Origin of the sequence: Gordonia caeni, from assembly GCF_039537105.1 — a bacterium.
Lineage (GTDB): Bacteria > Actinomycetota > Actinomycetes > Mycobacteriales > Mycobacteriaceae > Gordonia > Gordonia caeni.
The window spans coordinates 57,291-110,560 of record NZ_BAAAZW010000010.1; the positions used below are offsets into that span (position 1 = coordinate 57,291).

Below are 53,270 nucleotides of genomic sequence, written 5' to 3' on the forward strand. Positions count from 1 at the left end.
CGGTGGCGCCCAGGACCACCACCTGGCCCAGCGAGATCACGCCGATACCCAGGATCTTGCCCCACAGCAACTGCAGCGGGCGCACCGAGGCCAGCAGGATCTCGACGATCCGCGAGGTCTTCTCCTCCACCACGCCGACGGCCACCATCAGGCCGCCGGTCATGATCGCCATCATCAGCAGGATCGAGCCGATCATCGCCACCGAGATCCGCTGGGCGGCGTCGGGGTCGGCGGGTTCGAGCTGCTCGGCGGTGACGTCCGGTTCGGGCACGTCGGCGGCGTTCAGGCCGCGCTCGGCCAGCCAGGCGGACGACTGGTACTGCGCGATGGCGTTGCGCAACGTGCCGTCGAGGCCGGTGCTCAGGTCCTTCTCGGACAGCAGTGTGTAGCGATCGCCGGGGCCGGCGACGACCACCGCTTGCAGGTCGCCGTCGCCGAGGCGGCTGCGGGCGTCGGATTCGTCGGGGACGCCGGTGACGGTGACCGTGGTTCCGGTGGCCTCACCGGTGTGTTCGATGGTCTGCGACAGCGCGGTGTCGCCGCCGACGAGGCCGACGTGCTCGCTGCTCTCGCGGTCGGCCAGCATCGACCAGACGATCGCTCCGGCGACGATCACCACCATCATGATCGCGGTACTGACGACGAAGGACTTCTCGCGGGCGCGGGTGTTGATCTCGCGGCCGGCGATCAGCAGGACATTGGTCATGGTCGAGTTCACGGTTCACACCAGCTCTCGGAAGAGTTCGGTCAGGGTCGGTGGTGCCGCGGCGAACCGGTGCACCGGTCCGTGGGCGAGGGCGGCGGTCAGCACGGCCTGGTCGTCGACGTCGGGGGAGACGCGCAGCCGGGTGACCTCCGGGGTGTACTCGGCGGCCAGGACGCCGGGCAACGCGTCGGCCCAGCCGTACGACGGGTCCGGCCCGGCCACCTCCAGGACGTTGCCGTCGCGGGTGCGGAGCTCGTCGACGCTGCCGAGAGCGGTCATCGCACCCCGGGAGATGATGCCCACGCGATCGCACAGCCGCTCCACCAGCTCCAGCTGATGCGACGAGAAGAGGATCGGAACGCCCTGGGCCGCTTTGTCTTTCAAGACATCGCTCATCACGTCCACGGCCACCGGGTCGAGCCCGGAGAAGGGCTCGTCGAGTACCAGGACCGCGGGGTCGTGGACCAGTGCGGCGGCCAGTTGCACGCGCTGCTGGTTGCCGAGGGACAGGTCGGCGACGTTGTCGTCGTATCGGGTGCCCACCTCGAGACGGTCGGTCCAGGTGCGTGCCGAGGCCTCGGCGTCGGCCCTGCTCATCCCGTGCAGGCGGGCGAGGTAGGTGAGCTGATCGCCGACCTTCATCTTCGGGTAGAGCCCGCGTTCTTCGGGCATGTAGCCGATCCGGCGGCGTCGGTCGAAGTCGATCGGCTTCTCGCCGAGCCGGACCTGGCCGGAATCGGCGGCGAGAACGCCGAGGATGATCCGCATGGTGGTCGATTTGCCGGCGCCGTTGCTGCCGACGAAGCCGAAGATCTCGCCGGGGGCGACGGAGAAGGTGACGTCGTCGAGCGCGCGGAGTGTGCCGTAGGTCTTTCGTAGACGGTCGATGTACAGGGTGTCGGACATGACTGGTCCTTCCGGGGAGGCATCGGAGGTGTGCGGTGCGTCGGTGGGTGGGCGGGAATCACTCCTCGTCGTCGGGCATCCACCAGGTGAGCAGGATGTCGGGCAGGCAGGTGATGGCCAGCACCGAGGTGATCAGCAGCCACGCGAGCGCGGCCACGGTCTCGCCGGCGACCTGCTCGCGCATCCCCAGCGTGATCGCCACGAAGTACACGGCGATGACGATGGGCAGCATCAGGACATAGGCGAGCGAACGGACGGCGTTGCGCTGAGCCAGCTGGATCTCATCGAGGGCCTGTGCGGGTGCGTCGGCGACGGCGCCGTTGGAGATCCGGAGCAGGGTCAGAAAGAGCAGGCTGCCCAGGACGCCGATGAGGAACGGGATCGCGGCGAACGACATCTGCCAGAACGCGTAGATCGAGGACCCGATGGCGAGTGCCAGCATGAGTGCCAGCAGGAGCACCAGGATGCGCCGTGCGCGGCGGGAGCGCAGCCTGGGGAACATGCCGTTGTAGCGCGCCGCGCGGCGTTGGTAGGTGCGGGCACGGCGGTCGCTGTACCGGAGCAGCCAGTTGGGGGTCGATCCCTCCGGGATGGTGAGGTTCGGATCAGGCATCTTCGGTCCTTCCGTAGAGCTCGGTGGACATGGCGGTGAAGGGGGTGCGCGAGAAGACCGCCTCGACGGGCAGGCCGAAGACCTCGCAGATCCGGAACGCGAGGTCGAGGCTTGGGTAGTTGTCGCCCCGCTCGAGTGCGCCGACGGATTGGACGTTGATGCCGACCAGTTCGGCGAGCTGAGCGCGGGTCAGACCCCGCTCGGCCCGCAGGACCGCCAGCCGGTTGTGGATGGGCAGTTTCGGTGCCCGGCGAACTGGACTCACAAAACATAGTGTTGTGAAAACACAACGATCTGTCAAGAACTTGGGTTGTTTGTCGTGGCGGGAAGGCATCCCGGTACGCTGCTTCGCATGATCGTGAGCAGTGCCACAGGGGACGTGACCACCATCGAGCTGGCCCGTCCGGAGAAGCGGAACGCCCTCAACGAGCAGATGGTCGCCGACCTGGGTGCGGCCTTCACCGCCGCCGTCGACTCGGGTGCGCGGGCCATCGTGCTGACCGGTCGCGGCGAGGTGTTCAGCGCGGGCGCCGACCTGTCGGGCCCGGTCTACGACCAGGACTTCCTGGACAGCCTGGTCGCCCTCATCGAGCAGATCGAGTCCACCCCGGTACCGGTGCTGGCGGCGCTCAACGGCGCGGCACTGGGCGCCGGACTGCAGCTGGCGATGGCCGCCGATCTGCGGGTGATGGCGCCCAGCGCGCTCGCCGGGATCCCCGCGGCCAAGATCGGTGTCGCCGTGGACGAATGGACCGTTCGCCGGCTGGTCTCGCTGGTCGGTGCCGGGCAGGCGCGCGGCATGCTGATCGGCTGCGATCCGCTGACGGCCGACCGCGCCCACGACCTCGGTTTCGCGAACCGGCTCGGCGACCTCACCGACGCCCAGCACTGGGCGGCGACGATCGCCGAGTACGCGCCGCTGACCCTGCGCCACTACAAGTTGGTGCTCAACGGCGACGGCGCACGGGACGAGGCGCCCGCGTCCCGGCGCGAGGCCATGCTCGCCGCCTGGTTGAGCGACGACCTCCAGGAGGGCCGGGCTGCGCGGACCGAGAAGCGTGCTCCGAGGTTCACCGGGCGCTGACCCCGCCGTGGTCGCCGCGACGTGGCTCTGGCAGGGGCCCGGCGACCCGCGCCGCGTCGTGGAGTTCGCCCGCCGGCAGCGACTGGCGGAGGTCTTCGTCAACGGCGCCGTGCCGGGAGTCGCCGCCCTCGTCGACGGACTGCGGGCCGCCGGAGTCGCAGCGTCCGGTCTCGGCGGTGACCCGCGGTGGGTCTTCGACCACGCCGCTGCGCTCGACTGGTACCGACAGCGGTCAGCGCGCGCCCGGTTCACCGGCATCCACGTCGACGTCGAACCCTGGACGCTGCCCGAGTGGGACGGCGATCGCCGTCGTACGGTGACGTCCATGGTGGCGCTGATGGAGCGGCTGGCCGATCGCCACCGAATGGCCGACGTGGATCTGCCCGGGTGGCTCTTCGACGTCGAACCGGTTGCGGCGCAACGTATTCTCCGGATGTTCCCGAAGGTCACGGTGATGGCTTACCGTGACCGTGCGAGGGACATCCTGGCGATGTCGGCGGCGGCCCGCCGCGCCGCCGGGACGAGCGGGCGCAGCTACCGGATCGCTGTCGAGACCATGCCGGTGAGCGAGACCGTTCCCGCGCACATCACCTTCGCCGACGACGGTGCCGCGGTGCTGACCCGCGAACTCGCCGCCGTCGACCGTGCGCTGGCCCACGACCCCCGCTATCGCGGCCTGGCCGTGCACCATCAGGGGTCCTGGGCCGCCCTGGGTGCGGGCTATTCGCCGAGCACCTGACGGAGGTAGGGGTTGGCGAAGGTGCGGTCGGGGTCGTAGCGATCGCGGACGGCCAGGAACTCGTCGAAGCGCGGGTACACGCCGCGCAGGTAGTCGGCGTCGCGGGTGTGCATCTTCCCCCAGTGCGGGCGGCCGCCGTGGGCCACCATGATGTCCTCCACATCGCGGAAGTAGTGCTGCGCGGAGGCCGGATCGTCCCGGTGGTAGCGGTGCACCGCGATGTAGCCGGAGTCGCGGCCGCTCGCCGTCGACAGCATCAGGTCGTCGGCCGCGGCGGCGCGCACCTCGACCGGGAAGCTCACCTTGTGTCGGCGGCGGTTGATCGTCGCCCGCAACTCGCGCAGGGCGTCGGGGACCGCGTCGAGCGGGAGCGCGTACTCCATCTCGCGGAAGCGCACCGTGCGCGAGGAGACGAAGACCTTGTCCGAGCGGTCGGTGAAGGTCCGTTCGGAGAGCACCCGGCCGGACACCTGGTTGATGCTCGGCACCACCTGCGGGACTTTGGCGCTCAGCGCGCACAGTGCCCGGTAGACGCCGTTGGAGAGGAACTCGTCGTCGATGTACCGGCGCACCTTCCCCGGCCCGGTCACCGGGGTGTGCGCGGGCAGCCGGGTATTGGTCTTGGTGAGGGCGCAGTTGGTGTGCGGGAACCAGTAGAACTCGTAGTGGTCGTACTCGCGGCACCGGTCGAGGAAGGTGCCGATGGCCTCGTCGGCCGAGGCCGGCGCCTCGTGTGCGCGCAGCGTGAAGGCGTCCACGCACTGCAGGGTCAGCTGCGTCAGGACGCCGAGCGAGCCCAGGCCGAGCGCGACGGCCGGCAGGTCGGGGTGCCCTTCCTCGAGAACCTGGAGCCGCCCGCGGCCGTCGACCAGCCGGGCGCCGACGATCTGGGTGCTGATCCCGCCGAAGGCCAGGCCGGTGCCGTGGGTGCCGGTGGAGGTGGCGCCGGAGATGGTCTGCCGGTCGACGTCGCCGAGGTTGGCCATCGCGAGGCCGTGCGCCTCGAGCAGGCCGGGAATCCGGTGCAGGTTGGTGCCGGCGCCGAGCGTCACCCGGCTGCGGGAGGCATCGACGTGAAGCAGGCCGCCCAGCCCCGACATGGAGAGCTGGATGGCCGGCGCCACCGCGATCTCGGAGAAGCTGTGGCCGGCGCCGACGGGCTTCACCGTCTCACCACGCTGCGCCGCCGCGTGGATGTCGGCGGCGAGTTCCTCGACGCTCTGCGGCGCGATCAGGCGACTCGGATGACACTGTGCGGTGCGGCCCCAATTGGTCCACGTGGCTGGTGCGTTCACAGGAAGCACTTCCCTTCGCCTCGGTAGGTGGGGACCACGTCGACCACCTCGGCCCGCCCGGCCGAGTCGCGCGCGATCAGTGCCGTGCGCTCGGCACGCTCACAGACCTCCCCGGACTTGGTGTGACGGAACCACACCCGACTGCCCACACTCAGATTAGCGACCCCGGCGCCGTGCAGCGGAGTCTGGACCTCGCCGGCCGCTTCGGTGTCGACGTATCGGAGGTCCTGCGGCCACACCGGTTTCGGCAGCCGGTCCGGTGCCGGCGGACCCGAAGCGATCCAGCCGCCGCCGGCGCACGTCACGTGGTCCGGGCCGGGCCGGCGGACCACGTCCAGGCCGAAGGCGAGGGCCGGGGCCGGCTGGAAGCGACGGTAGGTGTCGAAGAGGTGACCGCCGAGCAGTCCGCTGCCGACCGCGATGTCGGTGACCGCGCCGTCCTGCGCCGTCTCCTCCAGGGATCCGGTGCCGCCCGCGTTCACGAACTCCAGATCCGCGTACTCGCGCACCGCGGCGATCGCCTTTCCGCGACGACGTCGCAGCTCGGTCATCGAGGCCGCCTGCATGGCGCGCACCGCGACGTTCTTCAACGTCTTGCCGGGCACGTCGTTGCCGACGCCGGCCACCTGCGCCTCGTACGACATCACGCCGACCAGGTCGACGCCGTCGCGCGCGGCGATGGTCTGCGCCAGCGCCTGGACCTGCGTCAGGTCGTGCACGGGGGAGCGGCGCACGCCCAGGTGCACCCGGCCGCCCAGAATGCGCAGCGAGGCGTCCAGATCGATGGCGACGCGCACCGGCCGCCGCGTACCGGGGGCCGCGACGGCGTCGAGCACGTCCAGCTGCGCCGGATCGTCGACCAGCAGCGTGACCCGCTCCAGGGCGACGTCGTCGGCGAGGAGGTCGGCGAGGGCGTTGCGGCGCACACTCGGATAGCCGAGCAGCACGTCGCCGACCCCGGATTCGGTGGCCAGCCAGCGCGCCTCGGCGACGTCGTAGGCCAGCACCCCCGCATATCCGGCGCGACTCAGAACGTCCTCGATCACCGACCGGATCCGCACGGACTTGCTGGCCACGCGGATGGGGACGCCGCCGGCGCGACGGCGTAGATCGGCGATGTTGTAGTCCAGCGCGCCCAGGTCGAGGGCCAGAACCGGGGAGTCCAGGCGTGCTCGGGCGATCGCGTCGTCGATCCCGCCCCAGTACTCGGCCGGGTCGGTGACGTACGCGGTGGGAGTGGAAGTCATCGTGGCAACGCTCCTGCACATCCGGGATCTGCGCCGGAACGGCGCATGACGATTACGCTAGTCAAGCGTGACATCGATCAGAAGTCTGCTCCTCGACGGGGTGGTGGAGCCGGTGGGCTCGGCGGTGCAGCAATCGCGCCGTGCCGTTGCCCGTTTGACCGCCGCCGGCACTCAGCGCAGCGGGGCCGCCGTCGACGGCGCCGTGGAGGCGCTCGCCGCTCGCGGCTACGGCCCGGCGCGGGCCCTCGGCGCCGACCGGGACGAGATCGCGCCGTACGTCGCCCGCTCGACCTTCGCGGTGGACGGCGTCTTCGCCAACCGGGAGGCCGCAGCGATGGCGGACGGCCCCACCCTGGGCACGGCGCTGGAGATGATGCGCCGCCCCGGCCGCCCGAGCGCCCCCATCCCGGTACTGACCCCGCACCTGCCGGCGGCCCCGGCGGCGCTGGCGGCCACCTGGCTCGGACACGCCAGCGTGCTGGTGGAGATCGACGGGGTGCAGGTGCTGACCGACCCGGTCTTCAGCGCACGCTGTTCACCGTCGCAGACGATCGGTCCCAAGCGGATGCACAAGGCGCCGCTCACCGTCGGTGCGTTGCCCGCGATCGACGTCGTGCTGCTCTCCCACGACCACTACGACCACCTCGACATGACCACCATCGACGCGCTGTCCACGCTGCACCCGCAGGCAGAGTTCGTGGTGCCGATCGGTGTCGATGCGCACCTGATCTCCTGGGGCGTCGACCCGGGCCGCATCCACGCCGCCGACTGGTACGAGCGCGTCACCCTCACCGTGCGCGGCACCGAGCTGCGTTTCCATGCGACGGCGGCGCGGCACTTCTCGGGGCGCGGCCTGATCCGCAATCTGACGCAGTGGGTCAGCTGGGCCGTGGCCGGACCCGAGCACCGCTTCTTCTTCTCCGGCGACACCGGTTTCACCGAGCGGTACGCCGAAACCGGTGATCTGTTCGGCCCGTTCGACCTGACTCTGATCGCGGTGGGCGCCTACGACCCGGCGTGGCCGGACATCCACGTGAATCCGGAGGAGGCGCTGTCGATGCACCACCTGCTGAATCCGGGGGCGGCCCGGGACTCCCTGATGCTGCCAATACACTGGGGCACATTCAATCTCGCCCTGCATCCGTGGGCCGATCCGATCCAGCGGCTGCTGACGGCGGCCGGCACCGCGGGGGTGGGAGTGGTGGTGCCGCGCCCCGGCGGCACCGCTGATGTGATCAAGCGCAATGGCACCGCCTTCGACGCGCCGACCTGGTGGGAGCACTGCGCATGAGCACACCGACCAGAACCCGCCCCGGCGGTCTGACGTCAGCCGAGGTCGCCGAGCGGATCGCCGCCGGCCAGGTCAACACCCAGCCGGACAAGTCCGGACGCAGCGTCGCGGACATCGTGCGCGCCAACGTCTTCACCCCGATCAACGGGATCCTCGGGGTACTGTTCGCGATCGTCGCCTACACCGGCTCGTTCATCAACGGCCTGTTCGGCCTGCTGATCATCGCCAATTCGGGGATCGGCATCGTCCAGGAGGTGCGGGCCAAGCGGACGCTCGACCGGCTGTCCATCGTCGGTCAGGCGCGTCCCACCGTCCGCCGTGACGGCGAACTGCGGTCGGTGCCGCCGGGCGAGGTGGTGCTCGATGACCTGATCGAGCTGGCCCCCGGCGACCAGATCGTCGTCGACGGCGAGACCGTCGAATCCGAGGCGCTCGACATCGACGAGTCCCTGCTCACCGGCGAGGCGGACGCCGTCGACAAGGCGCCGGGCGATCCGGTGATGTCGGGCAGCTTCGTCGTCTCCGGCTCCGGCTCGTACCGGGCCACCAAGGTCGGCGCGGATGCCTATGCCGCGCAGTTGGCGTCGGAGGCGTCCAAGTTCACGCTGGTGGCCTCGGAGTTGCGCAGCGGTATCAACAAGATCCTCGCCGTCATCACGGTGATCCTTATCCCGGCCGGCGCCCTGACCATCTTCAACCAGCTCTGGATCAGCCGGCAGGAACTCAACGACGCCCTGCTCGGCATGGTGGCCGCGCTGGTGCCGATGGTGCCCGAAGGCCTGGTGCTGATGACGTCGATCGCGTTCGCGGTGGGTGTGGTTCGGCTCGGCCAGCGGCAGTGCCTGGTGAACGAGCTCCCCGCGATCGAAGGCCTGGCCCGCGTCGACGTGGTCTGCACCGACAAGACGGGCACCCTCACCGAGAACGGCATGCGCCTGTCGGAGGTGCGCGTGGTGGACGACGCCTTCGACGAGGCCGAGGTGACGCAGGCGCTTGCGGCGATCGCCGCCGCCGACCCCCACCCGAATGCGAGCATCGAGGCGATTCTCGAGGCCTACCCGGATGCGCCGGACTGGACGGTCTCGGCGGTGCTGCCGTTCGCCTCGGCCAACAAGTACAGCGGCGTCTCGCTGACCGGTGCCGATGGCGCCGCGCACGGCAACTGGCTGATCGGTGCCCCCGACGTCCTGCTGGATCCGGAGTCGCAGACCGCGAAGCTGGCCTCCGATCTCGGCGCGACCGGGCTACGCATCCTGCTGGTCGGCTCCACCGACGTCCCGGTGGACACCGCCCCGACCGGGGGCAGCAACGTGCCCGGGACCCTGACGCCGGTCGGCCTGATCGTCCTCGAGCAGCGGGTGCGCCCGGACGCCGGAGCCACCCTGCGGTACTTCGAGTCCCAGGGCGTCGAGGTGAAGGTGATCTCCGGCGACAACGCCCGCTCGGTGGGTGCGGTCGCCGAGTCGCTCGGCCTGGGCACCGCCGAGACGTCCATCGACGCCCGCACGCTCGCCGCCGGCGGCGAGCAACTCGCCGGCGAGGTGGAGGACGGGGTCACCTTCGGTCGCGTCCGGCCCGATCAGAAGCGCGCGATGGTGGGGGCGCTGCAGTCGCGCGGGCACACCGTCGCGATGACCGGCGACGGCGTGAACGACGTCCTGGCCCTCAAGGACGCCGACATCGGCGTCGCGATGGGCGCCGGATCGTCGGCGGCCCGTTCGGTGGCGCAGATCGTCCTGCTGGACAACAAGTTCGCGACGCTGCCTTACGTGGTCGGCGAGGGCCGCCGCGTGATCGGCAACATCGAGCGCGTCTCCAACCTGTTCCTCACCAAGACCGTGTACGCGGTCCTGCTTGCCCTGGCGGTCGGGATCGCCGGGCTGGTGGCGCACGCGGTCGGGGCGGCCCCGATCAGCTATCCCTTCCAGCCGATCCACGTCACCATCTCGGCGTGGTTCACCATCGGTGTCCCGGCCTTCGTCTTGTCGCTGGCACCGAACAACGAGCGCGCCAAGACCGGCTTCGTGCGCCGGGTGCTGACCCAGGCGGTGCCCAACGGCCTGATCATCGGCGCACTGACTTTCGTGTGCTTCCTGTGGGTCAATCCGGGCGGCTCGACGGTCTCGGTGATCGGCGCGGAGTCCGACTTCGACGGCGTGCAGATGCAGGCCGCAACGGCCACTCTCGCCGCGATGATCACGATGGCCTGGTGGGTTCTGGTGGTGGTGGCCCGGCCGATGAACTGGTGGAAGGTGGTGCTGGTCAGTGTCTCGGTGGTCGCCTACGTGATCATCTTCGTCTGGCCGTTCACCCAGGACCTGTTCAAGCTGGACTCGTCGAACGGGGAGATGATGTGGCGCGCCGGTGTGTGCGCTCTGGCGGGGGTCGTCCTGATCGAGATCTCCTCGCGCATCCTCAAAGCCCGGCTGGAGCGCCGGGCGGCAGCGGAAGCGGCCGCCCTGTAACCAGCGGCCGAGGGGGTTTACGATTTGGCCATGGATATCAAAGGCATCGTGGACAAGGCCAAGAACGCGCTGAAGTCGAACCCGGACCTGATCGAAAAGGGTGGCGACGCGGTCGACAAGGCCACGGGCGGCAAGTTCGTCTCCCAGGTCGACAAGGCGCAGGACGCCGCCCGCAAGGCCGTGGGTGTCGAGAACAAGCCCGAGGGCGGCGAGAACAAGACCCCCGAGCAGAACGACCAGCCCGAGAAGTAGGCGCCGCGCTGCCCTCGCACCGGCAGAGTGTCGAGCTGTCATCGCCTGGCGGTGCAGATTCGACACTCTGCGGCGAGGTCGCCCGGAGTCGGGTGCCGACCCCGCTCAGCCGGGGCTTGTGGCCCGCGCGTGGCGGCGGTAGGCGGACACGCTGGGATCGCCGTCGATCCAGAACCGCCACGGCCGGTCGGCGGCCAGGCGGACCCCGACCCGCGGTCCCACCGCGATCCGTTCAGCGGAGACCGGGGACTCCGGTCGGTGCAGCACGATCCCGGGAGGCTCCAGCAGGTCGGTGTCCAAGTCGGTCATCGTGATCCCGAGCGCCTTGGCCAGATTCCCGGGGCCGCGGCCGAGGACCTGATCGGTCACGTCGCCGCGCCGTGCGCGGGCCGCGTCGTGGCCGGTCACGATCTCGCCGGCGCGCAGCAGCACGGCCGCCCCCTGTCCCTCCGCACTGGTGACCACGTTCGCGCAGTGGTGGCCGTGGATCCGGTAGACGTACAGTCGGTCCGGCGGCCCGTACATCAGCTCCGACCGCGGCGTGCGCCGGAAGGCGTGTGAGGCCGGGTCGTCGGGACCGTTGTAGGCCTCCACCTCCGTGATCCGCGCCTGCACACCGTCGTGACCGACGATCACCGCGCCCAATAGTTCGCGTGCGGCCGCACAGACATTAGGCTCAATAACCATGGCAAAGACCAGTGACTCCATATCCGTCGATCTCAGCCCGGAGGATACCTTCGGGGCAGCCTCGGACCTGTCCCGGTTCGACGACTGGCTGATCCTGCACGACGGCTGGCGCGGCCAGGTGCCGACCGCCGACGACCTGGCCGTCGGTACCGCGGTGACCTCGGTGGTCAAGGCCAAGGGCACCCGGGTGCGGTTCGACTGGAAGATCGACACCTACGATCCGCCGCAGCGGGTCCGCTTCTCCGGCAACGGCAAAGGCGGCGTGAAGGCCAAGATCGACCTGACGGTGAAGCCCAGCGGCAACGGCTCCGAGGTGACCTTCCTGATCGACCTCGGCGGACTGCCGCTGATGGGCCCGGTGGGCAAGGCCGCGGCCAAGGCCGTGCACGGCGACATCCACCGTTCCCTCGAACGTTTCAAGGCGATCTTCGCCTGAGGCGGGTGCCTCGGCGCGGAGAACCGCTGAAGTAGACTTCACGCGCGGGCCCGGTGACCCACGGGCAGGGGCCGCGCCGGACTGGCAGCGTCTTCCGCGCCAGCCCTCGCTTCCGTAGCTCAGGGGATAGAGCAACCGCCTCCTAAGCGGTAGGTCGAAGGTTCGAATCCTTCCGGGAGCACACCTTCTGTGCGTTTTTCGCCGAACCTGTTCTGCCGCGCCCGATCGTGACTGCACGGTAAGTTTCACTTGCATCACAATCGGTGTCTCGTAGCTCGAGGAGAACAGCAGGATGAACAGATCAGGAATCTGGCGGTCCGGAATCTTGGCCGTCGGCCTCGCCTCGGTGCTGGGGGCCGGCGCTCTGGTCGCCGGACCCGCTCATGCCGATGCCCGAGACGACGCGCAGAAGGCGATCAGTGCGCTCGCCGATCAGATCGAGTCCGGTGACGCCGACAGCGGCTTCCGGGACCGTGGCCTGGGTGACGAGGACGGCGATCTGGAGTCGCTGGGCAACGGCTTCTCGCAGGCGTACGACGGCGGCACCGTCTACTGGTCCGCCGACACCGGTGCTCGCGCGCTCTACGGCGCGATCGACGCCGAGTACGAAGAACTGGGCGGCCCCGACGGCGCCACCGCGATCGGGTTCCCGACCGAGTCGGAGCAGGACGGACCGCTGCGGCCCTCGAGCCGCATCGCGGAGTTCGCCGGCGAGGGCTCACCGAAGATCATCTGGACCCCAGGCGACGGCGCATGGCTGGTGCGCGGCCCGTTCTCGGCCGCCTCCGAATCACTCGGCGCCACACTGGGGGCCCCGACCGGCGACATGACCCTCGACGGCGACGTGGTCTCGCAGAGCTTCACCGCCGGAACCCTGAACTTCGACACCGACACCAAGACGTGGAGCTCCACGCCGGCCTCGCTGGCCGAGGGCCTGTCCGGAGTGGCCGTGCCCGACTCGCCCGACCTCGGCTTGCCGGGCATGGATCTGCCGACCGCGAGTGCCCAGGACGCGAACGCCGCCGAGGCGAACACGGCCGACTCCGACGGCATCTCGCCGTGGTGGTGGCTGCTGCTGCTCCTGATCCCGCTGCTGATACTTCTGGCGTGGCTGTTCTCCCGGCGGAAGTCGGGCCGCGAGCGCACCGTGGTGCACGCCCCTCGACCCGACGATGCCCGGGGTCTGCCCAAGGTGGACCTGAGTGGCCCCGCCGCCGGTGCGGCAGGTACCGCAGCCGCAGCAGGTACCGCAGCCGCGGCAGCTGCCGCCGCCAAGAGCACCCCCATGAGCACCCCCAAGAGCGCTCCCAGGGGCAGTGGCGACGGTGTGGGCTCCTACCGGCGGGGCGGCACCACTGTCCCGGTTCCGGTGGGCGGCCATCTGCCGCTGGAGGATCCGCAGGCGGTACCCGCCGGCTACCCGGTCAAGGGCGACGCCGACACCGGCCTCTTCCACTCGCCGGGATCCGCGGCGTACGAGCAGACGGTCCCGCAGGTCTGGTTCGCCACCGAAGCCGCCGCCAGGGCGGCGGGATTCGCACCCGCGGACAAGGACTGACCGCAGGCCACACGCATGTCCAGGGCGACCCGGGCGCACTAGGGTGAGGCCATGACATCGAACTCGCCCCAGACCGCCCTGGTCACCGGAGCCACCAGCGGTATCGGTGCCGAGGTGGCACGACAACTCGCCGCACGAGGACTGCGCGTCTTCGGCACCAGCCGCAACCCCGACTCGGTCGCCGACCCGATCCCGGGGGTCACCTACGTCCGGCTCGACAACGCCGACCTGTCCACCGCGCAGTCGTGCGCCGACGAGGTCGGCGAGGTCGACATCCTCATCAACAACGCCGGGGAGAGCCACGCCGGCGCCTTCGAGGACACCCCGATGGACGAGATCGAGCGGATCTTCGCGGTGAACGTCTTCGGGCCGGTCGCCCTCACCAAGGCCGTGCTGCCGGGCATGCGGACACGCAAGCGCGGGACCGTGGTGATGGTCGGCTCCATGCTGTCGAGTTTCCCGATCGCCTTCCGGTCCACCTATGCGGCCACCAAGTCGGCGGTCAAGGCCTACGCCCTGGCACTGCGCCGCGAGGTGGCGCCCTACGGCATCCGGGTGATCTCGGTGGAACCGGGCACCATCGCCACGGGTATCGGAGACCGGCGCACCCTCCACATCGCCGACGACTCGCCCTACCGCGACGAGTTCCAGGTGGTCGCCGACACGACGGCGCAGAACGAGACCAAAGGCATCTCCGCCGAGGCGATGGCCGAGCAGATCGTGAGCGCCGCGCTCGCCGAGCACCCGAAACCGTTCTACGCCCGTGGCAACCGGGCCCCCGTCGTGTTCTTCCTGCGGCGCCTGGCCCCGCGCCAGCTGGTGCTGGATCTGAGTGCGAAGATCCACGGCCTGCCGAAGGTGCGCGCCTGATGGCCGGCGGCGCAGCGGATCCGACGATCACGTTGCGCGTCATCGGGATCGGCCCCGGCGGGCCGGGACAGATCACCCTCGATGCGATCGATGCGATCGCGGCGACCGACGTCTTCTTCCTGCTGGACAAGGGATCTCGCCTCGCGCAGCTGACGCAGGTGCGGCAGGACTTCCTGGACCGTTATGCCCGCGACTCCCATCGCGTGGTGACGGTGACCGATCCGCCGCGCGACCGCGACCCCGCCGACTACCGGGCCGAGGTGTCGCGCTGGCACGTCGCCCGCGTCGACGCACTGGAGGCGGCGATCCGGGAGTCGTTGCGCGACGGCGAATCCGGTGCGTTCCTGGTGTGGGGAGATCCGGCGCTCTACGACTCGACGCTGCGTCTCACCGATCGTCTCGCCGCGCGCGCCGGTCTGGCGGTGAACGTCGAGGTGGTCCCCGGGGTCACCAGTGCGTCCGCACTCACGGCGGCGCACGGGATCGTCGCGCACGACATCGGTGAGCCGGTGCTGCTGACCACCGGCCGCCGGCTGGCACAGACGCCGCCGGGAGCCGACCTGAATCAGATCGTCATGCTCGACTCGCACGCGGCGTTCGCCGAGACCGCCCGCGACGACGACGAGGTCTACTGGGGTGCGAACCTGGGGACCGCCGAGCAGGTGCTGATCAGCGGCCGCGTCGGTGACGTCGCCGATCAGATCGTGGCGGCCCGGGCCCGGCTGCGGGAGCAGACCGGCTGGGTGATGGACATCTACCTGCTGCGCAGGCGGTGACGGGGCCCTTCGACACGGTCCTCGGCCGGCGCCCCGGTCCGGCTCAGGGAGCGGGTCTGGGTGGAGCTCACCAGGGGGAGCGGAGGGCGTCCAGGAGGTCGTCGGCGATCTCGCGGCGGCAGATCACGAAGTCGGGCAGGTAGGGCTGGGGATTGTTGTAGACGATCTCGTCGCCGTTGAGGCGCGAGCAGTGCAGCCCGGCTGCCAGTGCCACGCCGACCGGCGCGCAGTTGTCCCACTCATACTGACCGCCCGAGTGCACGTAGGCGTCCACGTCGCCGCGCACCACTGCCATCGCCTTGGCGCCGGCCGAGCCGATGTGCACCGCCTGCAGCTGCAGCCGGTCGGCGACGGCGGCGCTCGGGTACGAGTGCCCGTAGCGGGAGACCGCGATCCGCCCGGTCAGCTCGCCGCCGACCTGCGGGACCTCGTCGGATCGGTACACCTGTCCTTGCGCGGGCAGTGAGACGGCGCTGGCATCGGGGATCCCGCCGATCGTCAACGCCACGTGCACCGCCCAGTGGGTGGTGCCGCGGGAGAACTCGGACGTGCCGTCGAGCGGGTCGATGATCCACACCCGCTCGCGGTCCAGGCGGGTGAGGTCGTCGTCGGCCTCTTCGGAGAGGACGGCATCGGCAGGTCGCTGGCGCCGCAGCACCCGGGAGATCCACGCCTGCGCCAGGGCGTCGCCGAGATCGCCCAACTGGCGACGGTCGAGCAGCTCGCCGTGGCCGACGCCGAGCAGGAGCTGCCCGGCCCCCTCGGCGATGATCGCCGCGAGTTCGGCATCGGTGTGGCGGGGGCCGCCCGGGACAGTCATCCCTCTACCCAAGCACATCGGCGCGACGAGTCGCGCACACTGGGACCATGCCCGAACTACCCGAAGTCGCCGCGCTCGCCGCCTTCCTCGACGGCCGGGCGGCCGCCCTGCCGATCCGTCGTGTCGACGTGGCATCGCTGTCGGTCCTCAAGACCGCTGAACCGCCGTACACCGCGCTCACCGGGCGGGTGGTCTCGGCGGTCGACCGGATCGGGAAGTACCTCGTGATCCGGACCGTGCCCGGCGCCCCGGACGACGCCGAGCCCGAGATCGACCTGGTGATCCATCTGTCTCGCGCGGGCTGGGTCCGGTGGAGCGAGGCGCTCTCGCCGACTCCGCCGCGGCCCGGCGGCAAGGGGCCGATCGCGCTGCGGGTGCACTGCGGCCTGCCGGGGGAGGGCTTCGACGTGACCGAGGCCGGAACCCAGAAGCGCCTGGCGGCGTGGATCGTTCGCGATCCGGCGCAGGTGGAGCGCATCGCCTCGCTCGGCCCCGACGCCCTGGAACTGAGCCGCGACGAGTTCGCCGCGCTGCTGGCCGGCAGCGGCGGCCGCCTCAAGTCGGTGCTCACCGATCAGCGCACCCTGGCCGGTGTCGGCAACGCCTACTCCGACGAGATCCTGCACGCCGCGCGGCTCTCGCCGTTCGCCCTCGCCAAGTCGCTCGACGACGCCGGCGTCGACGTCCTCTACGCGGCGCTGCGGGCGACGCTGCTGGACGCCACCGAGCGCCTGGAGGGGCTGGGGGTGGCCGAACTCAAGGCCGAGAAGCGCACCGGCCTGAAAGTCCATGCGCGGACCGGTCTTCCGTGCCCGGACTGCGGTGACACCGTCCGCGAGGTCTCGTACACCGACCGGTCGTTCCAGTACTGCCCGACCTGCCAGACGGGCGGCAAGATCCTCGCCGACCGCCGGATGTCCCGGCTGCTGAAGTAGTGGTCTCGACTTCGCTCGACCGGCGAGGCTGGACTCGACCGGCGAGGCTGGGCTCACCAGTTCGGGTTGAGCTTGGACTCCACCAGCATGACGTTGTAATCGCTCCACCGGGAGGCGTTGAAGTACAGCTCCGGACCGCTGCCGGTGAGGGCGGGGGAGTGCGGCAGCATCATCGGCCCGTACAGCACCACGGCACCGGACGGGACCAGGGTGCGCGGGGTGCTCCACGGTCCCTCCGGCTTGTCGGCGGTCCGCAGCCGGATGTCGTTGGAGCCGTCGATCATCACGTACTTGTCCAGGTACTCGCTCCACGCGATCGACAGCTCGGTGACGTTGGCTTTGACGATGGCGGAGTTGTCGTTCAGCAGGCCCAGGTCGCCGGTCCAGGCCGAGCCCAGCCAGTATTCGTACTTGCTCAGGTCGAGGATGTCCGCGGGCTTGAAGCGGGCCAGGTACGCGCGGCCGAAACGTCCGTTCGGGGTGCCGACCTGGTAGACGTACGGGTCGGCACCGTGGCCCTTGACGTAACCGCTCTGCTGGAAGCGGCTGTTGTTCACGTTCAGCGTGGGCGCCTCGGCGGGCAGTGCGACGGTGACCGGCGCGTTGATCATCGCGGTGCTCGGCTCGGGCGTCCAGTGCTGGCCGTTGTCCGTGGAGACGGCGATGGCCGAGTAGTTGGTGTCCCACACCCCGGCGGTGCCCCAGTGCCGCACCGACATGAAGTTCACGTACTGCTTGCCGCCCAGGCTGATGCCCGCGGTCGGGATGGTGGTGATCTCGACGAAGTCCTGCTTGATGCCGCGGATCATCTCGGTCGCGAAGTTCGGTGCATCGGCGTTGACCACCGCGCCCGAGGACGTGTCACCGGGGACCCCGGGGTCGATGGTGAGGCCGTCGGCGAGATCGTCGTCGTTCGTCCGGGTGAGGATGTTGTTGCGCCACTGCTGGCCGGCGATGTTGCACCAGCCGAAGGAGTCGCCGAAGGCCATCAGCGTCTGACCGTGGCCGTTGTCCCAGGCGACACCGAGGTCGGTGCCCGAAATGGTGAACCGGGCCAGCGTGTTGTTCTCACTCTTGGGGCCGGTCACCCACGACACGATCCGCGAGGTGTTGTTCCGCCAGGTCGGCAGCGCGCCCTGCGGCCCGGAGCCGGGCTCGGCCGGGGCGGACCCGCCGCCGAGTGAACTGTTGCCGCTCGAACCCTGCCCCGGATTGCCGCACGGGGCGGCCGAGGCCGGTGGTGCGACGACGACCGCCGCCGCGCACGCCACGGTGACCGCGACGGCGGAGGAGAGCGCAATGCGCCGCCGGCGGCGGCCCACCGGAATGGAGCGGCGGTGTGCTGACCGAAGCGAAGCGCGCATGCAGACTCCCGAGGGTGTGACTGAAGTTACTAAAGTAACAGTAGGTACTAATGAGACAGAATGGCGATAGCGATTGCGGCGTGGAGCCGTCACGATCGCGTATCGATCGCCGCGGCAGGACAGCAGGACCGCCGAGTAGATTCGAGTCCGTGACCCGCGAGAAGATCATCATCACCGGCGCCAGCTCCGGACTCGGCGAAGGCATGGCCCGCCGGTTCGCCGACCGAGGCCGCTCCCTCGGGCTGGCCGCCCGCCGCCTGGACAAGCTCGAAGACCTGGCCGCCGAACTGTCTCCCCGGGCCGCGGCGGTGGCCGTCACCCAGCTCGACGTGACCGACGCCGACGACGTGCCGCGCGCCTTCACCGAACTGGCTGCCGCGCTCGGCGGCGTCGACCGGGTGATCGTCAACGCCGGCCTGGGCAAGGGCGCCCCGATCGGCACCGGCAAGGCCGCAGCGAACATCGAGACGGTGCAGACCAACTTGGTCGGCGCGCTCGCCCAGGCCGAGGCTGCGATGGAGATCTTCCGCGCGCAGAACCACGGCCACCTGGTGCTGATCAGCTCGATCAGCGCGGTGCGCGGCCTGCCGCGCGCGCAGGCCGCCTACGCCGCCTCCAAGGCCGGAGTCTCCGCGCTCGGCCAGGGACTCCAGGCCGAGCTGGCCGGCAGCCCGATCAAAGTCAGCGTCATCCTGCCCGGCTACATCGAGACCGACATCAACCGCGGCGTGAAGACCAAGCTGATGACCGATACCGATTCCGGGGTCGCGGCGATGGTCTCGGCGATCGAAGCCGAGCCCCGCCGTGCCGCGGTTCCCGCGTGGCCGTGGACGCCGATCTCCTTCGCGCTGCGCCATCTCCCGGATGTGATCTCTGCCAAGCTAGTCTAGTCGGGCTGCCGATCGTGGCCTGGTTCACTAGGGTCGAGCGGTATGGACGGTGACACTGGGCAGCCTGAGATCGACGACGACTTCGACATCACCGCCACGGTCTCCTGGCAGGAACTGGCCGCACACCAGCAGCACCTCTACGCGCGACGACTCCGCGAGCTGTTCGCCATGGACCCCGACCGCGGCCGCCGGATGGTGGTCGACGCGGGCGACCTGCACATCGACTACTCGAAGAACCTGGCCACCGCGGAGACCATCGAACTGCTGACCGCCCTGGCGCGCGAGGCCGGCCTCGAGGACCTCCGCGACGCCATGTTGCGCGGCGACCATCTGAACACCTCGGAAGATCGCGCTGCGCTGCACACCGCGCTGCGGCTGCCGGTCGGCACCGAACTGGTGGTGGACGGTCAGGACGTGACCGGCGACGTGCACCGGGTGCTCGACGCCATGGGCGCCTTCGCCGAAAGCGTCCGCGACGGCAGCCACACCGGATTCACCGGCAAGGCGATCACCGACGTGGTCAACATCGGTATCGGCGGCTCGGACCTGGGGCCGGCCATGGCCTACCGCGCGCTGCGCCATTACCGGCACCCGCGCATCCGCTGCCACTACGTCTCCAACGTCGACCCGGCCGACCTGGTCGCCACGCTGGCCGACCTGGATCCGGAGACGACGCTGTTCATCGTCGCCTCCAAGACGTTCACCACCCTGGAGACGCTCACCAACGCCCGCGCCGCGCGCGACTGGCTGCTGGAGCGGTGCGACGGCGACGAGGCCGCCGTCGCCAAGCACTTCGTCGCGGTGAGCACCAACACCGCCGAGGTGGAGGCCTTCGGCATCGACACCGCGAACATGTTCGGCTTCTGGAACTGGGTGGGCGGCCGGTACTCGATCGACTCGTCGATCGGATTGAGTCTGCTGATCGCGATCGGCCGGGAGGGCTTCGCCGAGTTCCTCGACGGCTTCCACCGGGTCGACGAGCACTTCGCCACGCAGCCGCTGGAGACCAACGCGCCGGTGCTCCTGGGCCTGCTGGACCTGTGGTACTCCAACTTCTGGGACGCGCAGTCCCACGCGGTGCTCCCGTACTCCAACGACCTCGCGCGGTTCCCCGCCTACCTGCAGCAGCTGGTGATGGAGTCCAACGGCAAATCGGTCACCCGCAGCGGCCGGCTGGTGACCGGTCCGACGTCGACGGTGGTTTGGGGGGAGCCGGGCACCAACGGCCAGCACGCCTTCTATCAGCTTCTCCATCAGGGCACCTGGCTGATTCCGGCCGACTTCATCGGTTTCGCCCGCCCGCTCGACGACCTGCCCACCGCCGATGGCGGTTCCATGCACGACCTCCTGATGAGCAACTTCTTCGCGCAGACCGAGGTGCTGGCGTTCGGTAAGACCGCCGAGGAGATCGCCGCCGAGGGCGTGGCCCCGGAACTGGTGCCGCACAAGGTGATGCCCGGAGACCGGCCGTCCACGTCGATCCTGGCGCCGGCGCTCACACCGTCGGTGCTCGGTCAGCTGATCGCGCTGTACGAGCACCAGGTCTTCGTCAAGGCGATGATCTGGGGGATCAACCCGTTCGATCAGTGGGGGGTGGAGCTGGGCAAGACGGCGGCCACCGCGATGGTCGACGACATCACCTCGCCCGCTCCGCCCGCCCCGCTGGCGGACTCGTCCACCGACGAACTGGTCCGCTGGTATCGCGCGGCCCGCGACCGCACTCCCTGATCGCTCCGGGCTGATCTCTCCGGGGCGGCGGTGTCTGGCTAGCGGCCGAGGGGGCCGCGGCCCAGGCGCAGCAGCAGCATGGCCAGGGTGTGCCCCTCGGCACCGAGCGGCGAATAGCGTTCGAGCACCTTGACCTCGCGGCTGTGCACCAGCCGCGGTCCGCCGGCGGCCATCCGGGCCGCACCGATCTTCTTCGACACCGCCGACCGCCGCTGGATGGCGGCCAGGATCACCGCATCCATCCGGTCGATCTCGCCGCGCAGCTCGTCGATGTCGTCGGGCAGGTCGGCGACGTCGCTGCCCAGGTTGTACGCCGACAGATCGATCGCCGGGGACACCTCGGTGCCGTTCGATACACGCTGCTGGGGCTCCTGGTCGCTCACGAGTCCCGATTTTGCCATGCCGCCGCAAACGCCGGAGTCCCGCCGGGGTTTGCGACGGTGCGCGCCGGGGCCGGTGCACACTGGTCTGCATGACCGATGAGCGCGCACCGGCCTTCTCCCGTATCACGATCGCCGCGACCGTCCTGATCGTCGCGCAGGCGGTGGTGCGCGCCGTGCTGGTGGCCCGCGGCGATTTCTACTGGGACGATCTGATCATCATCGGCCGCGCCTCCTCGCACCCGATCCTCAGCTGGGACTACCTGGGACACAGTCACGACGGGCACCTGATGCCCGGCGCCTTCCTCCTGGCCGGGCTGACGACGCTGGTGGCGCCGCTGCAGTGGTGGCTGCCCGCCGCCACCCTGGTGGTGCTGCAGCTGATCGCCTCGCTGGCGGTGTGGCGCATGCTCGCGATCATCACCCGCGGACCGGGGGCGCTGGTGGCGCTGGCCTGGTACCTGTTCGTGCCGATGACGGTCAGCGCTTACGTCTGGTGGGCGGCCGGGATCAACACCCTGCCCCTGCAGGCGGCGCTCGCCTTCGTCGTGGGCAACGCGGTGCTGCTGACCCGCGGCGGTCCCGATCGCCTCGGACCGGCCGTCCGCAAGCGGCTGGTGATCTGGTCGGTGATCGCCTTCGTCGTCGCACTGACCTTCTTCGAGAAGTCCCTGATGATCGTGCCGGTGGCCTTCGTCGCCGCGGTGCTCGCGGTGCGCAGCGAGCCCGGCGTCGGCACCGGCGACTACCGGAACTCGGCCGTGACCGTCGCCTTCACCCGCGCCCGCGCGCTGTGGGGCTGGCTCGCCGGACTGTTCGTGGCCTGGGCGGCGTTGTTCCTGGCGGTGTCCACGGCCACCGCGGGCTCGCATTCGTTCGGGCAGATGTGGAAGCTGGTCTGGCGCAGCATCAACAACGCCATGGTGCCGTCGACCGTCGGCGGGCCGTGGACGTGGGACCGCTGGATCCCGTCGCCGCCGATGGGTTTTCCGGCACTGTGGATGATCATCGCCGGCTGGGTGCTGATCGCTGCGGTCGCGGTGTGGTCGTGGCAGACGCGGCGCGGGGCCGTCGGTATCTGGCTGGCCGTGGTCGTCTACGCGGTCGGGGCGCAGCTGCCCGTCATGTGGAACCGGTCGAGCGAGGCCACCGCCCTGGAGCTGGCCCAGACCATGCGCTACCTGCCCGACACCGCCCTGGTGATCGCCGTCGCGATCGCACTGATGGCCGCGTCGCCCAAGCGCGGCGCGCACGGCGGGGCCCGGTCGGCCTCGCGCGGCGCGCCGATCGCCGCTGCGGCCGGGGCCTGCCTGCTGGTGGTCTCGGCGCTGGTGAGCACCTCGTCGTTCTCCACCTCCTGGCGCGACGATCCGACCGGCGACTACCTGGCCACCGCCCGGGCATCGCTGGCGGAGCACCAGGACCTGGTGATGTTCGATCAGGCGCTGCCGCTGGAGGTGCTGACCCCGGTGGCCTATCCGTACAACCAGATCAGCCGGGTCTTCGGCCGGGTAGAGGAACGGCCCGCCTTCGGCGAATACACCGACGAGCTGATGGTGCTCGACCAGCACGGCGAGATGGTGCCCGGCGGAGTCAGTCCGGTACGCGAGGTGAAGCCCAGCCGGGGGTCGTGCGGCCGGCCCACGCTGACCGGTCCGACGCGCCTGGAGTTGTCCGGCCCGCTGATCGACTGGCGGTGGACGGTGTCGCTGAGCTACTGCGCGAACCGAGACGGCGAGATCGAGGTCTCGCTGGGCGGTCGTGCGCTGCGGGTGCCGGTGCAGGCGGGTCTGCACCCGATCTACTTCCAGCTTCCGGGGAGCGGCGAGTCCCTCACCGTCCGCCCGCTGACCGAGGGCCTGGCCCTGCACACGGGTGCGGGACGCGTCGGCGAACCCATCGTCGCCGCCTTCGCGCCCTGAGCAGTCCCCGAATCCGGTTGTCCCCGAATCCGGGTGTCTGAGCCCGCCGGTACCCTGGACAAGCGATGACCACTAGTTCTGATCAGCTCCTCGACGGCCTCAATCCCCAGCAGCGCGCGGCGGTGCTCCATTCGGGGGCCCCGTTGCTCATCGTGGCCGGGGCCGGATCGGGGAAGACGGCGGTGCTGACCCGCCGGATCGCCTACCTGCTGGCCGAACGCGACGTGACCCCCGGTCAGATCCTGGCGATCACCTTCACCAACAAGGCCGCCGCCGAGATGCGCGAGCGGGTGATCGACCTGGTCGGCCCGCGCGCGAACTACATGTGGGTGTCCACCTTCCACTCGACGTGCGTCCGGATCCTGCGTGCGCAGTCGTCGCTGCTGCCGGGCCGCAACTCCAACTTCTCCATCTACGATTCCGACGACTCCCGCCGCTTGCTCGGCATGGTGGTCCGCGATCTGGCGCTGGACCCGAAGAAGTACAGCCCGCGCGGAGTGGCGACGGTGATCTCGAACTTCAAGAACGACCTCAAGTCCCCGGAGGAGGTGGCTGCGACCCTGGGTGAGATCCAGCCGCAGCAGGGGCAGACGGCCGAGGACATCGCCCGGATCTACGACGAGTATCAGCGCCGTCTGGCCGCGGCCAACGCCTTCGACTTCGACGACCTGATCGGTGAGTCGGTGGCGCTGCTGCAACGTCACCCCGACGTGGCCGAGTACTACCGTCGGCGCTTCCGGCACGTGCTGGTGGACGAGTACCAGGACACCAACCACGCGCAGTACGCCTTCGTGCGCGAACTGGTGGGGGAGCCGGGCGGCGGCGGCACCACACCGTCGGAACTGTGCGTGGTCGGCGACTCCGACCAGTCGATCTACGCCTTCCGCGGTGCGACGATCCGCAACATCGAAGAATTCGAGCGCGACTACCCGGACGCCGAGACCATCCTGCTGGAGCAGAATTACCGGTCCACCCAGACCATCCTCACCGCGGCCAACGCTGTGATCGCGCGGAATCCGAACCGGCGCGAGAAGAAGCTGTGGACCGACGCCGGCGACGGGGAACTGATCGTCGGGTACGTCGCCGACTCCGACCGCGACGAGGCCCGGTTCATCGCCACCGAGATCGACTCGCTGGCCGACTACTCGATCGGTGGTTCGGACTCGGTCAGCTACTCCGACATAGCCGTCTTCTACCGCACCAACACCGGTTCGCGGCCGCTCGAAGAGGCGTTCATCCGGCACGGCATCCCGTACAAGGTGGTCGGCGGCACGCGCTTCTACGAGCGCAAAGAGGTGCGCGACATCGTCGCCTACCTGCGCGTGGTGGCCAACCCCGACGACTCGGTGAGCCTGCGCCGGATCCTCAACACCCCGCGCCGCGGCATCGGCGCCCGCGCCGAGGCCTGCGTGGCCGTGCACTCGGAGAATCTGGGCATCAGCTTCTACCAGGCGCTGCTGGAGGCGGCCGAGGGCCGGGTGGCGCTGCTCAACACGCGGGCGGTCAAGCAGATCGGCGGGTTCGTCGACCTGATCGAGGGGTTGCGCCGCGACTTCCTGCTCTCCTTCGCCGCCGACGCCGACGGCGACGATGCGGTGGCCGACGCGAGCACCGAGGGCGCCGACATCGGCGATCTGGTCGAGGCGATCGTCGACCGCACCGGATACCGCACCGAACTCGAGGCCTCCAACGACCCGCAGGACGGCGCCCGTCTGGACAACCTGAACGAGCTGGTCGCCGTCGCGCACGACTTCAGCCTGGAAGCCGCGCAGCTCGACCTCGACGACGACGCCGACCTCGACGACGACGCCGATGCCGCCGATGCGGGCACCGACGTGGACGACCACGAAGGTGAGCCCGAACCCGGCTCCCTGGCGGCTTTCCTGGAGAAGGTCTCGCTGGTCGCCGACGCCGACCAGGTGCCCGACGAGGGCGAAGGCGTCGTCACGTTGATGACCCTGCACACCGCCAAGGGACTGGAGTTCCCGATGGTCTTCGTCACCGGCTGGGAGGACGGGCAGTTCCCGCACTCCCGCGCCCTCGGCGATCCGGCGGAGCTGAGCGAGGAACGCCGGCTGGCCTATGTCGGCATCACGCGTGCCCGCAAGCGGCTGTACGTCACCCGCGCGCTGATGCGCGCGGCCTGGGGGCAACCCGTGGAGAATCCGGAATCGCGCTTCCTGCAAGAGATTCCGCAGCATCTCCTGGATTGGCGGCGCACCGAGCCGCGGCGTTCCGAGCGCGGGGGTTTCGGCAGCCGGTCCACCGGACGGCCCTTCGGATTCGGCTCTGCTTCAGGAGGCGGGGCCTCGGGAGGGGCATCCCAGGGCCTGCGCGGGCGCACGTCGTATTCGTCGGATCCCACGCGCGGGAAGAACAAGTCGGTGGTCTACGAGATCGGCGACCGGATCAACCATCCGAAGTACGGGATGGGCAAGGCGGTGTCGAAGGTCGGTGCCGGGCCGACCGAGCAGATCACGTTCGATTTCGGCGGCACCATCGGCCGGGTCACGCTGCTGACGCTGGGTGGACTGCCGGGCGAGAAGCTGTAGCCGGGCCGGCCCGGCGAGGGGTCACGGCCGGGCGGCGGCGACGGGGACCGTCAGCCCGTGTACGACGACAGGCGGATGCCCTTGGAGGCCAGCCACGGCGCGGGATCGATCTTGTTGCTGCCGTTCTTCCACACCTCGAAGTGCAGGTGCGGGCCAGTGGAGAAGCCTTCGGATCCGACCAGGGCGATCACATCGCCCGCGGTGACCTTCTGGCCCTTCTGCACCAGCACGCCGGAACTGGCCATGTGGCCGTACATGGTGATGGTGCCGTCGTCGGCCTTCACCTGGACCCAGTTGCCGTACCCGGAGGCCGGACCGGCCTCGACCACGGTGCCGTCGGTGACGGCGTGGATCGGGGTGCCCAGCGGAGCGGCCAGGTCGAGGCCGCCGTGGAAGCTGCCCCACCGCATCGCGTAGCCGGAGGTGAACTGGTAGGTGCCCAGGGGGATGGGGGAGGTGTACAGCGGCTTGCGGGCGGCCGCCTCGCGCGCCGCGGCTGCGGCGGCCAGGCGCTTGCCGACGGCCAGCTGATCGCTGAAGCCGTCCATGTCGGCCTTGCTGGCGGCGGGCACGGCACCGCCGTCCAGATCCTCGGAGGCGGCGGCCAGCGCCGGGTTGGCGGTGGTGTCCGCGGCGGCTGCCGGGGTGGGGTCGGCGGGCGCAGGCTCGGCGCTGGTGCTCGAGTAGTCGCTGGAGCCGCCGACCGCGACGGCCACGGCGCCGGCGGCCACGGCGATCAGCGTGGCGCGGGCCTTCAGCGCGTTCGGGGGGCCGGCGCGATGACGTCCGCGCTTGCTCTCGGTGGGACCCGCGGTGACCGGAAGATCCTGGGTGGTGTGGGCCTCGACGGCGGCCTCGCTGGGGGCGCGCTCGGCGGTGACCGGTTCCGGAGTGCTGCCCGACCGGGTCGGGGTGACCGGGGTGGACCGGGTGACCGGGGTGGACTGGGACGCAGTGGACTGGGACGCAGTGGACCGGGCTGCGGCGGCGGGTGCAGCAGCGCTCAGCCCGAGGCGTACCGCGCGCGGCGGCAGCGGAATGTCCAGAGTGGTCGGATTGTCGTCGGAAACCGACATGGTCGGCTCGTCCAAACGGTCGACGACAGAAGTCGCCCCGCGTTGGCCGCGTGCAGCCAAGTCAGTCACCTCACTTCAAACTTCAGTTGTAACCATCCCGTTATCAACCTCATGCACGGTAACCAATCGACTCACCTTCCGTCCACCCGCAACCAGCTTGTCCAGGTCAGCGAGGGTCCGTCGGGGCGCTCACCGGCGGGTTCGTTTCTACTGACGGGTAAGTGATTCTTTGCACAAGGGCCGGGCCGGGGGCCAACGTGGCCCGCGTGCAGGACTACAGTTCTTTGTGGCCTGCGTTACCCACGCAGGTGTTCCCGTAACACACTCTCAGATGGTGAGCTGAATGGATCTATTCGAATACCAGGCGAAGGAGCTGTTCGTTAAGCACGGCGTCCCTTCGAGCGCGGGTTCCGTCGCCGACGCGACTGCCGACGCGCACGAGATCGCCAAGCAGATCGGCAAGGCCGTGATGGTCAAGGCCCAGGTCAAGACCGGTGGCCGCGGCAAGGCCGGTGGCGTGAAGTTCGCCGCCACCGCAGACGAAGCCCTCACTCACGCTGAAAACATCCTCGGCCTCGACATCAAGGGCCACATCGTCAAGAAGCTTCTGGTCACCGAGGCGAAGGACATCGCCGAGGAGTACTACATCTCCTTCCTGCTCGATCGGGCCAACCGGGACTACCTGGCCATGTGCTCGGTCGAGGGCGGCATGGAGATCGAAGAGGTGGCCGCCACCAAGCCCGACCGCCTCGCGAAGATCTCCATCGACCCCGTCGCCGGCGTCGACGTCGCCAAGGCCCGCGAGATCGCCAAGGCCGGTCACCTCCCGGAGGAGATCCTCGACGCGGCTGCGCACACCATCGCCAAGCTGTGGGAGGTCTTCGTCGAAGAGGACGCGCTGCTGGTGGAGGTCAACCCGCTGGTCCGCACCCCCGAGGACGAGATCCTGGCCCTCGACGGCAAGGTCACCCTGGACGGCAACGCCGACTTCCGGCATCCCGATCACGCCCTGTTCGAGGACAAGGACGCCACCGACCCCCTCGAGCTCAAGGCCAAGGAGCACGACCTCAACTACGTCAAGCTCGACGGTCAGGTCGGCGTCATCGGCAACGGTGCGGGTCTGGTCATGTCGACCCTGGACGTCGTCGCCTACGCCGGTGAGCTGCACGGCGGCGTGAAGCCCGCCAACTTCCTGGACATCGGCGGCGGCGCTTCGGCCGACGTGATGGCCGCCGGCCTGGACGTCATCCTCGGTGATGAGCAGGTTAAGAGCGTCTTCGTGAACGTCTTCGGCGGCATCACCGCCTGTGACGCGGTCGCCAACGGCATCGTCGGCGCGCTGGAGAAGCTCGGCGACGCCGCGAGCAAGCCGCTCGTCGTCCGGCTGGACGGCAACAAGGTGGAGGAAGGCCGGAAGATCCTGGCCGACGCGAACCACCCGCTGGTGACGCTCGCCGAATCCATGGACGAAGGCGCCGACAAGGCCGCCGAACTGGCGAACAAGTAAGGGGCCGAGAAACATGTCGATCTACCTCAACAGAGACAACAAGGTCATCGTCCAGGGCATCACCGGCGGTGAAGGCACCAAGCACACCGCCCTGATGCTCAAGGCGGGCACCAACATCGTCGGCGGCGTCAACGCCCGCAAGGCAGGCACCACCGTCAAGCACGTGGACGCCGCAGGCCGCGACATCGAGCTGCCGGTCTTCGCCAGCGTCGCCGAGGCCATGGAGGCCACCGGCGCCGACACCTCGATCGCCTTCGTGCCGCCGGCCTTCTCCAAGGACGCCATCATCGAGGCCATCGACGCGGAGATCCCGCTGCTGGTGGTCATCACCGAGGGCATTCCGGTGCAGGACTCGGCGTACGCCTGGGCCTACAACGTCGACAAGGGCGCCAAGACCCGCATCATCGGCCCGAACTGCCCCGGCATCATCACCCCGGGCGAGTCGCTGGTGGGCATCACGCCGAACAACATCACCGGTAAGGGCCCGATCGGCCTGGTGTCCAAGTCGGGCACCCTGACCTACCAGATGATGTACGAGCTGCGTGACCTCGGCTTCTCCACCGCCATCGGCATCGGCGGCGACCCGGTCATCGGCACCACCCACATCGACGCGATCGAGGCCTTCGAGAACGACCCGGAGACCAAGGTCATCGTGATGATCGGCGAGATCGGCGGCGACGCCGAGGAGCGTGCCGCCGACTACGTCAAGGCCAACGTCACCAAGCCGGTCGTCGGCTACGTCGCGGGCTTCACCGCCCCCGAGGGCAAGACCATGGGCCACGCCGGCGCCATCGTCTCGGGCAGCTCGGGCACCGCGCAGGCCAAGAAGGAGGCCCTCGAGGCCGCCGGAGTCAAGGTCGGCAAGACGCCGAGCGAGACCGCACGCTTGGCCCGCGAGATCTACGACGCACTGTAGGTCGGTCGCCGGACCCGAGCAGCGTCAGCTGCATGCAACGCCCCGGAGCAGCCAATGTGCCGCCCGGGGCGTTGCGCATCACGGAGTGGATAATTGCGGGATGAAGTCAGCATGGGATTGGGTGACGGAGCAATTCCGGGAGGGATGGGACGCCGAGCGTGTCGGCGTTCTGGTCCTGCTCTTCTTGGTGGTCGTCCGGTCGTTCGGCGCATGGTTTTCCAAGGGACAGCTGAGGCGAGTGCGCTGGCTCGCGTGGTATCGGCACCCGAGGCGATTGTCTCTTTCGGCAGATCACGAACAGCCCTGCTGGCGATGTCGTGGGCAGGTGTATCGGAGTCTGCGACTCGCCTTGGGTCTCGTTCAGCGGGGCAGGCCGCCGGCGGCCGCTAAGGTCGCACAGGATCTGATCGCCCCCTCGAACAACGATGCGTGCAGACGGTGCGGTGAATCCGTGGACGTGCTGCCATTCGACTCACCGCGGTACCGGTTTGCGCTCGCCGTGCTGACCGAGGCCATCGAACCAAGGTCGTCGACGCTTGTGGGGCGGTATCTCCTGGCAGATCGCTTTCAGCAGAACGATCAGCATCTGACCTTGTTGCTGGCTTATCTGCGACAGTTCGCGGGCCTGGAGCCCGCCGGCTTACCGGAGAACGTCCGGGACGTACGCGAGAACCTGATGGAGGCGGTTTCGGCCATCACCGGAGCGGTGGTACTCGCCGATGTCAGTGCGGCCCGGGCGCGATGTTTCGACCGTGTCGCGGTGTGGCACCGCGGAGCATGGCGCGGTGCCGAGAACGAGGCGTCGATCCGCCGAACCCGGTTCGACGCTCTGACGCGGAACCCGGGTACCGAGCCGTTGCTGATTTCCGAGTACGAGCGCTACGCGCATGGGTCGGCGAAGCAACTCGAGGACGTCGGTGACTACAACGGTCGTGTCCCCGTTCTCGGCTTCGTCGGTGCCCGCCAGCGGGCGGGTGTCGAAGGCGCCACATTGGTGGTGATCACCGACGAGACCGACTACGCGAGCACCGAACCGGTCGATCCTGCACGGGGGGCAGATCTGTCGGATCCAGACGAGACATGCTGCAAGAAGCTGCCGAGCAGATGGACGCCATCGGGCGCAGCGCGGTTCCAGGCGCTGGCGGCTAGGCCGCGCGGAGGTTCGGCGCCTTCGGTGCGGCCGATCGGGGCAGCGTTGATCGAGGGGCGCCGTGCTCCGCTGGTCAACGGCAAAGTCTGCCTTGTATCGGACACTCCTGACGGATGTTTTCTGGTGTTGATGCAGCGCAGCGCCCGTACCTCCAATGCTCCGAGCGTGCTAGGACCGACAGCGGGCGGCGTCGTCGAACTGCAGGTTCACGATGATCTGCGGGACGGCGACCCCTTCGGCGCCGTCGACATTCTGGGCGGCACGGCGCGCGAACTCACCGAGGAACTCGGTCTCACGAAGAGTGATTACATCCTCGAGCCCAGTTGCGCGTTTCTCTCCAACAGTGCTCCGCGCAGCATGAGTGAGAGCGTGATCACGAAGGGCGAGGTCCTTTGCACCGTGCTGTCGACCGGCCGGACCGCCCTTGGCCCGGATGGATTCCTCGAACGCCGATACCGGGCCTCGCCGAGCAAGGGCAGGTACGAGTCTGACGGCCTGCTCTTCGTGCCGATGGGAGATTGCGCACAAGATTTCGCGACCACCCTGTCGACGCATGCTTTCGTTCGCGGTGAGTCGCTGGTCTATCCAGCCGCGGCCGACAGGGAACGAATAGTCGCGAACCTGGAGCAGTCTGCACTCATCGGTGCGCTCTATGCATCAGCGATGTTGTACGGACCAACCGCGACGATCGAGGCCTTTTCGACGGGTGACTATTGGAGTACTCCCTGGTGGGCGCGCCGCTGGCCGGAAGGCACTCCACGTATCGTGCACGAGCCCGCCGCTTTGATCGCGAGTTCCACTGCCCGCGACTCTCCGCTGCCCGGGTGGGTCGACGGGCTGTTCGGCGTCGGCGCCTATTCTTCGGCCGCAGTGGGCTCCGGACTGCCGGGGCGCCCGGAGGAGGTCGGCGCCGATGGCTTTCAGTGAGGTCGAACGAACGATCGTGCAGAAGGGGTCCGGACCCGGCGCGGATGCCATCGGCGTCACCGAGAACCATGCAGCCGTGATCGACGGCACCACAGTGAGCGAACCCTGTGATTGCTGCGGGGATCGAGCGGGGATCCTCGCGGTGGAGGCAGTGCTTGAGGTCATCGATTCGCTTGCTGCCGACGCCGATCTGAGTGGGTTTCTCGGGACGATCGCGGAAACCTTCACCCGCCGGACGTGGGAGCTGGAGTGTCGCGGACGGGCGTGGGTCGCGAGTGCTGCGATGTACTCGGCGAGTCGGCGAGAAGTGTGGCTGATCGGTGACTCGGCCGCACTGGTGGACGGCTCGCATCATCAGCAGCGGAAACGGATCGACGTGGTCGCCGCGGCATTCCGCAGCGTCGTCGACCGGGCTGCGCTGGCCGGTGGCGCCACTATCGAGGAGCTCCGAAGCGACGACATCGGCCGAACGGCCATCCGGCCGCTGCTGACCCGTCAGCGCAATTTCCGCAACGATCTCTCTGCGGGGGACCTCGCGTGGGGCGCGCTGGCGCCGGAACCGACGCCGATCGAACTCTGCCGGGTCGTCGAGATTCCGCCGCGCACGGGAGGCCAGGACCTGGTCCTGGCGTCGGACGGCTATCCGCTGCTGTGGAACACCCTGGCCGAAAGCGAAGCTGCGCTCGCTGCCCGTATCCGGTCCGACCCGCTGATGATCGGGCCGGAGCCGGAGACGAAGGGGGTCGAGCCGGCGGCTGCATCGTTCGATGACCGAGCGTATCTGCGACTGCGATTGACCGACTCAGCGGCTCGACCGTAGTCATTGTTGCCTGACACGGACGAGATGGGGAGAGTCACTGGTCAGGCTCCCGGGGCACCTGCGGATGCGGCATACTGAGCGCGTGACTGACGTGACGGGGGAGACACGTGGCAACGGCCTTGCGGCCCTTGCCCGGTCGGCCACGTCGGCGGTCTTCGCGATCCCGCGGGAGGTGGCCTCGGCGGCCGTCGCCGTGCCCCGTTCGGTCCTGTACGCCGTGCTCGACGAGGTCTTCGGCTATCTGGCCGAGGCCGACCTCACGGCCGTGCTGCTGTCGGCGGTCGACTTCGACCGCGTCCTCGGCGCCCTCGATGTGCAGCAGTTGTTGCAGCGGCTGGACCTCAACGCGGTCTTGGCGGACGTGGATTTGAACGCTCTCCTGGCCGACGTCGATCTGAACGTCCTGCTGGCCGACGTCGACCTGAACCCGCTGATCGCGCGCCTGGATCTGAATCCGGCCGTGGCCGCCCTCGACCTGCAGTCGGTGATCGCGCGACTGGACATGAACAAGATCCTGGAGGGCGTCGACATCGATGCGATCCTGGTCCGCACCGACATCGCCACCGTCGCCTCCAGCGTGGTCGACGAGATCGACTTGAACTCGATCGTGCGCGATGCGAGTGCCTCGGTGACCACCGAGATGATCACCGATGTGCGCAGCGGCAGCGAACGGGCCGACGACCGCGTTGAGGTCTTCGTCAACCGCATGCTGCGCCGCAAGGACGGCGACTCGTGACAGCGGCGCGCAACGCCGGCGTCGTGAGCCGGTCGATCGCCGCCGTCATCGATCTGGTGACCGTGCTCGCGATGCTCGCCGGCATCTACATCGCGGTGGTCTTCATCAACTTCGTCATCGACGTCCGCAGCTTCACCTTCCCGACGGTGCCCTGGCTGTTCACGGTGCCCGGCTTCCTCGGCGCCTGCATCCTGTACCAGGTCTTCTGCTGGGCGGCCTTCGGTCACACCCTCGGGCAGGCGGTGATGGGACTGCGCGTGGTGCGGCGCAAGAGCGACACCAACCTGCATCTGCTGCAGGGCCTCGGCCGGGCCTCGATCTGCACGTTGTTCCCGCTGGGGCTGGCGTGGGTGCTGGTGTCTCCGCAGCGCCGCTCGCTGCAGGACATCGCCGCCCGCACGCGTGTGATCTACGAGCGGTGAGTCCGATGCCGTTCACTCCGCAGTCCTGGCCGCCGCACTCCCGGCGCCGCAGTGCGCGCGAGGTGATCGCGGCGCTGGTGGGAAGGACGTGGCAGAGCTGGGACGAGCCGGTGCGGACTCGGGACGAGCAGGAGCCGGGCGATCCCGGGTACGCCGAACAGCTGGCCCGCGCCCGCGAGCGCACCGGGTGCGACGAGTCGATCCTGACCGGTGCGGGGACCGTGGCCGTGCCCGGCAGCGACGACCGCCGCCGGGTGGTGCTGATCGTCAGCGAGTTCGGCTTCCTGGGCGGCTCGATCGGTGAGGCGGCCGGCCGTCGCGTCGTGGCCGCCTTGCGCCGGGCCACCGAACTGCAACTGCCCGTGCTGGCTCTGCCGGCCTCGGGCGGCACACGCATGCAGGAGGGCACCCCGGCCTTCCTGCAGATGGCAGCGATCACCGCCGCGGTGAATGCGCACCGCCGGGCGGGACTGCTGTATCTGGTGTATCTGCGCGATCCGGTCACCGGGGGAGTGCTGGCCTCGTGGGGTTCGCTGGGGCACGCGATGTGGGCCGAGCCGGGAGCGCTGATCGGTTTCCTGGGGCCGAAGGTGTACCGGGCGCTGCTGCACCAGGATTTTCCGGCGGGCGTGCAGCGGGCCGAGAATCTGCACGAGCACGGCGTGGTCGATGCGGTGGTGCCGTTCGACGAGCTGCCGGCGCGGCTCGCCCGATTCCTGCAGATCCGGAACGCGATGGCCGATCCGCTGGCCGTCGAACGGCTGCCCGCTCACCGGTTCGGCCGCCCGGCCACGGCCTGGGAGGCGGTGGAGATCACCCGGGATCCGGACCGGCCGGGGCTGGCGCGGCTGCTGGAGTCGGTGCCCACGGCGATGATCGTCGACCACGGGCCGATCCGGGTGGCGCTCGCTCAGCTCGGCGATCATGCGGTGGTGCTGGTCGGCGCCGATGCGCCCACCCAGGAGGGCGGGCGGCTGATCGACGTCGACGCGCTGGGGCGCGCCCGGCGCGGGATCACGCTGGCGGCAGAGCTGGGGTTGCCGCTGGTGACACTGATCGACACCCCCGGCGCCGAACTGTCGGTGCGCGCCGAACAGGAGGGTCTCGCCGGGGAGATCGCGGACTGCCTGGCCGAGTTGCTGGCGGTGAACGTGCCGACGGTGTCGATCCTGTTCGGCCAGGGCGCCGGCGGCGCGGCGCTGGCGCTGTTCCCCGCAGATCGGGTGATCGCCGCGCGGGACGCGTGGCTGGCGCCGCTGCCTCCGGAAGGAGCCGCGGCACTGGTCCTCGGTGATCCCGGCGAGGCCGCCGAACTGGTGGGGCCGCAACGGATCTGGGCCGCCGATCTGCTGAAGCAAGGGATCGTGGACGATCTCGCGGCCGGCTACGCCCAGGTGATCGGCTACGTGGTCGAGTACCTCGATCAGCGTCCACGGCCGCAGTTCGAGCGTCGTCCACGCGGGTGACCGCCGTTCTCGGATGGTTCAATACCCGCATGAGCGAGAACGAGAACTTCGGCCGGCAGCAGTGGGGCGCCGTTCCCCAGAATCCGACCGGCCCCACCCCGGGCCCGGGCCAGCCGACGCAGCACACCGGGGGCCCGTACCCCGGGTACGGGCCGCCGACCGTGGGCGGCTACCCGGGCCAGCCCGGTCCGGGACCCCAGCCGGGCCCGGGACCCCAGCCGGGGCCGGGACAGCAGTACGGTCCGGGTCCGCAGTACGGTCAGCCGCCGTTCGGCGCGCCGCCCGCGGCGCCGTCGTTCTTCGCGGCGCTGCCGCTGCCGATCAAGCTGGCGATCGGTTCGGGTGCGGCCGGTGTGATCACCTTCTTCATGGGGTTCCTGTCGTGGGTGAGCGTGAGCCAGAACATCGACTCCCGCGCCGAGGAGTGGGCCGGCCAGCAGTCCGGTGACGTCGGGATCCCGGCCTTCCTGACGATGGTCTTCACCCCCGGCCTGTTCCTGCTCCTGCTGGGCGCCGCCGGCGTGGCATCCTTCGCCTTCGTCGCGGCCAAGTGGCGCCGGTACCTGCCGCACATCGCGTTCCTGGTTGTCCTCGCGTGGCTCGGCCTGCTGGCCTGCGCACTCGGACTCCCGACGTTCATCGACCTCGGCGTGGGCGCGATCATCGCGCTGATCCTCGGGGCGGCCCAGCTCGGCCTCATCGGGACCGCCGTGGTGATGGACGGGCTCGACGACAAGCAGTGACCGCGATGACCGGTCCCGAACCGGCTCCCACGACGCGCCGCGGCCAGGCCAAGGCGGCGCGTCGCGCCGAACTGCTCGCCGCCGCGGCCCGTCAGATGGCCGACCGCGGCTTCGCGGCGGTCCGGCTCGAGGACATCGGCGCCGAGGTGGGCGTCAGCGGGCCGGCCATGTACCGGCACTTCGCCTCGAAGACCGACGTCCTCGACCAGCTGCTGCTGGACATCAGCGAACGCCTGCACGCCGGGGGAGCCGAGGTGATCGAGCGGGGCGGGGCGCCGGAGGAGGTGCTGCGCAATCTGGTCGAGTTCCACATCGACGTCTTGGTGACCAAGCCGGATCTGATCGCCATCCAGGATCGCGACCTGGCTTCGCTGACCCCCGAGGCCAACCACCGGGTGCGTTCGTTGCAGCGGCGCTACGTGGAGAACTGGGTGGCGGTGCTGCTCGACATCGCGGCGGCGCAGGGCCGTCCGCTGACCGCCGAAGCCGCGCGGGTGCGCGCCCACGCGGCCTTCGGCCTGCTCAATTCCTCGCCGCGGCTGCCCGCCTATCCCGAAGACGAACTGCGGGGCCTGCTCACCGATATGGCCATGGCGGCCCTGTCTGTCTGAGCGGGGGTCGGTTCAGTTCGCGTATCCGCTGTACGTCGTGAGGCGAGTCACGTACACTCACTTTCAGTTAATCGTCGATAACTGAAAGGGGCGTCGATGACCACGGTGGACGAAGCCACTCCGGCGGCGCAGCACCACGCCAATGTCGAGGTTCTCCGCGAGCGCCTGACCGCGGCCGCCGCCGGCGGCGGCCAGAAGGCCCGCGACCGGCACCTCTCGCGCGGCAAGCTCCTGCCGCGCGATCGTGTGGACGGACTGCTCGATCCCGGCTCGCCGTTCCTGGAGGTGGCCCCGCTCGCCGCCTTCGACATGTACGACGGCAAGGCCCCCGGGGCCGGCGTGGTGGCCGGTATCGGCCGGATCCACGGCCGCGAATGCATGATCGTCGCCAACGACGCCACCGTCTCCGGCGGCACCTACTACCCGGTGACGGTCAAAAAGCATCTGCGGGCGCAGGAGATCGCCGCCGCCAATCGGCTGCCCTGCATCTACCTGGTCGACTCCGGCGGGGCCATGCTGCTGAACCAGGACGACGTCTTCCCCGACCGCGACCATTTCGGCCGGATCTTCTACAACCAGGCCACAATGAGCGCCGCCGGGATCCCGCAGATCTCCGCGGTCCTCGGCTCGTCCACGGCCGGCGGCGCCTACGTGCCGGCGATGAGTGACGAGAACGTGATCGTCCGCGACCAAGGCACCATCTTCCTCGCGGGGCCCCCGCTGGTGAAGGCCGCCACCGGCGAGGACGTGACCGCCGAAGACCTCGGCGGCGGCGCCATGCACTCCACGGTCTCCGGCGTCACCGACCACCTGGTCGACAACGACGAGCAGGCGCTGGCGAAGGTCCGCGAGATCATCGCCACCCTCGGTCCGCGCGAGCCCGCGCAGTGGGACACCGTGCCCACCCGCGCGCCCCAGCGCCCGCAGACCGACCTGTACGACGCGGTGCCCACCGACCCGCGCATCCCGTACGACGTCCGCGAGGTGATCGAGACCATCTCCGACGGCGGCGAATACACCGAGTTCAAGGCCGGCTACGGCAGTTCCCTGGTGACCGCCTTCGCCACCGTCCACGGCCACCCGGTCGGCTTCGTCGCCAACAACGGCGTGCTGTTCTCCGAGTCCGCGCTCAAGGGCGCGCACTTCATCGAACTCTGCGACCGCCGGCGCATCCCGCTGATCTTTCTGCAGAACATCACCGGCTTCATGGTCGGCCGCCAGTACGAGGAAGGTGGCATCGCCAAGAACGGCGCCAAGATGGTCACCGCCGTGGCCTGCGCCCGCGTGCCCAAGCTGACCGTGATGATCGGGGGCTCCTTCGGGGCCGGCAACTACTCGATGTGCGGGCGCGCCTACTCGCCGCGATTCCTGTGGATGTGGCCCAACGCGCGCATCTCGGTGATGGGCGGTCCGCAGGCGGCCGACACCCTCGCCACCGTGCGCCGCGCCCAGTACGAGCGGTCCGGCAAGGAGTGGACCGCGGCCGACGAGGAGGCCTTCAAGGAGCCGATCCGCGAGCAGTTCCAGGAGCAGTCGGACGCGTACTACTCCACCGCGCGACTGTGGGACGACGGGATCATCGACCCCGCCGACACCCGCACCGTGCTCGGCCTGGCCCTCGAGGCCTGCCGCTACGCCCCGCTCGACGATGTCAGCAACGGCGTCTTCCGGATGTGACCCCGCGACCAGCTCAGGATAGAAGATGACTACCGCAATCCCCGTTCTGATTCCCGAGTCCGCGACCGGCGGACCCGCCCCGACCGTCCGCAGCGTCCTGGTGGCCAACCGCGGCGAGATCGCCTGCCGCGTGATCGAGACCCTGCGCGCCATGGGCCTGCGATCGATCGCCGTCTACTCCGACGCCGACGCGCACGCCCCGCACGTGCGAGCGGCCGACGTCGCCGTGCGCCTGGGCCCGGCCCCGGCCGCCCAGAGCTACCTCGACATCGGCAAGGTGGTCCGCGCCGCCCAGGAGACCGGCGCCGACGCCGTCCACCCGGGCTACGGCTTCCTGTCGGAGAACCAGGAGTTCGCCGCCGCGCTGGCCGAGGCCGGCATCGTGTTCATCGGTCCGCCGGCGCAGGCCATCGCCACCATGGGCGACAAGATCACCGCCCGCGCCGCCGTCACCGACCGCGACGTGCCGGTGGTGCCCGGGCTGTCCCGCCCGGGCCTGACCGACGACGAACTGATCGCCGCCGCGCCGGAGATCGGTTTCCCGGTGCTGATCAAGCCCAGTGCCGGCGGCGGCGGCAAAGGCATGCACCGCGTCGAGGGCCTCGCCGACCTGGCCGAGGCGCTGGTGACCGCTCGTCGTGAGGCCGCGTCGGCCTTCGGCGACGACGCCTTGTTCCTAGAGCACTTCGTGCTCACCCCGCGGCACATCGAGGTGCAGGTGCTGGCCGACACCCACGGCAACGTCATCCACCTCGGCGAGCGGGAGTGCTCGCTGCAGCGCCGTCACCAGAAGGTGATCGAGGAGGCGCCCTCGGCCCTGTTGAACCCGCAGACGCGCGCCCGGATCGGGCAGGCGGCCTGCGACGCCGCCCGCAGCGTCGGCTACACCGGCGCGGGCACCGTCGAGTTCATCGTCTCGGCCACCGCCCCCGACGACTTCTACTTCATGGAGATGAACACCCGTCTGCAGGTGGAGCATCCGGTCACCGAGATGGTGACCGGCATCGACCTGGTGGAGCAGCAGATCCGCATCGCCCGCGGCGAAACGCTGTCGATCACCCAGGACGAGGTGGTCCTCACCGGACACGCGGTGGAGGCACGCGTCTACGCCGAAGACCCGGCGCAGGGCTTCCTGCCCACCGGCGGCACCGTGCACACCCTGGCCTGGCCGGGCGGGGCGCCCGGCTTGGAAGGGCACGGCGGGGTCCGGGTCGACTCGGGCATCGACGACGGCTCGGTGATCGGCTCCGACTACGACCCGATGCTGGCCAAGGTGATCTGCCACGGCGCCGATCGCACCGAGGCGCTGGACCGGCTCGACGAGGCACTGGCCAAGACCGTCCTGGTGGGGGTGGGCACCAACATCGACTTCTGCCGCCATGTGCTCGCGCAGCCGCAGGTGCGGGCCGGTGAGCTCGACACCGAACTGCTCGACCGGCTGGTGGTGGACTACTCCGCGCCCGCCCCGACGCCGGCGGCATTGGTCGCCGGCGCGCTCGGCACGCTCGATCTGGGCAGCACCGACGACGTGTGGAGCAGCGCCGTCGCCTTCCGCATCGGCGTGCCCTCGCCGATCGTCACCCGCCTGGTCTGCGACGGGAAGCGGTACACGGTGTCGGCGCTGGTCGCCAACCCGGAGTCGCGCCGGGTACCGGCGCCCGGCGCCCCCCGCACCCTGCACGCCGACGTCACGATCACCGACGAGGAGGGCGCAGAGCTGTGGCGCGGCGCGGTCTACCTCAAGCCGCGCGGCGAGCACGCTGTCACCGTCCGCTGCGACGGGATCGGGTCGCGCTGGGTGGTCCAGCAGACCTCCGGTGCGCGCCGCTGGGTCTGCGGCGAGGACGGCACCTGGGTGATGGGCCTGGCGCACACCCTGGCCTCCTCCGACGAGGCGGCGACCGCCGGGGACGTCCGCAGTCCCATGCCGGGCACCGTCGTGGCGGTGCCGGGAGCCGACGGCGAGACCGTCGAGGCGGGCGAGGCCCTCGTCGTCGTCGAAGCCATGAAGATGGAGCACACGCTGCGGGCGCCGGTGGCCGGGATCGCGCAGATCTCGGTGCGGGCCGGGCAGAAGGTCGACGCCCAGCAGGTGCTGGCGCACGTCGTCGATCCCACCGCTGTCGATCCCACCGATGTCGATCCCACCGATCAAGAGAACTAGAGGAACCGAGAACATGGAACTGAGCCAGGAGTACGCCGATCTGGTCGGCAGCGTCCGCGACTTCGCGCAGCAGGTGGTCGCGCCGGTGTCGTACCAGCACGACCGGGACAAGACCTTCCCCTACGAGGTCGTCGAGCAGATGGGCGAGATGGGCCTGTTCGGCCTGCCATTCCCGGAGGAGTACGGCGGCATGGGCGGCGACTACTTCGCTCTCGCGCTCGCCCTGGAGGAGCTCGGCAAGGTCGACCAATCGGTGGCGATGACGCTGGAGGCCGGCGTCGGCCTCGGCGCCATGCCGATCTTCAAGTTCGGCACCGCGGAACAGAAGGAACGCTGGCTGCCCGATCTCGTGGCCGGCCGGCGGATCGCCGGCTTCGGCCTGACCGAGCCGGGGGCCGGCAGTGACGCCGGTGCGACGGCCACCACGGCGGTCGAGGACGGCGCCGACTGGGTGATCAACGGCGCCAAGCAGTTCATCACCAACTCGGGCACCGACATCACCTCGCTGGTGACCGTCACCGCGGTCACCGGCACCCGGGAGGACGGTGGCAAGGAGATCTCGACGATCATCGTGCCCGCGGACACCCCCGGCTTCGTCGCCGAACCGGCCTACGACAAGGTCGGCTGGCACGCCTCGGACACCCATCCGCTGAGCTTCAGCGATGCGCGCGTCCCCCGCGAGAACCTCCTCGGTACCCGCGGGCGCGGCTACGCCAACTTCCTGTCGATCCTCGACGAGGGCCGCATCGCGATCGCCGGCGTGGCGACGGGCGTGGCGCAGGGCTGCGTCGACGAATCCATCAAGTACGCCGCCGAGCGCAAGTCCTTCGGCAAGCCGATCAACGAATACCAGTCGGTGTCGTTCGCGATCGCCCGCATGGAGGCCCGCGCGCACGTCGCCCGCACCGCCTACTACGACGCCGCGGCCAAGATGCTCGCCGGCAAGCCGTTCAAGAAGGAGGCCTCGATCGCCAAGATGATCTCCAGCGAGGCAGCCATGGACAATGCGCGCACGGCCACCCAGATCCACGGCGGCTACGGCTTCATGAACGAGTACCCGGTGGCCCGGCACTACCGCGACTCCAAGATCCTGGAGATCGGCGAGGGCACCACCGAGGTCCAGCTGATGCTGATCGCCCGTTCGCTGGGACTGCCGTCATGAGCGGTCCGGACGAACGCGGCGGCCCGCGGATCACCCAGCGCGGCTTGTGGTTCGAGGAGTTCGAGGTCGGTGCCGTCTACGAGCACCGGCCCGGCCGCACCATCACCGAGGCCGACAACGTCCTGTTCACCACCCTCACGATGAACACGCAGGCCCTGCACCTGGACGCCGCCTGGTCGGCCACGCAGCCGGGATTCGACGGCGAGCGGCTGGTGAACTCGATGCTGACGCTGTCGACCATCGTCGGTCTGTCGGTGGCCCAGCTGACGCAGGGCACCCTGGTGGCGAACCTCGGGTTCTCCGACATCGCCTTCCCGGCGCCGATGTTCGCCGGGGACACGCTGTACGCCGAAACCGAATGCACCGGCAAACGCGAGTCCAAGTCCCGACCGGGGGAGGGAGTGGTGAACTTGACCCACATCGGCCGCAATCAGCACGGCGAGATCGTCGCGCGCGCCGCCCGGTCGACGCTGGTGCGCCTGAACCCGGAAGGACCGTCATGACCGACTCATCCCCGCACACCGCGCCCTGGACTCCGGCCGGTCCCGCGCTGCTGTTCTGCCCGGCCGACCGTCCCGAGCGTTACGCCAAGGCCGCCGAACGTGCCGACGTGGTGATCCTGGACCTTGAAGATGCCGTCGCCCCGGAGAACAAGGCCGCCGCGCGCACCGCCCTGATCGACACCCCGCTCGACCCCGACCGGGTGATCGTGCGCGTCAACCCGGCCGGCACCGACGAGCACGCCGCCGACCTGGCGGCACTGGCCCAGACGTCGTACCGGGTGATCATGCTGGCCAAGGCCGAGGACCCGGCGGCCGTGGCCGCCCTGGACTACGCGGTGATCGGCCTGATCGAGACGCCGCTGGGGGCGGTGCGCTGCGAGGAGATCGCGGCCGTCGGCAACTGCGCCGGCCTGATGTGGGGCGCCGAGGACCTGGTGGCCGGGCTGGGCGGCAAGAGCAGCCGGTTCGGCACCGAGGAGCCCGGCGCCGGCGGCTATCGCAGCGTCCCGTCCCATGTCCGGGCGCGAGTCCGGCTGGCGGCCGGCGCCTTCGGCAAGGCCGCGATCGACGCCGTGCACCTCGACATCGCCGACGTGGTCGGCCTCGACTTCGAGGTCCGCGACGCGGTGGCACTCGGCTATGCCGCGACCGCCTGCATCCATCCGGCGCAGGTGCCGGTGGTGCGCGACGGCTACGCCCCGTCACCCCAGGAGGTCACGTGGGCGCGCCAGGTGCTCGCCGAGTCCGAGCGGCACGGCGGCGGCGTCTTCACCTTCGAAGGTCAGATGGTGGACGCCCCCGTCTTCGGCCAAGCCCTGGCGGTGCTCCGGCGCGCCGGTGAGAACCCCTTCTGACCCCGACGATCCCGACAACCAGCAGGAACCAGAGAGGACCCGTCATGAGCGAACCGTCGTACGCGATCGGTGAGACCACGCCGCCGCTGTTGGAAGACACCATCGGGGCGACGCTGGCCGCCACGGTCGCCGCTCACCCGGACTCGGTGGCGCTGATCGACGCCGCCGCCGACCGCCAGTGGACCTACCGCGAATTCCACGACCAGGTCCGGGCGCTGGCCGCCGGTCTGCGCAGGCTCGGCCTGGCGCCGGGGGACCGGCTCGGACTCTGGTCGCCGAACCGCTGGGAATGGGTGGTGACCCAGTTCGCGGCGGCCGAAGCCGGCATCGTGCTGGTGGTCCTCAACCCGTCGTACCGCCGCCACGAGCTGTCGTACGCGCTGTCGCAGTCGGGGACCTCGGTGGTGGTGGCGGCCACCAGCTTCCGCGACTCCGAGTACGCGCAGATGCTGGCCGACGTCCGCGGTGACCTGCCGGATCTGCGCGAAGTGGTGCTCTTCGAGTCGCCGGAGTTCGCGGAACTCCTCTCCGTGCCGTCGGCGGACGAACTCGACCGGCTCGCTCAGGTCGCCGCCGGACTGGTGGCCACCGAGCCGATCAACATCCAGTACACCTCGGGCACCACCGGCAACCCCAAGGGCGTGACCCTGTCGCACCGCAACATCGGCAACAACGGCTACATGGTCGGCGAACTGCTCGAGTACACCGCCGACGACCGCATCTGCACACCGGTGCCGTACTACCACTGCTTCGGCATGGTGATGGCCAATCTGGCCGCCACCTCGCACGGCAGCGCCATGGTGATCCCCGGACCCGCCTTCGACCCGGCGGCCACGCTGTCGGCGGTGGCGAAGTACCGCTGCACCAGCCTCTACGGGGTCCCGACCATGTTCATCGCCGAGCTGGCGCTGCTGGACTCCGGCGCGGAGTTCGACCTGTCGTCGCTGCGCACCGGCATCATGGCCGGCTCGACCTGCCCGGAGACGGTGATGCGCCGGGTGATCGACGAGATGAACATGGGGCAGGTGTCGATCTGTTACGGCATGACCGAGACCAGCCCAGTGTCCACGCAGACCCGGATGGACGATCCGATGGAACTGCGCGTCGGCACCGTCGGCCGGGTGGGACCGCACCTGGAGATCAAGGTGATGGACCCGGTGACGGGCGAGACGCTGCCGCGCGGGGAGACCGGCGAGTTCTGCACCCGCGGCTACTCGGTGATGCTGGGCTACTGGAACGATCCGGAGAAGACCGCCGAGGCCATCGACGGTGACGGCTGGATGCGCACCGGCGATCTGGCCGTGATGGGCGACGACGGCTACGTGCGGATCACCGGCCGGATCAAGGACATGGTGATCCGGGGCGGCGAGAACATCTACCCGCGCGAGATCGAAGAGTTCCTCTACACCCACCCCGACATCGTCGACGCCCAGGTGATCGGGGTCCCGGACGCGAAATACGGTGAAGAGCTGATGGCGTGGATCCAGTTGCGTTCGGGCGCTCGGGAATTGACCGTCGAGAGTCTCCGGGAGTTCGCCTCGGGCGCCATCTCGCGGCACAAGATCCCCAAGTACGTGCACGTGGTCGACGGCTTCCCGATGACGGTGACCGGCAAGGTCCGCAAGGTCGAGATGCGGGCGAAGGCCATCGACATGCTCGGCCTCACCGACTGACTGCCGCTGCGAGAAAGGCCCTTGATGAGCGACACCCCCGACCACCGGACCCCGTACGACGCCTTCGTCGCGTTCCTGCGGGAGCGGACAGGCCGCGAGTTCTCGTCGTACGACGACGTCTGGCGGTACTCCGTCGACGAGCTGCCCGGCTTCTGGCGGGCACTGTGGGACCACTTCGAGCTGGACCGGCTGGCCGCCCGGCCGCTCGCCGACGGCGACGCCGCGGTGCTGGCCGACCCGGTGATGCCGGGGGCGCGCTGGTTCCCGGACGTGCGGCTGAACTACGCCGACGCGGTGCTCGCGCACTGCGATCGCGACGGTGACGCCATCGTCGGCCTGGACGAGGACGGGAACCGCACCGCGATCGCCTGGCGGGAGCTGCCGGGGCTGGTGGCCGCGGTCGCCGCCGCGCTGTCCGAGGCCGGGATCGGCGAGGGCGACGTCGTGGCCGCCTACCTGCCCGACATCCCGGAGGCGGTGATCGCCTTCCTGGCCACCGCGTCGCTGGGGGCGATCTGGTCGGGCTGCGGCCAGGACTACGCCCCCGAAGGGGCGGCCGGGCGGCTCGCCCAGCTGCGGCCGCGGGCGCTGTTCACCTGCGCCGGCTACCGGTTCAACGGCAAGGACGTCGACAAGCGCGCCGACAGCGCCGAACTCGCGGGGCTGCTCGACGACCTCGTGCTGCACATTCAGGTTTCGGCCCCTGATTCCGCGTCGGCCCCCGATTCCGCGTCGGCCCCTGAGCCCCGTCGAAGGGACTGGTCCGACGTCGTCGCCGACACCTCGCGGACTCCCGCACCGGTGAAGGTGGCCGCCGACCATCCGCTGTGGGTGCTGTTCTCCTCGGGCACCACCGGGCGCCCGAAGGGGATCGTGCACGGGCACACCGGGGTGCTGGTGGAGCACCTGAAGCAGGCGGCGCTGCACGCCGGGCTGGGGCCCGACTCGGTCTTCTTCTGGCACACGGCGCTCAGCTGGATGATGTGGAACTTCCAGGCCGCCGGTCTGCTGACCGGCTCGCGCATCGTCACCTACAGCGGTTCACCGCTGTACCCCGACGCGGATCGTCTCTGGCAGATCGTCGCCGACGAGGGCGTCACCTACTTCGGCACCAGCCCCGGACAGCTCAACGCCTCCCGCAAGGCCGGTCTGGTGCCCGGACGCGATCACGACCTGTCGGCGCTGACCACATTGGGCAGCACCGGTTCCACACTGCCCGGCGACCTGTTCGACTGGGTGTACCAGAACGTCGCCGCCGACCTGCCGATCTCATCGATCAGCGGCGGCACCGACATCGTCAGTGCCTTCGCCGGCGGCAGCACCGGCGTTCCGGTGGTGGCCGGCGAACTGCCGGTGCGTCATCTCGGGGTGGCGCTGGCCAGCTGGTCGCCGGACGCGCGGCCGCTGATCGGGGAGGTGGGCGAGCTGGTGGTGACCGCTCCGATGCCGTCGATGCCGATCGGCTTCTGGGACGACGACGATCACGCGCGCTACCGTGCGGCCTACTTCGATCACACGTGGGAACGCCCGCTCACCGAACCGGTGTGGCGTCACGGCGACTGGGTGACGGTGACCGACCGCGGTTCCCTGGTGATCCACGGGCGCAGCGATGCCACCCTCAACCGGCACGGGATCCGGATGGGCTCGGCCGACATCTACGAGGTGGTCGAGGGCGTCGACGAGATCGCCGAAGCCTTCGTGCTGGGCGTCGACGGCCCCGACGGCGCCTACTGGATGCCGATGTTCGTCACCCTGGTCGACGGTGCCGAGCTGACCGACGAGCTGACCGCCCGCGTCGCCGGTGAGGTGCGCACCCGGCTGTCCCCGCGGCACGTGCCCGACGAGATCGTCGTCGCCCCCGGCATCCCGCACACCCGGACCGGCAAGAAACTGGAGGTCCCCATCACCGGGATCCTGGCCGGGCGGGACAACGTGAACATCGACCCACGGGCGGTCGACGATGCGTCGCTGATCGACTGGTACCGCGAGCAAGGAACGGCCCATCGCTGGTAAGGCCCACCTTCGGCGGGTGCGGCGGCGCGGGACCGCCGCCCTGTACTAGCGTGGACACAGTTCGAGGGTCATCGTGTGCGGTGGCCGCCCCAACCAGGAGAATCTCGATGACGTTTCCGCAGTCGGGCCCGAGCTACGGGCAGGGTGAGTCCGGCCAGGGCCAGCAATACGGTTCGGGCCAGCAGTACGGTTCAGGCCAGTACGGCCAGCCCCAGTACGGACAGCAGCCCCAGTACGGTCAGGAACAGTACGGGCAGGGTCAGTACGGGCAGGGCCAGTACTCCGGACAGCAGTACGGCCAGCAGCCCCAATACGGTCAGGAACAGTACGGGCAGCAGCCGCAATACGGGCAGCAGCCGCAGCAGCAGTACGGGGCGCCCCAGTACGAAGCGCCGCAGTACCAGGCGCCCAAGCCGCCGTCGCAGGGCCTGCCGCACAACGTCGTGCAGATCGTTCCGGCCGTCGTCGGCGCCCTCGGCGTGGTGATGCTGTTCCTCGGTTTCCTGCCGGCCTACAAGCAGGAGTCCTTCCGGGGCGCCACCGAGAGCGTCAAGGTCTTCGAAACCCACTACGCCACCGCATGGGGCCTGTTCGCGGTCGCCGGCGTGGCCGCCCTCCTGACGTTCCTGGTGGGCGCCGGTAAGCAGTACGTCGCCGCCGTCACCGCGCTCTCGGTGGTGGCCGCGCTGATCACGATCTTCCAGTTCGCGGGCGTCGACACCGGCACCGCCAGCAACGGCACCGGCGGCATCCTGCTGCTGGTCTTCACCATCATCGGCGCGCTCGTGTCGATCCTGTGGCTGCTGATCGAAGCCGAGATGGTCAAGACGGCGCCGGCTCCCGCCGCGCAGAGCGCCGGTGTCCAGACCGGTGGCGCGCACGCCGCCGTTCAGGCCCCGGCCACCCAGGCTCCGGCCGCCGCGTACGGCGACCAGAGCTCGTCGACCGGTGGCGGCTACGCCGAGTCCACCAGTTCGGCTGCCTCCTCGTACGGCCAGCAGGCCCCCGCGTACGGCGACGCTTCGGCGTCGACCTACGGCTCGGGTGCCGCTCCGTCGCTGGGTGACGCCTCGGCATCGTCGTACGGTTCCGGCGCGGCCACCTACGGTCAGAGCAGTTCCTCGGCCGGCGAGGGCGACGCCACCACGTACACCCCGCTGCCCGACGCCGCGCCGGGTGACGGCTCGGAGACCACGATCTTCGGCACCCCGGAGAGCTCGCAGGAGCCCAAGAAGGACTCCTGAGCCTCGCACGCACCATCGGCGCCGCCGTCCCGTTCCGGGGCGGCGGCGCCGTTTCGTCCGTCCCGGCGTCCGGTCACATTTGGGTGGCGCGCGGCGTGGCCCCTGGGAGCCGGGGCGTTGTCGTGCCACCCTCGAAAGCGATGCCTTCCACCACCGAATCTCTGGTCGCCCGTCTCCGGCAGGGACGGGTGACCCGGCACGGCGACGACACCCCCGGCCGGGCGGCCACGTGGGACCTGCTGAAGGTCGCGCTGCTGGTGCCCGCGGTGACCACCGCGATCCTCGCGGTGGTGGTGATGGTGACCAAACTGCTCGCCGGCGGCGCCTTCGGTGGACTCGGTGCGCAGGTCGGTGCCGGATGGCTGGTGGTAAACCAGGTGCCGCTGACCGTCGGCGGGGTGACCGTCGGCGTGCTTCCGCTGATGCCGACGATCGCCCTGATCGCCGGCGTCGCGGTGGTCACCGCCCGCGCCTCCCGCCAGGTGGAGACCCTGCAGGAGGTCGGCAGCATCGCCGGCGCAGCCCTGGCCGGGCCCCTGCTGTGGACCGCCCTGGCGCTGGCCGTGGTCGCCGACGGCTCGGCCGTCTCGGCGATCGGGCAGGCCACACCGCTGCCGGCCTTCGGCCACACCCTGCTGGTACAGGCGATCGGCGTGGCGATCGGCGTCGGCCGGCGCTGCCTGCAGCCGCTCTTCGACAACTACGAGTTCCCGGTCACCGAACGGGTCGGCGCCCGCGCCGGGCTCCTCGGCTTCGTGTGCCTGTCCACCGGCGGCGCGTTGCTGGTGACGATCGGGATCGCCGTCAGCTGGGGCCGCGTGGGCGACCTGCTCGCCGAGGGACATTCGTTCGACGGCTACCTGGGCCTGACTCTGCTGTCCATCCTCTATCTGCCCAACGTCATCATCGGCGCGCTGGGCGTGTCGGTCGGGGCCACCGCCCAGGCCGGCACCGCCACCATCGACGCCCTCGGCGTGCAGGGGGGTGCGGTGCCGCCGTTGCCGATCCTGGGCATCCTGCCCGACCAGGGCCTCGGTGCACTGGGCGCGCTGGTCTTCGTGTTGCCCGCGGCGGTCGGCGTACTGGTCGGCTGGTACTGCCGCAGCCACGACTTCCTCAAGCACCTGCGGGCCGTCGGCGTGGCCGCCGCGGCCGGGGCGGCGCTGGTGGTGCTGTCGTGCGCGATGGCGGCCGGCGGCGCGGGCGAACTCGGCCGGGTGGGCGTCAGCGCACCCCTGGCCGGCGTGTACGCCTTCGCGTGGATCGCCGTCCTCGGGGCCGTCACCGCGGGGATCTACCAGCTTCTGCCGGAGTCGTGGGTGCGGCGCGGCGCGCCCGATCCCGGGTTCGACCTCGATGAACTCCTCGCCGGCGACGAGTTCGCCGACCTGGAGATCATCGACGACGAAGAGCTGGACCACCTGGATCGCGACGAGACGGACCCGGACGCCGAGGCCGCCCCCGACGACGCGGACCCCGAGTCCACTGATGTGCTGCCTCTCGTCGACGACGCGGAGGACGACTCCGACATTCCCGACGACTCCGCCGACCCTGCCGACGAGGCCCGCGATGCCGTGGACGAGGACGCCGCCGCGGAAGACGACACCGAGGTGACCACCGAGCTCGAGGTCACCGCCGACACGGCCGGGCCGGACTCCCCGAGCGTCCCGGCACCCGGGAACCCGAGCCGCGGGCCGGGGCACTAATCTCATGGTGTGAACAGCCCCTCCGGACCGCGCGTGCCCATCGTGGTGATGGCATCGGGCGCCGGTTCCCTCCTGGCAGCGATCCTGGAGCGCGGCGCGGCGCCGTCGTCGCCGTTCGAGGTGGTGGCAGTGGTGGTCGACCGCTCGTGCGCCGCCGAACAGATCGGTCGCGATGCCGGGATTCCGGTGGTCTCCTGCAAGCTCGCCGACCACCCCGACCGGGAGGCCTGGGACCGTCGGCTGCTGGCGGAGGTCTCGGGTTTCGCGCCGCAGTGGGTCGTCACCGCCGGGTTCATGAAGATCCTCGGCCCGGCATTCCTCGCGGCCTACTCCGGCCGCGTCGTGAACTCCCATCCCGCGCTGCTGCCGGCCTTCCCCGGCGTGCACGGGGTGGCTGACGCGCTGGCCTACGGCGTCAAGGTCACCGGGACCACGGTGCACCTGGTCGACGGCGGCGTCGACACCGGCCCGATTCTGGCGCAGGGGACCGTTCCGGTTCTGCCCGACGACACCGTCGAATCCCTGCACGAACGCATCAAGAGCACCGAACGCGACCTCCTCCCGGATGTGGTGGAGGCCGTGGTGACCCGCGGCGTGGTCACCGATGGACGAAAGGCACACATTCCGTGAACGCAGACAATTCTTCGACGGAGGCCGGCACCGCGCGGCCGGTCCGGCGCGCCCTGGTCAGTGTCTACGACAAGACCGGCCTGGCCGAACTCGCCACCGCGCTGCACGCGGCGGGCGTGGAGATCGTGTCCACCGGCTCCACCGCGAAGACCATCGCCGCCGCCGGTGTGCCGGTGGTCGAGGTCAGCGAGTTGACCGGTTTCCCCGAATGCCTGGAGGGTCGCGTCAAGACGCTGCACCCGCGCGTTCACGCCGGCGTGCTTGCCGACACCCGCAAGGACGATCACCTGCGCCAGCTGGACGAGTTGGGCATCGCCCCGTTCGAGCTCGTGTGCGTCAACCTGTACCCGTTCACCGAGACCGTCGCCTCCGGTGCATCACCCGACGAGTGCGTGGAGCAGATCGACATCGGCGGCCCGTCGATGGTGCGCGCCGCCGCCAAGAACCATCCGTCGGTGGCGGTCGTGGTGGATCCGGGCGACTACACCGCGGTGGCCGAGGCCGTGGCCGCAGGCGGGTTCGACCTGTCTCAGCGGAAGGCGCTGGCCGCCAAGGCGTTCCGGCACACCGCCGACTACGACGTCGCGGTCGCCTCCTGGATGACCGACGTGGTGGCCCCCGACGACGAGGTCTTCCCGGTGTGGGCGGGCGCCACCTGGAACCGCGCGGCCGTGCTGCGTTACGGCGAGAACCCGCACCAGTCGGCGGCGCTGTTCGTCAACGAGGCCGCGGCGCCCGGCCTGGCTCAGGCCGAGCAGCTGAACGGCAAGGAGATGTCGTTCAACAACTTCACCGACGGTGATGCCGCGTGGCGTGCCGCCTTCGACTTCTCCGCACCGGCCGTCGCGATCATCAAGCACGCCAACCCGTGCGGGATCGCCGTGGGTGCCGACATCGCCGAGGCACACCGCAAGGCTCACGCCTGCGACCCGGTGAGCGCCTACGGCGGCGTCATCGCAGCCAACCGCGAGGTGAGCGTCGAGATGGCCGAGCAGGTCGCAGACATCTTCACCGAGGTGATCATCGCGCCCGGCTACGCCGACGCTGCCCTCGAGATCCTGACCCGCAAGAAGAATCTGCGCGTGCTGATCGCGGCCGAGCCTGCCGAGGGGGGCGTGGAGCTGCGCCCGGTCTCCGGCGGCGTGCTGCTGCAGACCCGCGACGTGCTCGACGCCGTGGGCGACACCCCGGCCAACTGGACGCTGGCGTCCGGCGTTGCCGCCGACGAGGCGACGCTGGCCGACCTCGACTTCGCGTGGCGGGCCGGTCGCGCCGTCAAGTCCAATGCCATCCTGCTGGCGCGCGACGGCGCCTCCGTGGGAGTGGGCATGGGGCAGGTGAACCGCGTCGACTCGGCTCATCTGGCCGTCCAGCGCGCGGGCGATCGTGCGGCCGGGGCGGTGGCCTCCTCCGATGCCTTCTTCCCGTTCCCGGACGGCCTGCAGGTGCTGATCGACGCCGGGGTCCGCGCCGTCGTCCAGCCCGGCGGCTCGGTGCGCGACAACGAGGTGATCGAAGCCGCCCAGGCCGCCGGAATCACGATGTACTTCACCGGCTCCCGACACTTCGCCCACTGATACGACTTCCGGTGGTCGAGCCGTCTTCGGTGGTCGAGCCGTCTTCGGTGGTCGAGCGCAGTCGAGACCATGACCATCGCTGAAGTCCTTCTGCTGCTCGTCGCCGGCTTCGCGGCCGGCGTCGTCGGCTACGTCACCGGGCTAGCGTCCATCATCAGTTACCCGGCGCTGCTGGCCGTCGGGTTGCCGCCGATCACCGCCAACGTGACCAACACGGTCGCGATGGTCGCGGTCGGTGTGGGCAGTTTCGCCAAGTCCGGACGAGTGCTCCTCGCCGATGATCCGTCGACTCCGCGCGGGACGGGCGGCGGCACGTCGCTGGCCCGCTCGGGGCTGATCGCTCTGCTCGGCGGTGCCGTCGGGGCCGGGATACTGCTGGCCTCCCCGGACAAGATCTTCGTCTTCGTGGTCCCGTACCTCGTGGCGCTGGCGTCGATCGCGCTGCTGGCGCAGCCGCGTCTGCGTGCGCGGGTGGGGGAGCGGGCCAACCATCCTGCCTGGTGGCTGACCGGGGTCTTCGTCGTCTCGATCTACGGCGGCTACTTCGGGGCCGGGGCGGGGGTCATGTTCGTCGCCCTCGCGATGGTGCTCACCGGGCTGCCGCTGTGGCGGGCGACGCTCCTGAAATCGGCGCTGCTGGGAATCGCCAACGCCGTGGCCGCGGTGGGCTTCATCATCTTCGCGGAGGTGCACTGGGGTGCCGCGATCGCGATGGGGCTGGGCTGCCTGCTCGGCGGCTGGGCCGGACCGCCGATCGTCGCGCACCTGCCGGCGACCCCGTTGCGCATCACGATCGGTCTCGGCGGCCTCGGTCTGGCCGTGTGGCTGGCCCTCGGCAACTGACTGCGTGCGGTGAACCGCCACCGCACGCAGCACACCCGCGCTCTCGCGGGAAGAAGGGGAGATTCTCCCTCTGTGTCCGCCTATCGGCCGCTCTCGGGCGGGGCCGGTGCGGTGGTCGGGGCGATCGGCATCACCAGGGTCGTGAGATCACCGTCATCGGCCGATCGGACGGTCGCCGGAAGACCTGGGCCACGGAGGTCGAGCAGGAGGGTGTCACCGACCGCCGTCGCGATCGCCGGATAGAGGGTTGCCAGGGCGAACCAGACGGTGACTCCTGTGCCGGACATTTCTGTGCCGGACACTTCTGCGCCGGTCACCTCGGTGGCGTCGGTGTCCGCCTCGGCGTCTGGGGCGGCTATGACGACGGTGCCCGCCGCGGCGGTGAGCCTGACCGGGTCCCCGAGCTGCTGGAGTATCTCGAGTACGCGTTGCCGAGGCAGCCGGAGCCGGATGGCCGGGTCGTCGAGTCCGGCGATCATCGAGCGGTGATCCGGATACGCCTCACGGAGGACGCGCACGGGATGGTCGGCGCGGTCGGACATGCGCACGTACACGGCTTCCTCGCTGTCGATGACCAACTGCACTCGTGGGCGGCGCCGGATCTCGGAGAGCGCGGTGGCGAGGTCCCGGGCGTCGAGGACGGCGGTCAGGTGTGTGTTCGGGGGGATTTCGGCCGGGATAGTGCGGACGGCCAAGCGGTACCGGTCGGTGGCCGCCAGCGTCAGGCTCCCGTCTTCGACTTCGAGATGAACTCCCGACAGGATCGGATGCGCGGGATCGTCACCGGTCGCAGTGAGGACCTGATCGACCGCTGCGGCGAACACCGCACCGGTCAGTTCGATGTGTGTGGTGGAGCCTCCGCCAGCGACCGGGGGCGTGCCTTCACCCAGGGAGGCCAGAATCTCGCCGGCGATCGCGGCCTTCCGTTCGGCCTCCGTGGTGATTCGGCGGGCGTGGTCGAGGAGCAGCCGCCGGAGTTCGGCGGGCGTGGCGGTCAGCGCGGCGGTGGCCGAGGCCAGGGACACATCCGCCTCCCGGAGGCGGCGAAGAAGTACGGCCGCCGGGATCTGGTCGGCGCGGTAGTACCGGTATCCGGAGACCGGATCCACGCGGGCCGGGAGGAGGACACTGGAGTCCGCGTAGAACCGGAGCGCGCTGGCGGTGAGGCCGCTGCGTCGTGCGAAGTCTCCGATCGGGAGTTCATCAGTCATGACTTCATGATCGAGGCTCGAGTGACTCGAAGGTCAACTCTGGCACACCGTCGCTCTCGCGGACACAGAGGGAGAATCCGGGCTGTTTCGTTTTGAGGTCCCGTTCTTGACGGCGCGGCACCC

47 protein-coding genes and 1 tRNA gene (1 of these 48 only partly in view) are annotated in these 53,270 nt (G+C 69.9%); 36 read left to right on the forward strand and 12 right to left on the reverse strand.

All coding sequences use genetic code 11. The features are described from left to right. The 4 genes in view from ABD732_RS15975 to ABD732_RS15990 are tightly spaced (at most 58 nt apart) and all read right to left on the reverse strand, a layout consistent with a single transcriptional unit that may run on beyond the window. Positions 1-706, reverse strand: partial view of an ABC transporter permease gene (locus tag ABD732_RS15975; RefSeq protein WP_344785472.1) — the 5' portion only. Its footprint begins 467 nt before the window's first position; only the first 706 of its 1,173 coding nucleotides appear in the window; it begins with the start codon at positions 704-706; its stop codon lies beyond the left edge, outside the window. Positions 707-721: 15 nt separating this feature from the next. Beyond that, a complete protein-coding gene (locus ABD732_RS15980) occupies positions 722-1,612 on the reverse strand; it encodes an ABC transporter ATP-binding protein (protein ID WP_344785473.1) in 891 nt (296 codons plus the stop codon). A 58-nt stretch (positions 1,613-1,670) separates the two neighbouring features. After that, on the reverse strand, positions 1,671-2,225 hold the full coding sequence (locus tag ABD732_RS15985; RefSeq protein ID WP_344785474.1) for a hypothetical protein: 555 nt from the start codon (positions 2,223-2,225) through the stop codon (positions 1,671-1,673). Next, positions 2,218-2,490 (reverse strand): helix-turn-helix transcriptional regulator, encoded by a 273-nt coding sequence (locus tag ABD732_RS15990; protein ID WP_344785475.1) that lies wholly within the window; start codon positions 2,488-2,490, stop codon positions 2,218-2,220. The genes ABD732_RS15985 and ABD732_RS15990 overlap by 8 nt, the downstream gene beginning before the upstream one ends. An 87-nt stretch (positions 2,491-2,577) precedes the next feature. Between ABD732_RS15990 and ABD732_RS15995 the strand changes: the two genes are divergently transcribed. After that, positions 2,578-3,309, forward strand: coding sequence for an enoyl-CoA hydratase (locus tag ABD732_RS15995; protein ID WP_344785476.1), 732 nt, complete (start codon positions 2,578-2,580; stop codon positions 3,307-3,309). Beyond that, positions 3,284-4,048 (forward strand): hypothetical protein, encoded by a 765-nt coding sequence (locus tag ABD732_RS16000; RefSeq protein ID WP_344785477.1) that lies wholly within the window; start codon positions 3,284-3,286, stop codon positions 4,046-4,048. Before ABD732_RS15995 ends, ABD732_RS16000 begins: the two co-directional genes overlap by 26 nt. Here ABD732_RS16000 and ABD732_RS16005 read toward each other — a convergent pair. Together ABD732_RS16005 and ABD732_RS16010 are read right to left on the reverse strand one after the other, a co-directional pair. After that, complete coding sequence (locus ABD732_RS16005) at positions 4,030-5,343, reverse strand: D-arabinono-1,4-lactone oxidase (RefSeq protein WP_344785478.1); 1,314 nt, start codon at positions 5,341-5,343, stop codon at positions 4,030-4,032. The genes ABD732_RS16000 and ABD732_RS16005 overlap by 19 nt on opposite strands. Next, positions 5,340-6,590 (reverse strand): alanine racemase, encoded by a 1,251-nt coding sequence (locus ABD732_RS16010; RefSeq protein ID WP_344785479.1) that lies wholly within the window; start codon positions 6,588-6,590, stop codon positions 5,340-5,342. Before ABD732_RS16010 ends, ABD732_RS16005 begins: the two co-directional genes overlap by 4 nt. Positions 6,591-6,657: 67 nt before the next feature. Here ABD732_RS16010 and ABD732_RS16015 point away from each other — a divergent pair, with 67 nt between their 5' ends. The 3 genes from ABD732_RS16015 to ABD732_RS16025 are packed head-to-tail and all read left to right on the forward strand — an operon-like array spanning position 6,658 to position 10,598. After that, on the forward strand, positions 6,658-7,881 hold the full coding sequence (locus ABD732_RS16015) for an MBL fold metallo-hydrolase (protein WP_344785480.1): 1,224 nt from the start codon (positions 6,658-6,660) through the stop codon (positions 7,879-7,881). Beyond that, positions 7,878-10,346, forward strand: a complete 2,469-nt coding sequence (locus ABD732_RS16020; protein ID WP_344785481.1) for an HAD-IC family P-type ATPase — start codon at positions 7,878-7,880, stop codon at positions 10,344-10,346. The genes ABD732_RS16015 and ABD732_RS16020 overlap by 4 nt, the downstream gene beginning before the upstream one ends. Positions 10,347-10,376: 30 nt before the next feature. Further along, the gene (locus ABD732_RS16025) at positions 10,377-10,598 is read left to right on the forward strand and encodes an antitoxin (protein WP_344785482.1); all 222 of its coding nucleotides are present in this window, start codon (positions 10,377-10,379) and stop codon (positions 10,596-10,598) included. A 105-nt stretch (positions 10,599-10,703) separates the two neighbouring features. Here the strand turns inward: ABD732_RS16025 and ABD732_RS16030 are convergent, their stop codons facing one another. Further along, positions 10,704-11,285, reverse strand: a complete 582-nt coding sequence (locus ABD732_RS16030; protein WP_344785483.1) for a DNA-3-methyladenine glycosylase — start codon at positions 11,283-11,285, stop codon at positions 10,704-10,706. Between ABD732_RS16030 and ABD732_RS16035 the strand changes: the two genes are divergently transcribed. The 5 genes from ABD732_RS16035 to cobF all read left to right on the forward strand — a co-directional run bounded on the left by ABD732_RS16035 (position 11,284) and on the right by cobF (position 14,925). Beyond that, entirely contained in the window at positions 11,284-11,721 is a 438-nt protein-coding gene (locus ABD732_RS16035) for a type II toxin-antitoxin system Rv0910 family toxin (RefSeq protein WP_344785484.1), read from the forward strand. The genes ABD732_RS16030 and ABD732_RS16035 overlap by 2 nt on opposite strands. Before the next feature lie 108 nt (positions 11,722-11,829). Continuing rightward, positions 11,830-11,902, forward strand: a tRNA-Arg gene (locus tag ABD732_RS16040). Between the two features lie 111 nt (positions 11,903-12,013). Further along, the gene (locus tag ABD732_RS16045) at positions 12,014-13,279 is read left to right on the forward strand and encodes an LGFP repeat-containing protein (protein ID WP_344785485.1); all 1,266 of its coding nucleotides are present in this window, start codon (positions 12,014-12,016) and stop codon (positions 13,277-13,279) included. 51 nt (positions 13,280-13,330) lie between these two features. Then, positions 13,331-14,149, forward strand: coding sequence for an SDR family oxidoreductase (locus tag ABD732_RS16050; protein ID WP_344785486.1), 819 nt, complete (start codon positions 13,331-13,333; stop codon positions 14,147-14,149). Further along, positions 14,149-14,925, forward strand: a complete 777-nt coding sequence (gene cobF / locus ABD732_RS16055; RefSeq protein WP_344785487.1) for a precorrin-6A synthase (deacetylating) — start codon at positions 14,149-14,151, stop codon at positions 14,923-14,925. The genes ABD732_RS16050 and cobF overlap by 1 nt, the downstream gene beginning before the upstream one ends. Before the next feature lie 67 nt (positions 14,926-14,992). Here cobF and ABD732_RS16060 read toward each other — a convergent pair whose 3' ends face one another. Continuing rightward, positions 14,993-15,745, reverse strand: a complete 753-nt coding sequence (locus tag ABD732_RS16060; RefSeq protein WP_344785488.1) for a 3'(2'),5'-bisphosphate nucleotidase CysQ — start codon at positions 15,743-15,745, stop codon at positions 14,993-14,995. A gap of 47 nt (positions 15,746-15,792) precedes the next feature. On the opposite strand from ABD732_RS16060, the gene ABD732_RS16065 reads away from it, so the two are divergent. Then, entirely contained in the window at positions 15,793-16,680 is an 888-nt protein-coding gene (locus ABD732_RS16065; protein ID WP_344785489.1) for a DNA-formamidopyrimidine glycosylase family protein, read from the forward strand. A gap of 53 nt (positions 16,681-16,733) precedes the next feature. Here the strand turns inward: ABD732_RS16065 and ABD732_RS16070 are convergent, their stop codons facing one another. Next, complete coding sequence (locus tag ABD732_RS16070; protein ID WP_344785490.1) at positions 16,734-18,044, reverse strand: glycoside hydrolase family 183 protein; 1,311 nt, start codon at positions 18,042-18,044, stop codon at positions 16,734-16,736. A 149-nt stretch (positions 18,045-18,193) separates the two neighbouring features. On the opposite strand from ABD732_RS16070, the gene ABD732_RS16075 reads away from it, so the two are divergent. Beyond that, entirely contained in the window at positions 18,194-18,934 is a 741-nt protein-coding gene (locus tag ABD732_RS16075) for an SDR family oxidoreductase (RefSeq protein WP_344785491.1), read from the forward strand. 42 nt (positions 18,935-18,976) lie between these two features. Further along, the gene (gene pgi, locus ABD732_RS16080) at positions 18,977-20,662 is read left to right on the forward strand and encodes a glucose-6-phosphate isomerase (protein ID WP_344785492.1); all 1,686 of its coding nucleotides are present in this window, start codon (positions 18,977-18,979) and stop codon (positions 20,660-20,662) included. A gap of 38 nt (positions 20,663-20,700) precedes the next feature. Here pgi and ABD732_RS16085 read toward each other — a convergent pair whose 3' ends face one another. Beyond that, positions 20,701-21,063, reverse strand: a complete 363-nt coding sequence (locus ABD732_RS16085; RefSeq protein WP_425553070.1) for a chorismate mutase — start codon at positions 21,061-21,063, stop codon at positions 20,701-20,703. Positions 21,064-21,134: 71 nt separating this feature from the next. On the opposite strand from ABD732_RS16085, the gene ABD732_RS16090 reads away from it, so the two are divergent. Continuing rightward, positions 21,135-22,964: a hypothetical protein gene (locus tag ABD732_RS16090; RefSeq protein ID WP_344785494.1), complete on the forward strand. Its 1,830-nt coding sequence runs from the start codon at positions 21,135-21,137 to the stop codon at positions 22,962-22,964. A gap of 65 nt (positions 22,965-23,029) precedes the next feature. After that, on the forward strand, positions 23,030-25,516 hold the full coding sequence (locus ABD732_RS16095) for a UvrD-helicase domain-containing protein (protein ID WP_344785495.1): 2,487 nt from the start codon (positions 23,030-23,032) through the stop codon (positions 25,514-25,516). Between the two features lie 50 nt (positions 25,517-25,566). Here the strand turns inward: ABD732_RS16095 and ABD732_RS16100 are convergent, their stop codons facing one another. Next, entirely contained in the window at positions 25,567-26,592 is a 1,026-nt protein-coding gene (locus tag ABD732_RS16100; RefSeq protein WP_344785496.1) for a M23 family metallopeptidase, read from the reverse strand. Between the two features lie 343 nt (positions 26,593-26,935). On the opposite strand from ABD732_RS16100, the gene sucC reads away from it, so the two are divergent. The 21 genes from sucC (at position 26,936) to ABD732_RS16205 (ending at position 51,936) form a co-directional block, all read left to right on the forward strand. After that, positions 26,936-28,099 (forward strand): ADP-forming succinate--CoA ligase subunit beta, encoded by a 1,164-nt coding sequence (gene sucC, locus ABD732_RS16105; RefSeq protein ID WP_344785497.1) that lies wholly within the window; start codon positions 26,936-26,938, stop codon positions 28,097-28,099. Positions 28,100-28,112: 13 nt separating this feature from the next. Next, positions 28,113-29,015, forward strand: a complete 903-nt coding sequence (gene sucD, locus ABD732_RS16110) for a succinate--CoA ligase subunit alpha (protein ID WP_344785498.1) — start codon at positions 28,113-28,115, stop codon at positions 29,013-29,015. Between the two features lie 451 nt (positions 29,016-29,466). After that, positions 29,467-31,092 carry a hypothetical protein gene (locus ABD732_RS16115; protein ID WP_344785499.1) on the forward strand — a complete coding sequence of 542 codons (1,626 nt, stop codon included), beginning with the start codon at positions 29,467-29,469 and terminating at the stop codon, positions 31,090-31,092. Next, positions 31,079-31,912: a hypothetical protein gene (locus ABD732_RS16120; RefSeq protein ID WP_344785500.1), complete on the forward strand. Its 834-nt coding sequence runs from the start codon at positions 31,079-31,081 to the stop codon at positions 31,910-31,912. Before ABD732_RS16115 ends, ABD732_RS16120 begins: the two co-directional genes overlap by 14 nt. A gap of 82 nt (positions 31,913-31,994) precedes the next feature. Beyond that, positions 31,995-32,648, forward strand: coding sequence for a hypothetical protein (locus tag ABD732_RS16125; RefSeq protein WP_344785501.1), 654 nt, complete (start codon positions 31,995-31,997; stop codon positions 32,646-32,648). Continuing rightward, a complete protein-coding gene (locus ABD732_RS16130) occupies positions 32,645-33,070 on the forward strand; it encodes an RDD family protein (RefSeq protein ID WP_344785502.1) in 426 nt (141 codons plus the stop codon). The genes ABD732_RS16125 and ABD732_RS16130 overlap by 4 nt, the downstream gene beginning before the upstream one ends. 5 nt (positions 33,071-33,075) lie before the next feature. Then, positions 33,076-34,536 carry a carboxyl transferase domain-containing protein gene (locus ABD732_RS16135; RefSeq protein WP_344785503.1) on the forward strand — a complete coding sequence of 487 codons (1,461 nt, stop codon included), beginning with the start codon at positions 33,076-33,078 and terminating at the stop codon, positions 34,534-34,536. 29 nt (positions 34,537-34,565) lie between these two features. Continuing rightward, entirely contained in the window at positions 34,566-35,279 is a 714-nt protein-coding gene (locus ABD732_RS16140; RefSeq protein WP_344785504.1) for a DUF5336 domain-containing protein, read from the forward strand. Positions 35,280-35,284: 5 nt separating this feature from the next. Further along, the gene (locus ABD732_RS16145) at positions 35,285-35,890 is read left to right on the forward strand and encodes a TetR/AcrR family transcriptional regulator (RefSeq protein ID WP_344785505.1); all 606 of its coding nucleotides are present in this window, start codon (positions 35,285-35,287) and stop codon (positions 35,888-35,890) included. A 96-nt stretch (positions 35,891-35,986) separates the two neighbouring features. Further along, positions 35,987-37,567: a carboxyl transferase domain-containing protein gene (locus ABD732_RS16150; protein ID WP_344785506.1), complete on the forward strand. Its 1,581-nt coding sequence runs from the start codon at positions 35,987-35,989 to the stop codon at positions 37,565-37,567. 25 nt (positions 37,568-37,592) lie between these two features. Beyond that, positions 37,593-39,731, forward strand: coding sequence for an acetyl/propionyl/methylcrotonyl-CoA carboxylase subunit alpha (locus ABD732_RS16155; protein WP_344785507.1), 2,139 nt, complete (start codon positions 37,593-37,595; stop codon positions 39,729-39,731). Positions 39,732-39,744: 13 nt separating this feature from the next. Further along, on the forward strand, positions 39,745-40,893 hold the full coding sequence (locus ABD732_RS16160) for an acyl-CoA dehydrogenase family protein (protein WP_344785508.1): 1,149 nt from the start codon (positions 39,745-39,747) through the stop codon (positions 40,891-40,893). Then, entirely contained in the window at positions 40,890-41,396 is a 507-nt protein-coding gene (locus tag ABD732_RS16165) for a MaoC family dehydratase (RefSeq protein ID WP_344785509.1), read from the forward strand. Before ABD732_RS16160 ends, ABD732_RS16165 begins: the two co-directional genes overlap by 4 nt. After that, positions 41,393-42,250: an HpcH/HpaI aldolase/citrate lyase family protein gene (locus ABD732_RS16170; RefSeq protein WP_344785510.1), complete on the forward strand. Its 858-nt coding sequence runs from the start codon at positions 41,393-41,395 to the stop codon at positions 42,248-42,250. Before ABD732_RS16165 ends, ABD732_RS16170 begins: the two co-directional genes overlap by 4 nt. A gap of 44 nt (positions 42,251-42,294) precedes the next feature. Beyond that, positions 42,295-43,923, forward strand: a complete 1,629-nt coding sequence (locus tag ABD732_RS16175; protein WP_344785511.1) for an AMP-binding protein — start codon at positions 42,295-42,297, stop codon at positions 43,921-43,923. 24 nt (positions 43,924-43,947) lie between these two features. Further along, positions 43,948-45,936, forward strand: a complete 1,989-nt coding sequence (locus ABD732_RS16180; protein ID WP_344785512.1) for an acetoacetate--CoA ligase — start codon at positions 43,948-43,950, stop codon at positions 45,934-45,936. Between the two features lie 107 nt (positions 45,937-46,043). Continuing rightward, a complete protein-coding gene (locus ABD732_RS16185) occupies positions 46,044-47,180 on the forward strand; it encodes a DUF5336 domain-containing protein (protein ID WP_344785513.1) in 1,137 nt (378 codons plus the stop codon). A gap of 140 nt (positions 47,181-47,320) precedes the next feature. Further along, positions 47,321-48,886: a cell division protein PerM gene (locus tag ABD732_RS16190; protein WP_344785514.1), complete on the forward strand. Its 1,566-nt coding sequence runs from the start codon at positions 47,321-47,323 to the stop codon at positions 48,884-48,886. A 9-nt stretch (positions 48,887-48,895) separates the two neighbouring features. Continuing rightward, complete coding sequence (purN, locus tag ABD732_RS16195; RefSeq protein ID WP_344785515.1) at positions 48,896-49,516, forward strand: phosphoribosylglycinamide formyltransferase; 621 nt, start codon at positions 48,896-48,898, stop codon at positions 49,514-49,516. Next, positions 49,513-51,093 carry a bifunctional phosphoribosylaminoimidazolecarboxamide formyltransferase/IMP cyclohydrolase gene (purH, locus tag ABD732_RS16200; protein WP_344785516.1) on the forward strand — a complete coding sequence of 527 codons (1,581 nt, stop codon included), beginning with the start codon at positions 49,513-49,515 and terminating at the stop codon, positions 51,091-51,093. Before purN ends, purH begins: the two co-directional genes overlap by 4 nt. A 69-nt stretch (positions 51,094-51,162) precedes the next feature. Further along, positions 51,163-51,936 (forward strand): sulfite exporter TauE/SafE family protein, encoded by a 774-nt coding sequence (locus ABD732_RS16205; RefSeq protein ID WP_344785517.1) that lies wholly within the window; start codon positions 51,163-51,165, stop codon positions 51,934-51,936. A gap of 80 nt (positions 51,937-52,016) precedes the next feature. Here ABD732_RS16205 and ABD732_RS16210 read toward each other — a convergent pair whose 3' ends face one another. Further along, the gene (locus tag ABD732_RS16210) at positions 52,017-53,147 is read right to left on the reverse strand and encodes a DNA polymerase III subunit beta family protein (protein WP_344785518.1); all 1,131 of its coding nucleotides are present in this window, start codon (positions 53,145-53,147) and stop codon (positions 52,017-52,019) included. Between the last annotated feature and the right edge of the window lie 123 nt (positions 53,148-53,270).

Coding starts and splice junctions, on each gene's coding strand:
- ABD732_RS15980 (WP_344785473.1), bottom strand. CDS start 1,612: ATGTCCGACACCCTGTACATCGACCGTCTACGAAAGACCTACGGCACA.
- ABD732_RS15985 (WP_344785474.1), bottom strand. CDS start 2,225: ATGCCTGATCCGAACCTCACCATCCCGGAGGGATCGACCCCCAACTGG.
- ABD732_RS15995 (WP_344785476.1), top strand. CDS start 2,578: ATGATCGTGAGCAGTGCCACAGGGGACGTGACCACCATCGAGCTGGCC.
- ABD732_RS16010 (WP_344785479.1), bottom strand. CDS start 6,590: ATGACTTCCACTCCCACCGCGTACGTCACCGACCCGGCCGAGTACTGG.
- ABD732_RS16020 (WP_344785481.1), top strand. CDS start 7,878: ATGAGCACACCGACCAGAACCCGCCCCGGCGGTCTGACGTCAGCCGAG.
- ABD732_RS16025 (WP_344785482.1), top strand. CDS start 10,377: ATGGATATCAAAGGCATCGTGGACAAGGCCAAGAACGCGCTGAAGTCG.
- ABD732_RS16035 (WP_344785484.1), top strand. CDS start 11,284: ATGGCAAAGACCAGTGACTCCATATCCGTCGATCTCAGCCCGGAGGAT.
- ABD732_RS16030 (WP_344785483.1), bottom strand. CDS start 11,285: ATGGTTATTGAGCCTAATGTCTGTGCGGCCGCACGCGAACTATTGGGC.
- ABD732_RS16045 (WP_344785485.1), top strand. CDS start 12,014: ATGAACAGATCAGGAATCTGGCGGTCCGGAATCTTGGCCGTCGGCCTC.
- ABD732_RS16050 (WP_344785486.1), top strand. CDS start 13,331: ATGACATCGAACTCGCCCCAGACCGCCCTGGTCACCGGAGCCACCAGC.
- cobF (WP_344785487.1), top strand. CDS start 14,149: ATGGCCGGCGGCGCAGCGGATCCGACGATCACGTTGCGCGTCATCGGG.
- ABD732_RS16060 (WP_344785488.1), bottom strand. CDS start 15,745: ATGACTGTCCCGGGCGGCCCCCGCCACACCGATGCCGAACTCGCGGCG.
- ABD732_RS16065 (WP_344785489.1), top strand. CDS start 15,793: ATGCCCGAACTACCCGAAGTCGCCGCGCTCGCCGCCTTCCTCGACGGC.
- ABD732_RS16070 (WP_344785490.1), bottom strand. CDS start 18,044: ATGCGCGCTTCGCTTCGGTCAGCACACCGCCGCTCCATTCCGGTGGGC.
- pgi (WP_344785492.1), top strand. CDS start 18,977: ATGGACGGTGACACTGGGCAGCCTGAGATCGACGACGACTTCGACATC.
- ABD732_RS16085 (WP_425553070.1), bottom strand. CDS start 21,063: ATGGCAAAATCGGGACTCGTGAGCGACCAGGAGCCCCAGCAGCGTGTA.
- ABD732_RS16090 (WP_344785494.1), top strand. CDS start 21,135: ATGACCGATGAGCGCGCACCGGCCTTCTCCCGTATCACGATCGCCGCG.
- ABD732_RS16095 (WP_344785495.1), top strand. CDS start 23,030: ATGACCACTAGTTCTGATCAGCTCCTCGACGGCCTCAATCCCCAGCAG.
- ABD732_RS16100 (WP_344785496.1), bottom strand. CDS start 26,592: ATGTCGGTTTCCGACGACAATCCGACCACTCTGGACATTCCGCTGCCG.
- sucC (WP_344785497.1), top strand. CDS start 26,936: ATGGATCTATTCGAATACCAGGCGAAGGAGCTGTTCGTTAAGCACGGC.
- sucD (WP_344785498.1), top strand. CDS start 28,113: ATGTCGATCTACCTCAACAGAGACAACAAGGTCATCGTCCAGGGCATC.
- ABD732_RS16120 (WP_344785500.1), top strand. CDS start 31,079: ATGGCTTTCAGTGAGGTCGAACGAACGATCGTGCAGAAGGGGTCCGGA.
- ABD732_RS16135 (WP_344785503.1), top strand. CDS start 33,076: ATGCCGTTCACTCCGCAGTCCTGGCCGCCGCACTCCCGGCGCCGCAGT.
- ABD732_RS16140 (WP_344785504.1), top strand. CDS start 34,566: ATGAGCGAGAACGAGAACTTCGGCCGGCAGCAGTGGGGCGCCGTTCCC.
- ABD732_RS16145 (WP_344785505.1), top strand. CDS start 35,285: ATGACCGGTCCCGAACCGGCTCCCACGACGCGCCGCGGCCAGGCCAAG.
- ABD732_RS16150 (WP_344785506.1), top strand. CDS start 35,987: ATGACCACGGTGGACGAAGCCACTCCGGCGGCGCAGCACCACGCCAAT.
- ABD732_RS16155 (WP_344785507.1), top strand. CDS start 37,593: ATGACTACCGCAATCCCCGTTCTGATTCCCGAGTCCGCGACCGGCGGA.
- ABD732_RS16160 (WP_344785508.1), top strand. CDS start 39,745: ATGGAACTGAGCCAGGAGTACGCCGATCTGGTCGGCAGCGTCCGCGAC.
- ABD732_RS16165 (WP_344785509.1), top strand. CDS start 40,890: ATGAGCGGTCCGGACGAACGCGGCGGCCCGCGGATCACCCAGCGCGGC.
- ABD732_RS16170 (WP_344785510.1), top strand. CDS start 41,393: ATGACCGACTCATCCCCGCACACCGCGCCCTGGACTCCGGCCGGTCCC.
- ABD732_RS16175 (WP_344785511.1), top strand. CDS start 42,295: ATGAGCGAACCGTCGTACGCGATCGGTGAGACCACGCCGCCGCTGTTG.
- ABD732_RS16180 (WP_344785512.1), top strand. CDS start 43,948: ATGAGCGACACCCCCGACCACCGGACCCCGTACGACGCCTTCGTCGCG.
- ABD732_RS16185 (WP_344785513.1), top strand. CDS start 46,044: ATGACGTTTCCGCAGTCGGGCCCGAGCTACGGGCAGGGTGAGTCCGGC.
- ABD732_RS16190 (WP_344785514.1), top strand. CDS start 47,321: ATGCCTTCCACCACCGAATCTCTGGTCGCCCGTCTCCGGCAGGGACGG.
- ABD732_RS16205 (WP_344785517.1), top strand. CDS start 51,163: ATGACCATCGCTGAAGTCCTTCTGCTGCTCGTCGCCGGCTTCGCGGCC.
- ABD732_RS16210 (WP_344785518.1), bottom strand. CDS start 53,147: ATGACTGATGAACTCCCGATCGGAGACTTCGCACGACGCAGCGGCCTC.